Genomic DNA, 54,705 nt, shown 5'->3' on the forward strand with positions numbered 1-54,705 from the left:
TTCCCCGACACTGGTGCCCCCCACCGGCGCGGTCCCCCAACCCCCCGGCCCCCCGCGGCCCCCGCCCCCCCACGCTACAGCGGCCCCCCCCCCCCCCCCGCGCCGCCGCCCCCGGCACCCGGAGCCGGGGCCAGTGCCCGGCACCACCACCAGCAAGCCGAAACGATCCGTCAGATCCCCCTCCAGGGCGCGGTCAACTTCCGTGACCTGGGCGGCTACCGCACCTGGACCGGCGGTCAGGTCCGCCAGGGCCTGGTCTACCGCTCCGACGCGCTGGGCAAACTGACCGCCGCGGACGTCACCACCGTCTCCGGTCTCGGCCTCACGAAGGTCGTCGATTTCCGCATCCCCATGGAGCTCCAGTACGACGGCGCCGACAAGCTGCCCGCCGGGCTCTCCCCCACCTCGCGCCCGGTCAGCGACCTGGGCCTCTACGGCACCCTGATGGGTGCGATCGCCAGCGGGGACCCCGTCAAGCAGGAGCAGATCCTCGGCGGCGGCCGCGCCGAGGCCTACATGCGCGACATCTACCGCAGCTTCGTGACGAACCCCGAGAACCGGGCGCAGTTCGCGCAGACCGTGCGGGAGATCGCGGACGGCAAGCAGGGACCGCTGCTCTACCACTGCACCTCCGGCAAGGACCGGACCGGCTGGACGAGCTACGTCCTGCTGCGCGCACTGGCCGTCCCCGAGGCCACCGCCGAGCGCGACTACCTGGCGTCGAACACCTTCCGCGCCGCGTACGACGCCCAGGTGCGGGCGGGCATCAAGCAGTCCGGCCGGATGCAGAACCCCGATCTGCTGATCCCGCTCCAGGAGGTCCGCCAGGACTACCTGGACGCGGCGACGGCGCAGATGGAGGCCGATTACGGCAGCTTCTACGGCTATCTGACGGACGGGCTCGGCCTGGACCTGCGGACGCTGGCGAAGCTCCAGAACAAGATGGTCCGCTGACGGAACGCGACAGCACGATGCCGGGCAGTGCTCACGCACTGCCCGGCATCGTTCGTTCGTTCATTCGTACGCGTGCGTACGGTCAGACCGCGCGGCGGCGGCCCTGCCCGCCCGTGCCGACCCGGCTGCGCGCGGACGCGGCGGCCGCGCCGCCCGAGGCGGCACCGCCGGAGCGACGGCCCCGGTCGCCGGAGCCGGTGGCCGCGCCACCGGCGCCGCCCTGTCCACGGCGGGCCTGACCCGAACCGGAGGCCGCCGGGGCCTGCCCGGAACCACCGCCGGAGGAGCGGCGGCCACGACCGCCGGCCGCCGGGGCGGAACCCGTGGCGGAGCCGGTGCGCGGCCCGCCCGAGCGGCGGCGCGAACCGGAGCCGGATCCGGAGCCCGTGCGCGCCTTGGGCGCGGCGGGCTGCTGCGGGACCTCCAGCACCACGGGGACGCCCGAGGGCTCCTTGGCGCCGGTCAGGCGGGCGAGCTCCTCGTCGGAGGACTTGATCTGCGCGGTGCGCGGGGAGATCCCGGCGTCCGACATCAGGCGGGACATGTCCCGCTTCTGGTCGGGCAGGACCAGGGTGACCACGCTGCCGGACTCGCCGGCGCGGGCGGTACGGCCGCCGCGGTGCAGGTAGTCCTTGTGGTCGGTCGGCGGGTCCACGTTCACGACGAGGTCGAGGTCGTCGATGTGGATGCCGCGGGCGGCCACGTTGGTGGCGATCAGCGCGGTGACCTCGCCCGTCTTGAACCAGTCGAGGGTGCGGTTGCGCTGCGGCTGAGAGCGGCCGCCGTGCAGGCCGGAGGCGCGTACGCCCTCCGCGAGGAGCTTCTTGACCATGCGGTCGACACCGCGCTTGGTGTCCACGAACATGATCACCCGGCCGTCGCGGGCGGCTATGCGCGTCGCCACGGCCTTCTTGTCGGTCTCGTCCATCACGTAGAGGACGTGGTGCTCCATCGTCGTGACCGCACCGGCCGACGGGTCGACGGAGTGTCCGACGGGGTCGGTCAGGAACATCTTGACGAGCTTGTCGATGTTCTTGTCGAGGGTCGCCGAGAACAGCATGGTCTGGCCCCCCTCCTCGACCTGCTTGAGCAGCGCGGTGACCTGCGGCATGAAGCCCATGTCGGTCATCTGGTCGGCCTCGTCGAGGACGGTGATCGAAACCTGCGAGAGGTCGGCGTCACCGCGGTCGATGAGGTCCTTGAGGCGGCCGGGGGTGGCGACGAGCACCTCGGCGCCGCGGCGCAGCGCGCCCGACTGCCGGTTGATCGACATGCCGCCGACGACGGTCGCGATGCGCAGGTTGACGGCCGTGGCGTAGGGGGCCAGGGAGTCGGTCACCTGCTGCGCGAGCTCGCGGGTGGGTACGAGGACCATCGCGAGCGGCGCCTTGGGCTGCGCGCGGCGGCCCGCGGTCCGGGCCAGCAGCGCCAGGCCGAAGGCCAGGGTCTTGCCGGAGCCGGTGCGGCCGCGGCCGAGCAGGTCACGGCCGGCGAGCGAGTTCGGCAGCGTCGCGGCCTGGATCGGGAACGGCTCGGTGACGCCCTGGGCGGCGAGGGTCTTCAGCAGCGCCTCGGGCATGTCCATGTCCTCGAACGCGGCGACCGGCGGCAGCGCCGGGGCGATCGGCTCGGGCATGGTGAATTCCTGGGGCCGGGGAGCGGGGGCGGACTTCTGACGGCCCGCACCAGCCTTCGGACGTCCCTGGGCCGCACCTCGACCCCGGGTGGGGCGGCGGCTGGGTCGTGCGGAGCTGGAGCTGGTCATGCGAGAAAGCCCTCCTGAAACCGGCAGGTAAAACAAAGGTCGAGACAGCAGACAAGCCGGGGCCCGCACCTCGCGGTGCGGACCCCGGCATGCTGAAGAAATTAGGCGGGGATGATGTTCTCCGCCTGGGGGCCCTTCTGGCCCTGGGTGACGTCGAAGGACACGCGCTGGCCCTCGGTGAGCTCACGGAAGCCCTGGGTGGCGATGTTCGAGTAGTGGGCGAACACGTCCGGACCGCCACCGTCCTGCTCGATGAAGCCGAAGCCCTTTTCCGAGTTGAACCACTTCACGGTGCCAAGTGCCATTTGAATCTCCTGAGTAGGCGGCAAGGGCCCCATCCGGGAGAATCCGGCAAAAACAATAAAAGCGCCTGAGGAACATTCCCGTCAGGCGCACATAAAGTTCATGGGTACCACAACTGCAACGCCTCTAAGCTAGCACACCCCGGTCGGGGGACGTTCCTCGCCCACGAGGCGGGCCTGGTCCACGCGGTCCGATCTTGGTTCAATGCGCGGATGGCATCGATCAAGGAGCCCTGGGGGCTCAGTGTGCTCGGAGCGGGCAGCACGTCCGCCGAACCCCGACTCGCGCAGGTGGACTTGGCGGTCGATCTCGTCGCCCCGTCCCCCAAGGAGGCCTTCGCAGAGGCGGGCGCGGCGGTGGCCCGCCTGCGTGCGGTCCTGCGGGAGCACGGCATACCGGACTCCGACGTGTCCGGCTCCCGCCTCCAGTTGACCTCGCAGTACAAGGGCTACGGCTCGGACCGCACCTTCCTCGGCTACGGCTGCGAGGCCACGTACACCGTGCAGACGTCGGCGCTCGACCGGCTGGAACTGCTCATCGAGGACGCGGTGACGGCCGGCGCGAACCGCGTCGACACCGTCCGCTTCGAGGTGGAGGACAAGCCCGCGATGCGTGACGAGGCGCGACGCCGGGCGGTGGCGGCGGCTCGGCGCAAGGCCGAGGTCTACGCGGAGGCGTGCGGGGTACGGTTGGGGGCGGTGATCCACATCGAGGACGTCGACCCCGAGTCGATGGACGTCCGCAGCCATGGGCGCCGCATGGGCGGGGACCCCGAGCCGGATGGCTCCCTGTCCCCGGGCTCGGTCCGCGTGGAGGCCGCCGTCCTCCTGGGCTTCGCCCTCCTCCCGGCCTGACGCCTCTGCCGCCGTGCCGGGGCGCTGCCGCTGGGCTCCGCGGTTGCCGGGCGCGGGTCCGCTGCCGGGTGCGGCGCCGTTTCGGGGGCGCTGCCCCCGCGCCCCCGCGCCTCAAACGCCGGCGGGGCTGGGTGGTGTCCCCTGCGCGGGGTCCGGGGCAGCGCCCCGGCAACGGACCCGCACCCGGTGCGGCTACAGCCGTTCGATGATGGTGACGTTCGCCTGGCCGCCACCCTCGCACATCGTCTGGAGGCCGAACCGGCCCCCCGTGCGCTCCAGTTCGTGCAGGAGGGTGGTCATCAGCTTGACGCCCGTCGCCCCCAGCGGGTGGCCGAGTGCGATGGCTCCGCCGTTGACGTTCACCTTCTCCGGGTCCGCGCCGGTTTCCTTCAGCCACGCCAGGACCACCGGCGCGAACGCCTCGTTGATCTCGACGAGGTCGATGTCGGCCAGGGACATGCCGGTCTTCTTCAGCGCGTACGCCGTCGCCGGGATCGGCGCCGACAGCATGCGGATCGGGTCCTCGCCCCGTACCGAGAGGTGGTGGATCCGGGCGCGCGGCCGCAGGCCGTGTTCGCGGACCGCCCGCTCGGAGGCGATCAGCATCGCCGCCGCGCCGTCGGATACCTGGGAGGAGACGGCCGCGGTGATGGTGCCGCCCTCGACGACCGGCTTCAGCGTCGCCATCTTCTCCAGCGTGGTGTCCCGCCGCGGACCCTCGTCCACCGTCACGTCCCCGTACGCCACGGTCTCGCGCGAGAACCGCCCCTCGTCGATGGCCCGCAGCGCCCGCTGGTGGGAGCGGAGCGCGAACTCCTCCATGTCGCGGCGGGTGATGCCCCACTTCTCCGCGATCAGCTGCGCGCCGTGGAACTGGTTGACCGGTGCGTCGCCGTAGCGGGCCCGCCAGCCCTCCGAGCCCAGGTACGGGCCTTCCGTGAAGCCCAGCGGTTCCGCCGCCTGCCGCGAGGCGAAGGCGATCGGGATCATCGACATGTTCTGGGTGCCGCCCGCGACCACCAGGTCCTGGGTGCCGGACAGGACGCCCTGCGCCGCGAAGTGCACGGCCTGCTGGGAGGAGCCGCACTGGCGGTCCACCGTCACGCCCGGCACCTCCTCGGGCAGGCCGGCCGCCAGCCACGCCGTCCGGGCGATGTCGCCCGCCTGCGGCCCGACGGTGTCCAGGCAGCCGAACACCACGTCCTCCACGGCGGCCGGGTCCACCCCGGACCGTTCGACCAGCGCCTTCAGGACGTGCGCGCCCAGATCGGCGGGGTGGACGGCGGACAGGCCGCCCTTGCGCCGCCCCACGGGGGTGCGTACCGCTTCGACTATGTAGGCCTCGGGCATCGGGACTCCTCTGCTGATGGGTCAGGTGCGTAGGGCGATCCCGTCCAGCACCATCGACAGGTACTGGCGGGCGATCTCCTCGGGGCTGTGCTGTCCGCCCGGCCGGTACCAGGACGCCGCCACCCACACCGTGTCGCGCACGAAGCGGTAGGTGAGGCGGATGTCGAGGTCGGCGCGGAAGACCTTGGCCGCGACCCCGCGCTCCAGCGTCCCCAGCCATGCCTTCTCGAACTTCACTTGCGAGTCGGACAGGTAGTGGAAGCGGGGCTGCGCGGAGAGGGTGCGGGATTCCTTCTGGTAGATGGCGACGGCGGCACGGTGCCGGTCGATCTCCCGGAAGGACTCGGTGACGAGGGCCTCGATGGTCTCCCTGGGGCCGAGACCGGCCGCGAGGACGGTGTCGTACCCCTCCCACAGCTCGTTCAGGAAGGCCGAGAGGATCTCGTCGAGCATCGATTCCTTGGAATCGAAGTGGTAGTAGAGGCTGCCGGCGAGCATGCCGGCGGCGTCGGCGATCTTGCGGACGGTGGTGGCGTTGTAGCCCTGCGCGGCGAAGACCTCGGCGGCGGTGTCGAGGAGTTCCCGGCGCCGCTCGGGTGAGGCAGTCACCTGCGGCTTCTTCTTGTTCGTTGGCACGGGCCCATTCTGCGGCTACGCGCGCTGGCTGCTGACCGAGACGGTCTCGCCCGTCATGTACGACGAGTAGCCGCTGGCCAGGAAGACGATGACGTTGGCGACCTCCCAGGGCTCGGCGTAACGGCCGAAGGCCTCGCGGGAGGTGAGTTCGGCGAGGAGTTCCTCGCTGGTGACCTTCACCAGGTGCGGGTGCATGGCCAGGCTCGGGGCGACCGCGTTGATCCGTACGCCGAACTCGGCGGCCTCCAGGGCGGCGCAGCGGGTCAGGGCCATCACGCCGGCCTTGGCGGCGGCGTAGTGGGCCTGGCCGGTCTGGGCGCGCCAGCCGATGACGGAGGCGTTGTTGACGATGACGCCGCCTCCGGCGCCGGCGGCCTTGAAGGAGCGCAGGGCGGCGCGGGTGCAGCGGAAGGTGCCGTTGAGGGTGACGTCGAGGACGCGGCCCCACTGTTCGTCGGTCATGTCGACGAGGTTCGCGGTGCCGCCGAGTCCGGCGTTGTTGACGACGATGTCGAGGCCGCCGTGGGTCTGTTCGGCGAGCGTGAAGAGGGCCTGGACCTGCTCCTCGTCGGTGACGTCGCACGGGAGGGAGGTGATGCGGTCGGCGCCGAACTCGGCGGCGAGGGCGTCCTCGGTCTCCTTGAGGCGGCGGGCGTGGGCGTCGCTGATGACGATGCGGGCGCCTTCCTCCAGGAAGCGGCGGGCGGTGGCGCCGCCGATGCCGGCTCCGGCGGCCGCGGTGATGACGGCGGTGCGGCCGCCCAGCAGGTCGTGCCCGGGGACGTAGGTGGGGGTGTTCAAGCCCGTACCTCCTTGGGAAGGCCGAGGATCCGCTCGGCGATGAGGTTGCGCTGGATCTCGTCCGAGCCCGCGTAGATGGTGTCGGCGCGGGAGAAGAGGAAGAGCCGCTGCCGGTCGTCGAGGTCGTACGGGTCCCCGTGCGCGCCGGTCGCGAGCAGCGAGGGGGCTCCGCAGATGTCCATGGCGAGTTCGCCGAGGTCGCGGTGCCAGCGGGCCCAGTACAGCTTGGCCACGGAGGGCGCCGCGGGGCGCAGGGCGGTGGCGCGCATGGTTTCCAGGCCGATCCAGGCCTGGACGAGGCGGTCGCGGATCAGCGGGTCGGCGATGGCGCCGTTGGTGCGGGCGAGGTCGGCGAGGGTTTCGAGTTCGCGGCGGAAGCCGACCTGCTGGCCGAGGGTGGAGACGCCGCGTTCGTAGCCGAGGGTGGCCATGGCGATGTTCCAGCCGTCGCCGGGGGCGCCGACGACGTGGGCGGCGTCGGTGCGGGCGCCGTCGAAGAAGACCTCGTTGAACTCGGAGGTGCCGGTGAGCTGGACGATGGGGCGGACGTCGACGCCGGGCTGGTCCATGGGGACCAGGAGGTAGGACAGGCCCGTGTGGCGGCGCGTGCCCGGTTCGGTGCGGGCGAGGACGAAGCACCACTGGGCCTCGTGGGCGAGGGAGGTCCAGGTCTTCTGGCCGTCCACCACCCACTGCCCGTCCTGGAGGGCGGCGCGGGTGCGGACGCCGGCGAGGTCGGAGCCGGCGTCGGGTTCGCTGTAGCCCTGGCACCACAGCTCCTCGACGGCGCGGATGGGCGGCAGGAACCGGCGCTTCTGCTCCTCGGTGCCGTGGTCGATGAGGGTGGGGCCGAGGAGCTGTTCGCCGATGTGGTTGACGCGGGCGGGGGCGTCCGCGAGGGCGTACTCCTCGTGGAAGGCGATCTGTTCCTCGGTGCTCGCGCCGCGGCCGCCGTGTTCGACGGGCCAGCCGAGGCAGGTCCAGCCGTGGGCGGCCATGTGCCGTTCCCAGGCGAGGCGTTCGGTGAAGGCCTCGTGCTCCCGGCCCGGTCCGCCGCGGCCCTTGAGGGCGGCGAACTCGCCGGTGAGGTGGGCCCGTAGCCAACTCCGAACCTCGGTGCGGAACTCCTCGACGCTGCTCATGGCCGTACGTTAACCTACCAAACACTTGTTAGGGAAGGATCCAGGTTGATGCCCGACGACACCCTCGACACCCACGACTCCCCCGTGCTCTACGAGCGCCGCGGCCCGGTCGCGCACGTGACCATGAACCGCCCCCGTTACCGCAACGCGCAGAACAGCGCGATGACGTACGCCCTCGACGACGCCTTCTACCGCGCGGCCGACGACCCCGAGGTGAAGGTGGTCGTCCTGGGCGGGGCCGGTGAGCACTTCTCCGCGGGCCACGACATCGGCACCCCGGAGCGTGACGCCCACCTGCCCTTCGAGCGGCGCGCCGGGCTGTGGTGGGACCACTCGGAGCGCCGGGGCGCCGAGTCCCGCTTCGCCCGCGAGTCGGAGGTGTACCTGGGGATGTGCCGGCGCTGGCGGGAGCTGCCGAAGCCGGTGATCGCCTCGGTGCAGGGGGCCTGTGTGGCGGGCGGGCTGATGCTGGCCTGGGTCTGCGACCTGATCGTGGCGAGCGAGGACGCCTTCTTCGCGGACCCGGTCGTACGGATGGGCATCCCCGGCGTCGAGTACTTCGCGCACCCGTGGGCGATGCCCCCGCGGATCGCGAAGGAGTTCCTGTACACGGGCGACCGGATGCCGGCCCGCCGGGCGTACGAGATCGGCATGGTCAACCGGGTCGTGGAGCGCGCCGAGCTGGCGGACGAGACCGCCCGCCTCGCCCTGCGCGTCGCCGAGATGCCCGGCTTCGGCCTGGCCCTGACCAAGCGGGCCGTCAACCAGGCCGAGGACCTCCAGGGCCTGCACACCGGCATGGACTCGGTCTTCGGCCTGCACCACCTCGCGCACGCCCACAACGCGGAGACAGCGGCGGACTCGCTCGGCGGCATGAACATAGCCGCCATGAAGGAGGCGAACACCTGATGGACCTCGACCACGCACCCGATGCGGAGGCCTTCCGGGCCGAGGCCCGGGCCTGGCTCACCGCCCACGTGCCCGCCACCCCCCTGCCCTCCCTGGAGACGGAGGAGGGCTTCGCCGCGCACCGGTCGTGGGAGGCGCGGCTGCACGCCGACCGCTGGTCGGTGGTGTCCTGGCCCGAGGAGTACGGGGGCCGGGGCGTCGACATCGTGAAGTGGCTGGTGTTCGAGGAGGAGTACTGGGCGGCGGGCGCGCCCGGCCGGGTCTCCCAGAACGGCATCAACCTCCTCGCCCCGACCCTCTTCGACCACGCCACGGACGAGCAGCGGGCGCGGGTGCTGCCCTCCATGGCGAGCGGCGAGGTGATCTGGGCGCAGGCCTGGTCCGAGCCGGAGTCGGGCTCGGACCTGGCCTCGTTGAAGTCGCGGGCGGTGCGCACGGAGGGCGGCTGGCTGCTGTCCGGGCAGAAGACCTGGTCCTCGCGGGCCGCCTTCGCCGACCGGGCCTTCGGCATCTTCCGCACCGACCCGGACGCCCCGAAGCCGCACCAGGGCCTGACGTACCTGATGTTCGACCTGCGCGCGCCGGGGGTGACGGTGCGGCCCATCGGCCGCCTCGACGGAAAGCCGGCCTTCGCGGAGCTCTTCCTGGACGGGGTCTTCGTACCGGACGAGGACGTGATCGGCGAGCCGGGGCAGGGCTGGCGGATCGCGATGTCGACCACGGGCAACGAGCGGGGCCTCACCCTGCGCTCCCCCGGCCGGTTCCTGGCGGCCGCCGGCCGGCTGCGGGAGCTGTGGGAGACGGCCGGGGACCCCTCCGACACGGCCCTGCGGGACCGGGTCGCGGACGCGGTGGTCGGGGCCCGCGCCTACGAGCTGTTCACCTGGGCCAACGCCTCCCGCTTCGCGGCGGGCGAGACCATCGGCGCCGAGTCCAGCCTGAACAAGGTGTTCTGGTCGCAGTACGACATCGCCCTGCACGAGACCGCCCTGGACCTGCTCGGCGCGGACGCGGAGCTGGCGGAGGGCGAGTGGGCCGAGCCGTGGGTCTTCTCCCTGGCCGGGCCGATCTACGCGGGCACGAACGAGATCCAGCGCGACATCATCGCCGAGCGGCTGCTCGGCCTCCCGAAGGGCCGCCGCTGATGCGTTTCCTGCCGACCGACGAGCAGTCGGACTTCGCCCGTACGCTGCGCTCCCTGCTGGGGGCGGCCGAGGTGCCGGCGGCGGTGCGGGCCTGGGCGGACGGCGAGCACGGCCCGGGGCGGGCGGTGTGGTTCCGGCTCGCGGAGACGGGCCTGTTCGCGCTGGCCGCGGCCGAGGAGTACGACGGCGCGGGCCTGCTGGCGCCGGAACTGGCACTTGGCTTCGTGGAGTTGGGCCGGGCGGGCGTGCCGGGGCCGGTGGTGGAGAGCGCGGCGGTGTCCGTACTGCTCTCCGAGCTGGGGGACGAGGCGCTCGCGAAGCGGTTCCTGCCCGGGCTGGCGGGGGGCGAGACCTCGGCGACGCTGACCCTGCCGGGCGGCAGCCCGTACGCCCTGGACGCGGACGCGGCGACGTACTGCTTCACCGTGTCGGAGACGGGCGAACTGCGCCTGGCGCGGGGCGGGGGGCCGATGGCCTCCCTGGACCCGGCCCGCCGGCTCTCGGTGCCCGCGCCCGGCGGCGAGCTGCTCGCCGCGGGCCCGGCCGTGAGGGCGGCCGCGGAGACGGCCGGCCGGTGGGCGCGGCTGCTGACGGCGGCCCAGTGCCTGGGCGTCGGCGAGGCACTGCTGGCGCGGACGGTGGAGTACGCGAAGCAGCGCACCCAGTTCGGGACCCCGATCGGCTCCTTCCAGGCGGTCAAGCACCGCCTGGCGGACACCCTGCTGGGCCTGGAGTTCGCCCGGCCGCTGCTGTGGGCGGCGGCCCTGTCGCTGTCCCCGGCGGACGTGGCGGCGGCCAAGCTGACGGCGGGCGAGGCGGGGTACGCGGCCGCCATGACCGCGCTCCAGCTCCACGGCGCCGTCGGCTACACGGAGGAGCTGGACCTCTCCCTGTGGCTGCGCAAGGCCCGCCCGCTGCGGGACGCGTGGGGCACGCCGTCGGCCTGCCGGGCGGAGGTCGTTCAGCCGCGGCTGCGGTAGTAGACCGCCAGGGCGTTGTTCAGCAGGACGATCCCGCCGAACCACAGGGCCCCGGTCCGCCACCCGACCGCGTACAGCGCGAGGGTGGCGGACCCGAACACCAGGACCTTGACGGCGATCTGGACGGCGAGCGGGGCGTCGAAGGTGGCCTTGGGCGCGGCGAACATGCCCCAGAGCACGGCGGCGGCGAGCGGGGCGGCCACCGCGAGGCCTATGGACCAGCCCCGGCCGATGTCCCGGGTCCAGCCCCACCGGGCCAGGGCGGCGAGGGCCGCGAGTTCCAGGAAGAAGGCGAGGCCCTCGTTGGCGAGGAAGAAGAGCCGCAGGATGGGATTCATGCGGCACAACCTGGCGGACCCGCGCCCGGGCCGTCCATCGATTAACGGGGGCCGTCTCACATGACGGCGACGTTCAGCGTGACCACGTAGTGCTCCTCGACGGTGCCGTCCGGGAACAGGGGCGCCAGCCGGGCGTGTTCGGCGTCGATGAAGGCGCGCGTGCCGTCCTCGCCGAGCAGCAGGAACGCGGAGTGGCTGGCGGTGTTGGCGAGGTGCATGGCGAGGGGGATCCGCCGGGACCACCGCACCTCGCGGGTGGTGACGTCGAGCCCGCCCAGGGACTCCCGGGTGGGCAGCCCGCTCACCCCGAAGAAGGCGCGGAGCCGTTCGTCCTGCTCGGCGATCCAGGGGACGGTGGTGTCCAGGTCGTTCCACCAGAGCGCGAGCGCGCCGCCGGGGCGCAGCACGCGGCGGGCCTCGGGGACCGAGCGGGCGGCGTCGGTCCAGTGCCAGGCCTGCGCGTACGTGAGGAGGTCGAACGCGGCGCTCGCCAGCGGCAGCCGGTCCCCGTCCCCGCGCACGACCGGGATCCCCGGGTTCGCCCGCCGGAACTCGGCGGCCATCCCGTCCCCGGGCTCCACGGCGAGCACCTCGGCCCCGCGCTCGCGCAGCAGCGCCGTGGCGATCCCGGTCCCGGCGCCCACGTCCGCCACGCGCGCCCCGGCGAGCTCGCGCCCGGCGAGTTCCTCGACGGCGTCGAAGAGGGCGGGCGGGTAGCCGGGCCGGTTCGCACCGTAGAGCGCGGCGGCGGCGTCGAAGGAGCGGGCTCGTTTCGTCATGGGGCCAACGTACGGAACCGGCAGGGGATGTGAGGGCGTCCCTGATGAACAGACGTACGACGAACGACGCAGAACGAGGTACAGGGAACATGCGAAGCACGACGACCGGGATGATGGCGCTGTGCGCGGCGGCGGCTGCGGTGATGCTCACCGGCTGCGGAAGCGACGCCCCGAAGCCGGCGGCCGACAACGCGAAGCCCGCCGCCGCCTCCACGAGTGCCGCCCCCGCGTCCTCCGCACCGGCGGCGAAGGGCGGCGGCGGGACGCACGAGGTGACCCTGGAGGTCGGCGGCACGGGCAAGGCGCCGATCATGTACAGCGGCATCGACAGCGGCTTCGAAATGCAGACCCTGCCGTGGACGAAGTCGGGCACCGCCGAACTCACCGCCGCGGAGCAGAAGGTGGGCCGCCTGGTGAACGCCGTCCCGGGCACGATCACGGGCCCCGACGGCATGCTGACGTGGCCGCCGTGCTCCATCAAGGTGGACGGCAAGGTGGTCGCGGAGAACGACGGCAAGACCTCGAAGGGCTGCTCGTACATCATCAAGAACTAGGGCCGTCCGGTTCGCAACCCGAACCGACGCCGGACGTGAATCGAGCGACGAGGGGGATTACATGGGACGCATGGGCGACCAACAGGCCGCGGAGTACTACGACGTGGCGATGCGGCACCGCAAGAGCGCCGACGAGGCCTTCCAGGCGTGGACGCTCCGCAAGGAGCAGGAGTACCACGCGGCGGCGGTGCTCCACGCCCAGATGGCCACCATGTACGCGGGCATGGCCGCCGCGGCGAAGGCCGTACTGGACTTCTAGCGCCCGGAGACCGGCTCAGGGACGGAACTCGTGCACGACCTCGATGCGGCCGACGATGTGCCGGTTGAACTCGTCGAGTTCCTCCGCCGGGACCCACAGCTCCAGGATGGTCCGGCCGCCGGCCTGCTGGACCGGGTAGCGGGTGAGGAACTCCGAGTCGACCTCGAAGCGGGTCACGAAGCCGGCGCCGTCGTGCTTGACGTTCCAGTCGCGGGCGATGCGGATCGCGTAGTCCTCGTTCATGACCGGGTAGAAGATCGGCTGCTCGGGCAGGCGCGGCGGCCAGGCGCGCCAGTCGAGGGCGCGGACGAGGTCGAGTTCGACGGGGCCGGTGGGGCGCCAGAGGGTGGTCGTGGGTCGGGCCGTGGTGGACATGCGGCGACCCTAAACGCCGGGCAGCCGCGCTGACCAGCGGGTTTCAGTCGCGGCGGCGGCGCAGGGAGAGTCCGCCCACCAGCGCGGTCTGGAACAGGAGGAGGGCGGCGGTGGCCGCTGCCTGCCAGAGCGGTGCGGACGGGCGGGAGCCGGGCGCCCAGGCCGGCCCGTCGGGGTCCGCCGTCACCGTGAGGCGGGCTCCGACCGCGAGGTCCATCGACAGCGGGCCGGGCAGGTCCCGGCCCGCCTGCGTGCGCAGGCGCAGGGACGGCGAGAGGCCGGAGCCGTCCTCCACCATGGTCCGCGAGACCACCACCGCCACTTCCTCCCGACCCCGGTCGTGGAGGGTGTGCCGGTCCCAGGTGACCCCGCCCATCACCGCGATGCCCACCGCGGTGAGCGCGACGGCGGTGCGCCCCACGAACTCCGCGCCGGTGCCGTGCGGTACGGCCGCGCCGATGACGAAGACGGCGAGCAGGACCGGCACCCACAGGCCCTCGGGGCCCCGCAGCAGCCAGATCGCCGCGAACTCCGTTGCCAGGAGCAGGCAGTTGCGCAGCAGCGCCCCCGGCAGTCTCCGTATCGCTTCAGCCATGGACACATCATGCCCGGGATAATCCCGCGCGGACCCACCGAGCCCGGGCCTAAGATCGGCCCCAAGGGCGGGGTCGTAGCACAGAGGTAGTGCGCCTACACAGCATGGAGGAGGACGCCGGTTCGAATCCGGCCGCCCCGCCCCCCTCAGCCCACTGCCGCCACCCACGCCGCCGCCGCCCTCAACGCCGCGACCCCGGCCGGGAGCGGCAGTCCCAGGAAACCGTGGAAGACGCCCGGGTGGAGCTGGACCGTGCAGTCCACGCCCGCCTCCGCCAGCCGGCGCCCGTACGCGAGGCCCTCGTCGCGCAGCACGTCGCAGTCCGCGAGAACGATCAGGGCGGGCGGCAGGCCCGACAGGTCGGGTGCGTGGAGCGGCGAGACGTGCGGGTGCGCCGGGTCGCCGCCGTACTGGTCCCAGTACCAGGCCATGTGCGCGGCGGTGTGGAAGTAGCCCTCCGCGTACGTCTCCACCGAGGCCGAAGCCATCGACGCGTCCAGCGGCGGATAGAACAGCAGCTGGCCCGCCGCGAGTCCGGGCGCGCGCAGGGCGGTCACGGCGGCCAGGTTGCCCCCGCTGGAGTCCCCCGCCAGCACCACCCGGTCCGCGTCGCAGCCCAGCGCCGTGGTCTCGGTCCGGGCCCACAGGAGTACGGTCAGCGCGTCGTCCGGCGCCGCCGGCCAGGGGTGTTCCGGGGCGAGCCGGTAGTCCGCGGAGACGACCACCGCGCCCGAGGCCGCCGCCAGGGTGCGGCACAGCGCGTCGTGGGTGTCGAGCCCGCACATCACCCAGCCCCCGCCGTGGAAGTACACGACCAGGGGGCGGCCGGCCGCGCCCGGCTCGGTGTCGTAGACCCGGACCGGGACCCCGCCCGCCACCGTGTCGCGCACCGAGGCGACGGCCGGGCCCGGCGGCCCGGGGACGGCGGCCGCCCGCAGGGCCGCCGTGTCGCCCGGCCCCGGGAAGCCGGCCGCCATCGCGTCGCAGAACCGCCGCGCCGCCTCTGACAGGAGGCCGCTCATGCGGTCGTCATCCCGCCGTCGACGGTGAACTCCGTGCCCGTCACGTACGAGGAGGCGTCCGAGCAGAGGAAGAGCACCAGCTCCCCGACCTCCTCCGGCCGCCCCATCCGCCCGAGCGGCACGTGCGACCAGTCGCGGCCCGCGACGGCCTGCGCCACCATCGGGGTGTCGATGGCGCCCGGGTGCACCGAGTTGACCCGGATCCGGTCCCCGGCCAGGTCCAGCGCCGCCGACCTGGTCAGTCCGCGCAGCCCGAACTTGGTGGAGCCGTAGGCGGCGTGGCCCGGGATCCCGACCAGTCCGGCCGTGGAGGAGATGTTGACGATCGAGCCGCCCCCGCCCGCCCGCAGCACGGGCGCCACGGCCTGGATGCCGAGGAACGGCCCGAGCAGGTTGACCCGCAGGAGGGTCTCGAAGTCCTCCAGGGACTGCTTCTCGACGTGGGCCGTGCGCCACAGGGCCGCGTTGTTGACCAGCGCGGAGACCGTGCCGAAGGCCGCCACCGCGGCCTCGACGACACCGGCCCAGCTCTCGGCGTCGGTCACGTCGTGCCGTACGTACAGGCCCTGGTCGCCGAGCGAGGCGGCGACCTCCCGGCCCTCCTCCTCCCGTACGTCCGTGACGACGACCCGGGCGCCGGCCTCGGCGAACAGGCGCGCCTCGGCGGCGCCCTGGCCGCGTCCGGCTCCGGTGACGAGGACGACCTTGCCGTCCAGGGAGATGCCCATGCTCAGCGCTCCGATTCCATCGCGCGGAAGTGCGGGATGACCTTCTCGCCCCACTGCCGGATGGTCTCCAGGCAGGCCTCCTGCGGGACCGTACCCATCTGGATCAGGCACATCACCTCGTCGACGCCGATCTCGCGCAGCTGCTCGACGTAGGCGATGGCGGTCTCGGCGCTGCCGTAGGCGTGCTCGGCGTTGTAGGTGCCGGTGTCGACGGGCCGGGCCGGGATGCTGGCCTCGTGGAGCTTGGCGACGAGTTCCTCGCGGCCCTGCGCGAGGGCCGCGACGTGGTCCTCGTCCTCCGCGTAGCCGGTCGGGGCGGGGGCGTTGCCGTACCAGTGGGCGATGGATTCGGCGAAGAAGCGCTGGCCGCGCGTGCCGAGCCGCAGGGCGCGCTCGGCGTCGTCGAGGACGATGGTCGGGCAGAGGGCGGACAGGTGGTCGTTGACCTCGGTCGAGACGAGGCGTTCGCCGGTGCGGGTCGCGATGGCCTCGTCGTAGACCTTGCGCATGGCGCGGACGTCGTCGGCGCCCGCGAAGCCCATCACCAGGGCGCCGATGCCGAGTTCGGCGGCGAGCTTGAGGGTGTCGTGCTTGGAGCAGGCCATGAAGAGCGGCGGGTGCGGGTCCTGGACGGGGCGGGGCAGGATCGCGCCGGGGCCGATGTCGATGGAGCCGTGCCATTCGAACTCCGGCTCCCGCCAGGCGGCGGCGAAGATCCGCAGCGCCTCCTCCATCTGCGGGTAGGTGTCCTCGGGCTTCACCCCGTACATGGACATCTCCTGGCGGGTGGCGCCGCGCCCGGCGCCGATGTCGACGCGGCCTCCGGAGAGGACGTCGAGCATGGCGGCGCGTTCGGCGACGCGGACGGGGTGCTGGTAGCCGAAGGGCATGGTGACGACGCCGTGGCCGATGCGGATCTTCCGCGTCCGGGCGGCGACCCAGGTGAGGAAGATCTCGGAGGCGCTCATGTGGGCGTACTGGGTCAGGGAGTGGTGCTCGACGGCCCAGATCCGGTCGAAGCCCATCTCCTCGGCGAGGACGGCCTGTTCGACGCAGTCGTGGATGACCTGGCGCTCGCGCTCCGGGGTCGGGTCGACGAGCTGGGCCTCGAAGATCATCGAGAACTTCACGGGGAGGTCCCTCCATCCGGGGGATTCGGCGGATTCGGTATTTCGAATAGGAATACTTCTAGCAGTCATACCCCTCGGGGGGAAGGCCGGCACGGGGACCGGTCGTAGACTGCGCTGCGTGGCAGAAGAGAAGGCAGACGAGACGACCGACGCGTCGAAGGCGCGCACGCTCCCGGCGACCAGCTGGGCGGTGCTCGGGCTGCTCTCCTTCGGGGAGGAGCTCTCCGGCTACGACCTGAAGAAGTGGTCGGACTGGTCGCTGCGCTTCTTCTACTGGAGCCCGTCCTTCAGCCAGATCTACAGCGAGCTCAAGCGCCTGGAGAAGGCCGGTTACGCCTCCTCGCGCATGGTCAGCCAGGACACCGGCACCCGCGACAAGCGGGTGTACCGGATCACCGACGAAGGCATGACGGCCGTACGGGAATGGGCCCGCGAGGCCCCGGTCGACCCGCCGGTCCTCAAGCACGGGCCGATGCTGCGGCTGTGGCTGGGCCACCTGCTGGAGCCGGAGCAGATGCGGGAAGTCCTCGTGCGGCACCAGGAGTTCGCGGAGAAGATGCGCCGCCGGGCGGTGGCCGACGTCGAGGGCGCGCAGGACGAGTCGGCCTGGGCGTACCCGACGCTCACGCTCAAGTGGGCCGAGCGGTACTACGCCTCCGAGCGCGACCTCGCGGCCGCCATGCTGGAGGACATCGAGGCGCTGGCCGCCGGGCGGGGCGAGCGCGGCAAGCGCCCGTAGGCGCGCCGGAAGTAGAGCAGCGGCGGCTCGCCCACCCGGTGCGCGGTCAGGGCGGTGACCCTGCCGAGCACGATCTCGTGGTCGCCGCCGTCCAGTACGTCCTCCAGGTCGCACTCGATGCTCGCGAGCACGCCGTCGAGGAGGGGCGCGCCGTTGCCGCCGGCTCGCCAGGGGACCCCGGCGAACTTGTCGCCGCCCGTGACCGCGAAGCCGCGGCACAGCTCCTGCTGGTCGGCGGCGAGGATGTTGACGGCGAAGGCGCCGGCGGCCCGGATCCTCGGCCAGGTGGTCGAGGTGCGGGCGGGGCAGAAGCAGACCAGCGGCGGGTCCAGCGAAACCGACGAGAAGGACTGCACGGCCATTCCGACGGGGCGGCCGTCGCCCTCGCGCGCCGTGATGACGGCGACGCCGGTGCAGAAGCTGGCCAGGACCGACTTGAGTGTCTCCGGGGTCCCCATGGGAGCCTCCAAATATTTCTACTAGGTATATGCCTAACCGAAACACCTGTGATTGGATACCGCCCACGCTCGCTCGTCAAGTAGGGAGGGTCCGTCCGATGCCACCGCCACCCGCCGCGCCGCCAACGCCCGTTGAGCCGCCCACACCCGGTGGGCCGCCCCCGCCCACCACGCTGGCCCGGCTCCCGGAGTACGCGGCCGCCGCCCACGGGGACCGGGAGGCGCTCGCCGACGGAGAGGTCCGCTGGACCTTCACCCGGCTCGCCGCCGAGATCGCCGCCGCCGCCCGCGCGGCCATCGCGCACGGCATCCGGCACGGCGACCGGGTGGCGATCTGGGCGCCCAACAGCCGCCAGTGGATCGCCGCCGCCCTCGGCGCGGTCGGCGCGGGAGCGGTCCTCGTACCGGTCAACACCCGCTACAAGCCCGCCGAGGCAGCCGACGTCATCCGGCGCAGCGGCGCCCGCGTGCTCTTCACCGAACGCGGATTCCTCGGCACGGACTACGTCCACGACCTGCACGCCTCCGGCGAGGACCTCGGGGCGCTCGGCTCCACCGTCGTCCTGCGCGGCGGAAGCGGCCCCGATTCCTGGGAGGCGTACCTGGCGGGCGGGGAGTCCGTCACCGAGGCGGAGCGACTCGCCCGCGCCGACCGCGTCCGCCCCGGGGACCTCAGCGACATCCTCTACACCTCCGGCACCACCGGCCGCTCCAAGGGCGTCATGACCACCCACGGCCAGACCCTGCGGCTCTACGCCTCCTGGTCCGAGCTGGTCACCCTGCGCCCCGGGGACCGCTACCTGCTGGTCAACCCCTTCTTCCACACCTTCGGCTACAAGGCCGGGATCCTCGCCTGCCTGCTGCGCGGCGTGACGATGCTCCCGGAGGCGGTCTACGACACCGACCGCATCCTGACCCGGATGGCCGACGAACGCGTGACCTGCCTGATGGGCCCACCGACCGTCTTCCACGGCCTGATCCGGCACCCCGAGCTCGCCGCGCACGACCTGTCGGCGCTGCGCCTGGCCGGCACAGGGGCGGCCTCCGTGCCGACCGCCCTGGTCGAGGAGATCCGCACCGTCCTGGGCGCCCCCGACGTGTTCACGGCGTACGGGCTGACGGAGTCCGGCGGGGTCGTCTCCGTCTGCCCCACCGACGCCGACGCCCGTACGGTCGCCCACACCGTCGGCCTGCCGCTGCCCGACACCGAGGTGCGGATCGCCTCCCCACTGGGCGACGTGCTGCCGACCGGGCAACCCGGCGAGGTGCAGGTGCGCGGCTACCACGTCACCCCGGGCTACCTGGACGACCCGGCGTCCACGGCGGAGGCGGTGCTGCCGGGCGGCTGGCTGCGCACCGGGGACATCGGCGTCCTGGACGACCGCGGCTACCTCTCGATCACCGACCGGCTGAAGGACATGTACGTGGTCGGCGGCTTCAACGCCTATCCGGCGGAGGTGGAGAACGTGCTGCTGACCCATCCGGCCGTCATCGACGCGGCCGTGGTCGGGGCCCCGGACGAGCGGCTCGGCGAGGTGGGGGTGGCGTACGTGGTCACCGCCGGCCCGCCCGTCACCGCCGCCGAACTCACCGCGTGGAGCCGGGAACGGCTGGCCAACTTCAAGGTCCCGAGGCGCTTCCACCTCGTACCGGAGCTCCCGCGCAACGCTGGCGGCAAACTGCTGAAGGCGCAGCTGCGGCGCGCGGCACGGGGGGAGGGCGCATGAGCGGCCTGGCATGGACGCCCGAGCAGGAGGAACTCCGGGACGCGGTGCGCGCGGTCCTCGCCCGCCACCCCGGGCACGAGGCCTGGGCCCCGCTGACGACCCAGGTGGGCGCGGCCGCGCTGGCGGTTCCGGAGGAGTACGGCGGTCTGGGCTGCGGACCGGCCGAAGTCGGCGTGGTCATGTCGGAACTGGGCCGCGCCCTGAGCCCGGTCCCGTACCTGGGCTCGGCGGTTCTGACGGTGCAGGCCCTGCTGGCCTCGGGCGACAGCGAGGCGTGCGCCCGCCATCTCCCGGGCCTGGCGGAGGGCTCCCTGATCGGCGCCCTGGCCTGGGCCGAGTCCCCTCGCGGGGGGCGGGCCGGGACCCCGGGCGCGGGCCCGACCCCGGTTGCCGGCCTGGCCCCGAGCACGGGCCCGACCCCGGTTGCCGGCCTGGCCCCGAGCGCGGGCCCGGGCGCAGGCACAGATGCAGGCGCGGGCGCGGGCGCGGGCCGCAAGGCGGGGCCGTTCGCGGACCCCGGCGTGCTCCCCGGCCCCCGGCCCGAGGGGTGGGAGGCGACCGACCTGGCCACCCGGGCGGAGCCCGACGGCGACGGGGGCTGGCTGCTCACGGGGACCAAGCAGTACGTACTGGCGGGCCCTGCCGAACCGTCCCTGATCCTGGCCTTCGCCACCCCGACCGACGGCCCCGCTCCCCTGGGGCTGTTCGAGCTGACGGCGCGGCCCGCCGCGTACACCCCCCGGGCCACCATGGACCGCACCCGTCCCCTCGCCGAGCTCACCCTCGCCCGGACCCCGGCCCGGCTGCTCTCGCCCGACGGCGCCGGAGTCCTGGCCCGGGTCCGGGACCTGGCCTGCACGGCGCTGGCCGCCGAACAGGCCGGGGCCGCCGCGCGGGCGCTGGAGTCCACGGTCCGGTACGCGAAGGACCGGCACCAGTTCGGCCGGCCCATCGGCTCCTTCCAGGCCGTGAAGCACCGGCTCGCCGACATGTACGCGGCCGTGGAGTCCGCCAGGTCGATGGCCCTCGCCGCGGCCGCGGCCGACGCCCCGCCCCCACTGGCGGCCGCCGCCAAGTCGGCCTGCTCGCAGGCGTACTCGTACGTCGCCGGGGAGATGATCCAGCTGCACGGCGGCATCGGCATCACCTGGGAGCACGAGGCCCACGAGTTCTTCAAACGCGCCCACGGCTCGGCCCACCTCTTCGGCTCCCCCGCCGCCCACCGCGCCCGCCTCGCGGCCGAACTCGGTTACGCGGAAGCGAGCTGACGTACTCTCGGGCGCATGACGCGCAGTGCGATAAACCTCCGCAAGGTCGAAGAAACGGCTCCGGCGCTCGTGAGCCTCTACAAGAGCGCCGGGGTCTCGCTGCGCAAACACGGCATGGAGGACGGCCGCGCCGCCGTCTACCTGGTCCTGGACTACTCCGGGTCGATGAAGCCGTACTACGCGGACGGCAGCGTCCAGGCCCTCGCCGACCGGGTGCTCGGCCTGTCCGCGCACCTGGACGACGACGCCCGCGTGCCCGTGGTCTTCTTCTCCACCGACGTCGACGCGGTGGAGGAGATCTCCCTCGCGAACCACGAGAACCAGGTCACCGAGATCGCCTCCCGCCTCGGCCACATGGGCAAGACGGCCTACCACGCGGCGATGGACGCGGTGATCGACCACTACCAGGACTCCGGCTCCACGGCACCCGCCCTCGTCGTCTTCCAGACCGACGGTGGCCCGATCAACAAGCTCGCCGCCGAGAAGTACCTGTGCAAGGCGGCCCGACTCCCCCTCTTCTGGCAGTTCGTCGGCTTCGGCAACACCCGCAGTTCGCAGTTCGACTTCCTGCGCCGCCTCGACGAACTGCCGGTACCCGAGCGCCGCGACGTGGACAACGCGGGCTATTTCCACGCGGGCGAGGACCCGCGCAAGGTCCCGGACGCGGAGCTGTACGACCGCCTCGTCGGCGAGTTCCCGGCCTGGCTGGCGGCGGCCCGCGCCCGGGGCATCGTGCGCGCCTGACCTGCGCCGGACGGCGCCCGCGCTTTGATGGACGCATGACGCACACCAGCTGGGCAGTCTTCGAGAAGGCGGAACCGGAGTTCGCGGCGGCCGTCCGGGCCCGTTTCGCCAAGTACCCGCACCACGTCCTGGCCACCCTGCGCAAGGACGGCTCGCCCCGGGTGGCCGGACTCAACGTCGACATCCGGGGCGGGGAGCTGTGGCTCGGCATGATGCCGGGGTCGATGAAGGCCAGGGACCTCCAGCACGACCCGCGCTTCGCCCTCCACACGAACCCGGGCGCGGGCGACCGGATGCCCGACGGGGACGTACGGATCTCCGGCCGCGCGCTGGAACAGCTGGACCCGCCCGAGCTTCACCGGTACGCGGAGGAGACGGACACCCCGCACCCCTTCCACCTCTTCCATGCCGACCTGACCGAGGTCGTGCACATCACCGTGCAGGGCGACGAACTGGTCATCCGCTCGTGGACCCCGACCCACGGCCTGCGCACCCTGCGCCGGGGCAACGACGACGAACCGCCGCGCGAGGACCCGGCGCCCGCGTCGGCTAGCTGAGCGGAAGCGGCACCGGAAGGGGCAGGATCCCGCCCCCACCACCGCCGAGCACCGACGGGTCGACATCCACCCGATTGCGGTCGATGTTCAGCGTGACCCCACCGTACGAGGCATCGTGGTCCCCGCGGAACTGGTGGGCCCGGCGCCGGCCGGACCACTGCTTCGTGCCCTCGGGCAGCCCCAGGTCCGCGTCCGTCACGGAGGCCGCGCCGTTCCACCGGGCCACCCACAGCACGTCCGGCATGGCTTCGGGGGCCTGGTGGTGGTGCGCGCTCAGCGCCTTGGCGCCGGAGCTCGCCGAGACGTAGGCGCCGGAGCGGTAGCCCAGCTCGTGCAGCCGTACCGTCCAGGAGGTCAGGTAGGCGACGACCGGGGCGTCCCAGGTGGCGCGGTCCGAGTAGTTCTCCAGGTCGTTGTAGAGCACCGTGCCCGCGCCGAGCCCCAGCGAGCGGGCGGCGTCCACCGCGCCCTCGGCGGCGGCGCGACCCTGCTCGTCGGCCTCGGAGGGGTCGGTGGACAGGCCCGTGCTCGAACTGTGCCAGGGCTGCGGGCCGACCCAGATGGGCATCAGGTGCCAGCCGGCCCCGGCCTGCCGCGTGACCCAGTCGGCGGTGAGCTGTGGCTGGGCGCAGGCCCGGGCGCGGCCGCCGATGTAGATGCCGACGGCGCCGAAGGGGGATTCGGCCTTCCAGGTGTCCATGGTCCGCTGGGTCGGGGCGGTGCAGGCGTCGAACCCCTCGCCGGTGAAGGGCGCCTGGGCCTTCGCCGCCCCGCCGGCGATCACGGCCGGCACGACGACGGCCGGCGGACGCCCCTCGGCGATGGCGGTACGGGCCCGATCGAGGATCCCCCGTACGGTGTCGGGCGCGTCCCCGTAGGACACGGTGGCCACGACCCCGGCCCGGCGCAGCACGTACCGCAGCTCGTTGCTGTCCGTACGCGGCAGGGCAGAGGCCAGGTCGGCGACGGTCGGGATGTCGGCGCGCTGCGGGGCCCCTTCGAGGGGTTCCAGGTGGAGCGTGTCGGCGCGGCGGACGGCGGCGCGGCCGGTGCAGTCCGCCTGGGTGCCGGCGTGGCCGAGGTACAGGGCGGGAACGTCGAGGCGCAGGCAGGCGTCTGGCTCCCGGTCGAGGTCGACGACCCTCCAGTCGGCGGGGACGGCGATCCGCAGACCGCGGTATTCGACGACGCGGGTGTCGGCGGCGGTGGCGCCGGCGGTCGGCACGGGGATCAGCAGCGCGGCGCCGAGCAGGCCGCTCAGCAGCGTTCGGGTGGGCATGTGACCCACTGTTACCAGACGCAACCCTCCGCTCCTGCCGCGCACGTCCCACCGGGCGCTCCGCCCGCCGCACGCGTCACCTGCACGAGTGAGTCAGGGGCGGGTGGTGAGGGCGATGAGGGTGCGCCGGCGCGGGTCGCCCACCTCGAAGTGCAGGCTCTCGGTGATGCCGACGAAGAGGACGCCGTCGACGACGACCGGATCGGAGAGGGAGCGGGCCGTGTCGACGGAGTAGGCCCATTTCTTGGCTCCGTTCCTCGCGTCGAGGGCACGGACACGCCTCGCGTCACCATCGGCGACGTACACCACGCCGTCGACGACCTGCGGAGCCCGGCCACCGGTTCCGTACTCCGGCGCTTCCTTGCGCCACACTTCGCCGTGCGTACCGGCGTCCAGCGCCGTCACCGTTCCGTACTGGGTCACGACATAGACGACGCCGTCGGCCACGGCGGGTGTGGATCCGATCGGCTCACCCACCTCGGCGTCCCATTTCGACGCACCGGTGGCCGTGTCCAAGGCATGGAGCCGGTTGTCCCAGGAGCCGATGTAGACGGTGTCCCCGTACACGGCGGGAGCGCCGCGCATGGGCTTGGCGTTGCGGTATGACCATGCGATCTCACCCGTACCGGCTGACAGGGCGTACAGGTCGGAGTCCTGCTCGTCGTACTCCACACCGGCTTGGTCGGCCACCCTGCCGACATAGACGGCGTCCGAGGTGGCCGTGAGATGGACGCCACCTCTCACGATCTGCACCCAGCGGCGCTTTCCGCTCGCGGCGTCGAAGGCGCGGACCACTCCGTCCGAGAGGGCGTAGAGGGAGGAGCCGGCGACGGCCAAGGCGCGGTACCCGCTCGTCTCCTTGTCGGCCGGTTCGGTCCAGCGCCGCTCGCCCGTGGCGGCGGCCACGGCGTGGATGACGCCCTCGCCGGTCACGACGTACACCGAGCCCCCCGCGACCGCCTCGACCTTCACCGGGCCCGTCGTGTCGCCGCTCCGGTAGCTCCACTTGAGTTCGCCGCTCGCGGTGTCGCGCGCCTCGACCGTGCCGTTCGCGGGCCCGGCCAGGAAGGCGGTGCCCTCGGAGACGACGAAGTACCCCTGCGCTCCGATGGGCGTGAACCACAGCTTGCGCGGGTCCTGGAAGTGCCCGATGAAGGCCGTCACGGCGACCGCGACCGCGCACACGAGGATGCCGACGACCAGCGACAGCACCCTGCGACGACGGGCTCGCGGGGGCGTCGGCGGGTCCATGACGGGCGGGGTCGGGGGCGGGGTGGTCCCGGGGGGCACGGCGGGCGGGAGCGGAGCACCGGGCACGGGCAGGGTGGGGCTCGGGGGGACGTGGGGGTGGCGCTGACTGTGCGTCTCGTCGTCCTCCGGCCGCCGCGGGGCAGGCTCCTCCTGCTCCTCCTCCTGCTCCTGCTCCTGCTCCTGCGGGGGCGGGACCGGGACCGGTGCTGGCGGCTCGGCCACCAGCTCGCGCAGGCGATCGCGTACGTGTGCGGCCGTCGGCGGGCGGTGATCCGGGTCCTTGGCCAGGAGCGCGGCCACCAACTCGTCAATACCCGGGTGCAGTCCGGGGATCGCCTTCCCTAGGCGGGCGGGCATCGTGTCCTTGTGCGCGGTGAGCAGGGCGAAGCCGTTCAGGTCGCCGAAGGGCGGCCGTCCGGTCAGGAGCTCGTGGATCACGCACCCCAGGGAGTACAGATCGGTGCGCGCGTCCCCGCGCGAGCCGCCGATCCGCTCGGGCGCCATGTAGGGCCATGAGCCGATCGGTTCGCTGTCCGCGGAGGCGTTGTCGAGGAACCCGGCGATGCCGAAGTCCAGGATCTTGATCCTTCCGGACTCGGTGAGCATCAGGTTCGAGGGCTTGAGGTCGCGGTGGACGACCCCCTCGACGTGGGCCGCCTGCAAGGCGTCGGCCACCTGTGAGGCCCAGTCCAGCGCGGTGGCCACCGCGGGCACCTCTCCGGAGGCGAGAACACGCGCCAAGTCCCGCCCGGTGATCAGCTCCATGACCAGGAACCAGTCACCGGTTTCACGGGCGGTGTCCTGCTCGACGTCATGGACGGTCACGATCCCGGGGTGATTGGCACGCCCTGCGGTCCTCGCCTCCTGGAACACGGCTCTCGCGTCCGGCTGCCGGCCCGGGAGGGGGAGTATCACCTTCACCACGACGCGCCGCTGTAGCTTCAGGTCCCAAGCGGCCCAGGCCTGGCCCATCGCACCGGACCCCAGCGGCCTGTCGTCCAGGTCGTAGCGTTTCGCCAGCAGCTTTCCCACCCTGCCCGCCCCCAACCGGCTTAGGAATCACCACTGTTCAGGATGGTGACACAGGCGTGGGCGTCCGCGCGCCACAGTGAACACCTTCGCCGTAGAGTCGAGGGAGCGGCCGAAGCCAGTTGCGTTGGCTTCGGCCGCCCCTCACCCGGCCGCGGTCAGGCCACCCGGCGCCGCAGCCACCACCCACAGAAGCCGCCAAGCGCCAGGGAGACCGCGAGGAAGATCCCCGTCTCGATCCACTGGAAGGTCCAGTAGCGGTCGGCGGGCTGGTAGTCCACCTCGATGTGCAGGTCGGACTTGGCGAAGCACTCGAAGGGGTCCCCCTGCCGCTCCGCGCAGCCCCGCGCCCCGTGGACCTCACGCCCGGCGGGGTCGAGCACAGGACCGGGGTCGGACACGACCCACACCCCGGGCCTCAGCACCCCCACCCGCAGCCGGGCGTCCTCGCCGGAGCCCAGCAGCTGGATGTGGTTCCCGTCCCAGCCGCCCTTCGACGCACCGGCCGCCGGCGCCACGACGAGCGAGCTGAGCGCGACCTCCGTGTGCTCCGCCGCCACGAAGTACGGCCGGACGGCGAACGGTACGAGGATCTGGACCGCGACGAAGGCGACGAGCGTCGCGGCCATCGCCGGCACGGTGCGCCGGATCAGCAGCCCCGCGCAGGCCCCGAGGGTGAAGGCGAAGGCCGCGTAGCCGAGCGGAACGATCCCCCGACCGCTGAACATGAGGGCCGTGAACCGGTCCAGGGTCACGCTGTCGACGGGACTCGCCCACCAGGTCACCAGCAGGCTGAGCACCCCGGTGACGACGACGGCGACCAGGCCGACGGCCCCGATCTTGACCGCGAGCCAGCGGCCGCGGGTGATGGTCTGGTTCCAGACGAGCCGGTGGGTGCCGGTCTCCAGTTCGCGGGCGATGAGCGGGGCGCCCCAGAAGACGCCGATGATGCCGGGTACGACGAGCAGCAGGCTCGTGACGTAGTAGACGAGGGTCTGGTAGTCGGCGGCGAGCGCGGTCTTGGCCCGTTCGCAGTCGGCGCCCTGGCAGCCGGCGACGGTGCTGTCGTAGAGGTCGCGCATCTGGAGGCCGGTGACCACCAGGAACGCCGTCACCGCGGCGAGGGCGGCGAGGGCCACGAGTGTCTGGACGCGGTATTGGCGCCAGGTCAGCCAGATCATCGCTGGTTCTCCAGGGTCATGTAGATGAGGACCAGGTCTTCCAGACCGAGCGGCTCCAGGACCCAGGACGGATCCTGGACCGCCCGCTCGGACCGCACGATGAAGGTGCTCTGCCGCTCGGTGTGCGTCTCCTGGATGACCCGCATGCCCTCGGGCAGGCCGGCGGCGTCCCTTCGGGCCGTGGTGAGCCGGAAGTGCGTGGCGAGCAGGTCGTCGACGTCCCCCGCCACCTGGACGCGGGAGGCGACGAGCGAGACCAGGTGGTCGCAGACCCGTTCCAGGTCGGAGACCAGGTGTGACGAGAGCACGACGGTGGTGCCGTGTTCGGCGACGTACTCCATCAGGCTCTGCAGGAACTCCCGCCGGGCCAGCGGGTCAAGCGCGGCGACGGGCTCGTCGAGCATGAGCAGCTCGGGCCGCTTGGCCACGGCGAGCGTGAGTGCGACCTGGGCGCGCTGCCCACCCGACAGCTTGCCGGTCTTCTGCGCGGGGTCGAGCCCGAGCTGCCGGATCCGCCCCTCCGCCAGAGCGGCGTCCCATCCCGGGTTCAGCCGGGCCCCCAGCTTCAGGTGGTCGGCGATGGACAGCCCCGCGTACGTGGGCGTGTCCTGGGCGACGAACCCGACCTTGGCCAGCTGCTCGGGCCCGGACGCGGGCCGCCCGCCGAGCACTTCGATGGTGCCGGAGGTCGGCCCGATCAGCCCGCAGGCCAGCTGCAACAGGGTCGACTTCCCGGCCCCGTTGGGGCCGACCAGGCCGATGATCCGCCCGGCCGGCAGGCTCAGGGTGCACTCGCTCAACGCCTGTTTGCGGCCGTACCGCTTGCCCAGCGCGTGGGCTTCCAATATCGCCGTCATTTCCCCTCTTCGGTCTTCGCGTGCGTATGCGTGTGCGTGCTGCGATTACGGAAGGTGCTCTGGAACAGCGCCTCGATGCTCTCCTCGTCCAGCCCGGCGCTCCGCGCCTTCTCCAGCCACCGCTGCAACTCCTGCCGCAGCGGCTCGTGTTCGGACAGCGAGGCGTCGTCGCCGAGCGTCCCGGAGATGAAGGTGCCGACTCCGGGCTTCTTGGCGACCAGGCCCTCGTACTCGAGTTCCCGGTACGCCTTGAGCACGGTGTTCGGGTTGATCGCCACGGAGACGGCGACGTCCTTGACCGTGGGAAGCCGGTCCCCCTCCGCGAGCAGTCCCAGCCGCAGGGCCTGGCGGACCTGGTGGACGAGCTGCATGTACGGGGCGACACCGGACCGGGCATCGAGGTGAAACTCGATCACTGCCCACCTCTATTCATATAGCTTCCTAGCACTATAGGACTATGCGTGTGTGACTGCCGTCAAGGGGCCACGCGGATGCCCTCCCGGGCGGGGTGCGGTTCATCGAGCACGGCCCGGCCGCGCGGCCGGCCTCCCGGCGGGGCAGGGTCTTCCCGGTGCGGGGCCGACTGGTCGGGGCCGCACCACTGCCGGGGCTCCGCCCCGGACACCGCGCCTCAATCGCCGGCGGGGCTGGGATTCCCCTCGGCGGGACCGGCCTGCGGCCGCAGCACGATGGGGAGGATGGTTGCGCGCTCAGCGGTCTCGCGGTGCCCGCAGGCGCGACGACGAGGAGACGCCCCGGAGGGACAGCGCGGACCGAGCCGCAAGGCCAAAGCATCGGCCCGGGGAGACCCGGCCTCTCCGGCGATTGAGGAGCGGGGTCCGGGGCAGAGCCCCGGCAACGGCGCCGCGGTTGCCGTACTGGATCAGGCTCGGGCCTTCACGGCCTGGATGAACGGAGCCCATGCGGCCGCCGGGAAGACCAGGACCGGACCGTCGCCCGCCTGCTTGCTGTCGCGGACGGGGACCAGGCCGGGGAGATCGTCGGACACTTCCACGCAGTTGCCGCCTTCGGCATTGGTGTACGAAGACGTCCGCCAGGACAGGCCTCTCACGTCTGCGCGCATTTCGCGTGCTCCTCCGCAACCGACTCGATCAAGGTCAGGGACACCTCCGGTGACAGCGCGGCAGCCCTCGCAAGATCGTATGACCTCCAGTGACGCCGAACCAGTGCCGGGCAATCGAGCAACTGCCCCGCGTGAGGGCCTTCGGTGTACACCACATCGGGCGCGTCGGCGAACTCCATGATCCTCACGGACGCGTCCAAGACGCCGTGGGCTCCGGCCGAGAACGGCACCACCTGAACCGTGATCCGATGGGCTCGGACGCTCAACGAGATGTGCCTCAGCTGCGCGGCCATCACAGCGGGACCCCCGACCGCTGTCCGCAATACCGCCTCGTGCAGAACGACCCACATCTCGGGGGTTTCCGGATCCCCGAGGAGCCGCGTGCGCTCAACGCGCGCCGCGACCAGGTTGTCGACATGCTCCGCGCGCGCTGTGGGACTGCCGCCCCGAATCACCGCCCGAGCGTAGTCCGCTGTCTGAAGCAGCCCCGGAATCAGCGTGGAGCCGTAGTCGAAGACGGCCGTCGCCAAACGTTCCAGCTCAGCCGCCTCCGCGAAGTACTCGACGTGCTTGGACTTGAACGCCTTGGCGAGGCGGGTGAAGTAGTCCCCCGTGCCGAGAGCCCGGTCGATCAACTCCGCGATCTCCGGCCGGAGCCTCCGCGTCCCGCACTCCATCTGGCCGACGTACGCCCCGCTCGTGAAGATCCGCTCGCCCAGGCCCTCCTGGGTCAGCCCCGCCGCTTCGCGGTGACGCCGCAACTCCTCGCGGGCGAACTCCTCCGGCGTCTGCGCCCCGGTCCGGTCCTTCGGCTTGGCCATGTGCCGAGCCTAGCCATCGCCGCCCGACCCGGACGACGAACCGCATTCATATGACCGGGAAACGCCACAGCGCCCGCCATCCCTGGTCGGGGACTATGGCGGGCGCCGTGTCGGGTGTTCCGTACGCCGTTGTACGGACCGTATGAGGGGTCCCGCCCTTCCCCGGGCGGGGGGTACTGCAGGTACTACGGGTACTGCTGTCCGCGTCAGACGGTCAGCGAGCGGTCCGTCGGCTTGACCGGGTACGGGAGGGTACTGGAGCCGGTCAGGAAGCGGTCCACGCCGCGGGCGGCCGAGCGGCCCTCCGCGATGGCCCAGACGATCAGCGACTGGCCGCGGCCGGCGTCACCGGCGACGAAGACGCCGTCGACGTTGGTCGCGTAGGACGCGTCGCGGGAGACGTTGCCGCGGCCGTCCAGCTCCAGGCCGAACTGGTCCACCAGGCCGTTGGCCTGGTCGGTGCCGGTGAAGCCCATCGCCAGGGTGACCAGCTGCGCGGGGAGGACGCGCTCGGTGCCGGGCTTCTGGGTCAGCTTGCCGTCGATGAACTCGACCTCGACGAGGTGCAGCGCCTTGACGTTGCCGTCCTCGTCGCCCTCGAAGTGGGTGGTGGAGACGGAGTAGACCCGCTCGCCGCCCTCCTCGTGCGCCGAGGTGACCTTGTACAGCATCGGGAAGGTCGGCCACGGCTGGTTGGCGTTCCGGTCCTCGCCCGGCTTCGGCATGATCTCCAGCTGCGTGACCGAGGCCGCGCCCTGGCGGTGGGCGGTGCCCACGCAGTCCGCGCCGGTGTCGCCGCCGCCGATGACGACCACGTGCTTGCCCTCGGCCGTGATGGGGGGCGCCATGAAGTCGCCCTCCTGCACCTTGTTCGCGAGGGGGAGGTACTCCATCGCGAAGTGGATGCCGCCGAGCTCGCGGCCCGGGACCGGGAGGTCGCGGGAGACGGTGGCGCCCGCCGCGATGACGACCGCGTCGAACCGCTTGCGCAGGTCGGTGGCGGTGATGTCGCGGCCGACCTCGATGCCGGTGCGGAACTTGGTGCCCTCCGCGCGCATCTGCTCGATGCGGCGGTTGATGTGCACCTTCTCCATCTTGAACTCGGGGATGCCGTAGCGCAGCAGGCCGCCGATGCGGTCGGCGCGCTCGTACACGACCACGGTGTGGCCGGCCCGGGTCAGCTGCTGGGCGGCGGCCAGACCGGCCGGGCCCGAGCCGATGACGGCGGCGGTCTTCCCGGACAGGCGCTCGGGCGCCTGCGGGGTGACGTCGCCGTTGTCCCAGGCCTTGTCGATGATCGAGACTTCGACGTTCTTGATGGTGACGGCCGGCTGGTTGATGCCGAGCACGCACGCCGACTCGCACGGGGCCGGGCACAGGCGGCCCGTGAACTCCGGGAAGTTGTTCGTGGCGTGCAGGCGCTCCGAGGCGGCGGTCCAGTCCTCGCGGTACGCGAAGTCGTTCCACTCGGGGATCAGGTTCCCGAGGGGGCAGCCGTTGTGGCAGAACGGGATGCCGCAGTCCATGCAGCGCCCGGCCTGCTTGCTGATGATCGGGAGCAGCGAGCCCGGGACGTAGACCTCGTTCCAGTCCTGAAGCCGATCGGCGACGGGACGGGAGCAGGCGGTCTCGCGCGGGGTGGTGAGGAAGCCCTTCGGGTCAGCCATTGGTCGCCGCCTCCATCATCTTCTCCGTGGTCTCGGTTTCCGAGAGTCCGGCGAGCTCAGCGGCTTCCTTGGCGGCGAGCACTGCCTTGTACGTGGTCGGGATGATCTTGCTGAAGCGGTCCGCCGCGGCGGTCCAGTCAGCCAGGAGCTTCGCGGCCACGGTCGAGCCGGTCTCCTCCTCGTGGCGGCGCACCACATCGTGCAGCCACTGCTTGTCGGTGTCGGACAGGGACTCGACCGCGCCCGCGTTGCCGACGTTGACGTTGTTCGGGTCGAGGTCGATGACGTACGCGACGCCACCCGACATGCCGGCCGCGAAGTTGCGACCCGTCTCGCCCAGGACGACCGCCGTGCCGCCGGTCATGTACTCGCAGCCGTGGTCGCCCACGCCTTCCGAGACGACCAGGGCGCCGGAGTTGCGGACGCAGAAGCGCTCGCCGGTGCGGCCGCGCAGGAACATCTCGCCGCCGGTGGCTCCGTAGCCGATGGTGTTGCCGGCGATGGTGGAGTACTCGGCGAGGTGCTCGGCGCCGCGGTCCGGGCGGACCACGATCCGGCCGCCGGAGAGGCCCTTGCCGACGTAGTCGTTGGCGTCGCCCTCCAGGCGGAGGGTGACGCCCTTCGGCACGAAGGCGCCGAAGGACTGGCCGGCCGAACCGGTGAAGGTCAGGTCGATGGTGTTGTCGGCCAGGCCCGCACCGCCGAACTTCTTCGTGACGTGGTGGCCGAGCATGGTGCCGACGGTCCGGTTGATGTTGCGGATCGCGACCTGGGCGCGGACCGGCCGGGCCGCCTCCGCGGTCTCGGCGTTCAGCGCGTCGGCGGCGAGCTCGATGAGCTCGTTGTCGAGCGCCTTCTCCAGACCGTGGTCCTGCTCGATCAGGGCGTGGCGGACCGCGCCCTCGGGCAGCTCGGGCACGTAGAAGAGCGGCTCCAGGTCGAGACCCTGCGCCTTCCAGTGCGTGACGGCCTTCGTCGTGTCGAGCAGCTCGGCGTGGCCGACGGCCTCCTCGATGGAGCGGAAGCCCAGCTCGGCGAGGAGCTCGCGCACCTCCTCCGCGATGAACTCGAAGAAGTTGACGACGAACTCGGGCTTGCCGGAGAAGCGGTCGCGCAGGACCGGGTTCTGCGTGGCGATGCCGACCGGGCAGGTGTCCAGGTGGCAGACGCGCATCATGACGCAGCCGGAGACGACGAGCGGCGCGGTCGCGAAACCGAACTCCTCGGCGCCGAGCAGCGCGGCGATGACCACGTCGCGGCCGGTCTTGAGCTGGCCGTCGGTCTGGACGACGATCCGGTCGCGCAGCCCGTTGAGCAGCAGGGTCTGCTGGGTCTCGGCGAGGCCGAGCTCCCAGGGACCGCCCGCGTGCTTCAGCGAGGTGAGCGGGGAGGCGCCCGTTCCGCCGTCGTGGCCGGAGATCAGGACGACGTCCGCGTGGGCCTTGGAGACACCCGCGGCGACCGTACCCACGCCGACCTCGGAGACGAGCTTCACGTGGATGCGCGCGACCGGGTTGGCGTTCTTGAGGTCGTGGATCAGCTGAGCCAGGTCCTCGATGGAGTAGATGTCGTGGTGCGGCGGCGGGGAGATCAGGCCGACGCCCGGGGTGGAGTGACGCGTCTTGGCGACCCACGGGTAGACCTTGTGGCCGGGCAGCTGGCCGCCCTCGCCGGGCTTGGCGCCCTGCGCCATCTTGATCTGGATGTCGTCCGCGTTGACCAGGTACTCGGAAGTGACGCCGAAGCGGCCGGAGGCGACCTGCTTGATCGACGAACGCCGCGCCGGGTCGTACAGACGGTCCGGGTCCTCGCCGCCCTCACCGGTGTTGGACTTGGCGCCCAGCTGGTTCATGGCGATGGCGAGGGTCTCGTGCGCCTCCTTGGAGATGGAGCCGTACGACATGGCGCCGGTGGAGAAGCGCTTGACGATGTCGGCGACCGACTCGACCTCGTCGATGGAGATCGACGGGCGGTCCTCCGTCTTGAAGCCGAAAAGGCCGCGGAGCGTCATGAGGCGCTCGGACTGCTCGTTCACCCGGTCCGTGTACTGCTTGAAGATGTCGTACCGGCGGTTGCGGGTGGCGTGCTGGAGGCGGAAGACCGTCTCCGGGTCGAACAGGTGCGGCTCGCCCTCGCGGCGCCACTGGTACTCGCCGCCGATCTCCAGCGCGCGGTGCGAGGCGGAGATGCCGGAGGCCGGGTACGCCTTGGCGTGGCGCGCGGCCACCTCCTTGGCGATGACGTCGAGGCCCGCGCCGCCGATCTTGGTGGCGGTGCCCGCGAAGTAGGCGGCGACGAACTCGTCGTTCAGGCCGACGGCCTCGAAGACCTGGGCGCCGCGGTAGGAGGCGACGGTGGAGATGCCCATCTTGGACATGACCTTCAGGACGCCCTTGCCGAGGGCGTAGATCAGGTTCTTGATGGCCTGCTCGGGCTCGATGCCCTCGATGAACGTACCGGCGCGCAGCAGGTCCTCGACGGACTCCATGGCGAGGTACGGGTTGACCGCGGCGGCGCCGTAGCCGATGAGCAGCGCGACGTGGTGGACCTCGCGGACGTCACCGGCCTCGACGAGCAGGCCCACCTGGGTGCGCTGCTTCGTCGCGATGAGGTGGTGGTGCACGGCGGAGGTGAGCAGCAGCGACGGGATCGGCGCGTGCTCGGCGTCCGAGTGGCGGTCCGACAGGACGATCAGGCGGGCGCCGGCGGCGATGGCCGCGTCGGCCTCGGTGCGGATCTCCGCGATCCGCGCGGCGAGCGCGTCGGCGCCGCCCGAGACCCGGTAGAGGCCCGAGAGGGTGGCCGCCTTCATGCCCGGCATGTCGCCGTCGGCGTTGATGTGGATGAGCTTGGCCAGCTCGTCGTTGTCGATCACCGGGAAGGGCAGCGTGACGCTGCGGCACGACGCGGAGGTCGGGTCCAGCAGGTTGGACTCGGGGCCGATCGAGGACAGCAGCGAGGTGACGAGCTCCTCGCGGATGGCGTCCAGCGGCGGGTTGGTGACCTGCGCGAAGAGCTGGGTGAAGTAGTCGAAGAGCAGCCGGGGGCGCTCGGACAGGGCCGCGATCGGGGAGTCCGTGCCCATGGAGCCGAGCGGCTCGCCGCCGGTGCGGGCCATCGGCGCGAGGATGACGCGGAGCTCTTCCTCGGTGTAGCCGAAGGTCTGCTGGCGGCGGGTGACCGAGGCGTGGGTGTGCACGATGTGCTCGCGCTCGGGCAGGTCCGACAGCTCGATCTCGCCGGTCTCCAGCCAGTCCGCGTACGGGGCGGCGGCGGCCAGCTCGTCCTTGATCTCGTCGTCCTCGATGATCCGCTTCTGGGCGGTGTCGACGAGGAACATCTTGCCGGGCTGCAGGCGGCCCTTGCGGACGACCTTGGCCGGGTCGATGTCGAGCACGCCGACCTCGGAGCCGAGGACGACGAGGCCGTCGTCGGTGACCCAGTAGCGGCCGGGGCGCAGACCGTTGCGGTCGAGGACCGCGCCGACCTGGGTGCCGTCGGTGAAGGTGACGCAGGCCGGGCCGTCCCAGGGCTCCATCATCGTGGAGTGGTACTGGTAGAACGCGCGGCGGGCCGGGTCCATGGAGGTGTGGTTCTCCCACGCCTCCGGGATCATCATCAGGACGCTGTGCGGGAGCGAGCGGCCACCGAGGTGGAGCAGCTCCAGGACCTCGTCGAAGGAGGCCGAGTCGGAGGCGTCCGGGGTGCAGATCGGGAAGATCCGGTCCAGCGTGCCCGCGCCGAAGACGTCGGTCGCCAGCTGGGACTCGCGGGCCGTCATCCAGTTGCGGTTGCCCTTGACCGTGTTGATCTCGCCGTTGTGCGCGACGAAGCGGAACGGGTGGGCGAGCGGCCACGACGGGAAGGTGTTGGTGGAGAACCGCGAGTGGACCAGGGCGATCGCCGAGGCGAAACGGCGGTCGGAGAGGTCCGGGAAGAAGGGCTCCAGCTGGCCGGTGGTCAGCATGCCCTTGTAGACGATGGTGCGGGCGGAGAGCGACGGGAAGTAGGTGCCCGCCTCGCGCTCGGCGCGCTTGCGCAGGACGAAGGCCTTGCGGTCCAGCTCGATGCCCGTGCTGCCGTTGCTCACGAAGAGCTGGCGGAAGGCCGGCATGGTGGCGCGGGCGCCGTTGCCGAGCAGGTCCGGGGTGACCGGGACCTCGCGCCAGCCGAGGACCGTGAGGTTCTCCTCGGCGGCGATGGCCTCGATCTGCTCCACGGCGACGGCCTGTGCGGTGCCGTCGGCGGGGAGGAAGGCGATGCCGACGGCGTACGCGCCGGCCTCGGGGAGCTCGAATCCGGCCACCTCGCGCAGGAACGCGTCGGGGACCTGGGACAGGATGCCCGCGCCGTCGCCGGAGTCCGGCTCGGAGCCGGTGGCGCCGCGGTGCTCGAGGTTCCGCAGGACGGTCAGGGCCTGCTCAACGAGGGTGTGGGTGGCCTCGCCGGTGAGGTTCGCCACGAATCCGACGCCACAGGCGTCCTTCTCGTTGCGCGGGTCGTACATGCCCTGCTGGGCGGGGCGACCGTCCATGGGCGACCAGGCGGTGTTGCTGAGGCCGGTCGCGGAGTGCGTGGATGCGGAACGCATCGGCTCTCCCGTCGTCGTCGTGGCATATGTGCATAGCCGAGGGACGACGTTGGCCCTCTGCGAAATTTCGTGCAGATTACATGATGACGACAATCCCGCGAAGCGGATATGCCATTCCAGCATGCGGACATCGCACGAGGCAGAAAGAAGGGGACCTTCGAGTGTGGGACACGCTGCACGGGGAGAAGGTCCCGACGCGTAGTGGGCATCATTGCCCGGGCGCCCTGGTCTGATGCCCGGCGGACACGGGATCGAAACCGCCGAGTAACGAACTACTTATGCTGCGTTCCGCATAGTGTCTCACTCCCTGCCTGATCAGCCTATGGCTCCGCCGATCCAGGTTCCCAGGATGTACGTCACACCGGCGGCGGCGCCACCCAGGACGAGCTGGCGCAGACCGCTGTACCACCAGGACCGGGCGGTGACCCGCGCGACGACCGCGCCGCAGGCGAAGAGACCGACCAGTGCCAGCAGCACCGCGGGCCACAGGGCCGTGGCTCCGAGCAGGTACGGCAGTACGGGGAGCAGCGCGCCCAGCGCGAAGGAGCCGAAGGAGGAGACCGCGGCGACGATCGGCGAGGGCAGGTCGTCGGGGTCGATGCCGAGCTCCTCGCGGGCGTGGATCTCCAGCGCCTGCTCGGGGTCGCGGGACAGCTGCATGGCCACCTCGCGGGCGAGGGCCGGTTCGACGCCCCGGGAGACGTAGAGCTCGGCGAGCTCCTCCATCTCGTCGATCGGATGCCCCAGCAACTGCTGACGTTCCACGTCCAGTTCGGCAAGTACGAGCTCACGCTGCGAGGCCACGGAGGTGTATTCGCCGGCCGCCATCGAGAACGCGCCGGCCGCGAGGCCCGCCAGGCCGGTGATCACGACGGTGTGCGGGGCGACGGCGCCGCCCGCCACGCCGGTCATCAGCGCGAGGTTGGAGACGAGCCCGTCCATGGCACCGAAGACGGCCGGCCGCAGCCATCCGCCGTTGACGTCGCGGTGCGTGTGGTTGTCCCGGTGGGCGGTGTGCAGCGGTGCTTCGATGTCGATGATGGACATACGGATATCTCCCCATTTGTGCCAACGGGCTCCGCGAGACGTCCCGCTCCCCCTGAACACCTCGAAACTACGCACGATTTCTGCTGCCCGCCAGCAAGGAAGGCCGTACTTACCTGGGGTTTTGGGGGTCGGCGACCGGGTGACGGCATCGTTCGCGGGGTGTTTCGCGACGAGCGACAAACCACATGCCGTGGCACAAATCCCCCAAGGGCTCATCATGAGTCCCATCAAGTGGAGAGGCGCGCCATGGAGCTGATTGCATGCAATCCGCAGGTCCTCCTCGAACGGGCCAGGGGCGCTCTTCTGGGACTGGCGGTGGGTGACGCGCTGGGCGCCCCCGCGGAGAACATGAAGCCGTCGGAGATCCGGGCCAAGTGGGGCCGGATCGAGGGCTTCGTGTCCGACGACCCGGCGGGCACGGACGACACCGAGTACGCGATCTTCTCCGGGCTGCTGCTGGCCCGGCACGGATCGGCGCTGACCGTCTCCCACGTGGAACGGGCCTGGCACCACTGGATCGCGGACCTCGACGAAGGCCCGTTCCGCGGCGCCGGGTTCTCTGAGCGCGGCACCCTGGAGAACCTCCGCCGCGGACTGGCGGCGCCCATCTCGGCGCAGCACCGCCACGCGTGGAGCGACGGTCTGGCGATGCGTGCCGCCCCGTTCGGGGTCTTCGCGGCCGGCCGGCCCGCGGAGGCGGCCCGGCTCGTGTCCATCGACGGCTCGGTGAGCCACGACGGGGAGGGCATCTACGGCGGCCAGGCGGTCGCCGCAGGGGTCGCCGCGGCCATGGCGGGCGGCTCCCCCGCCTCCGTGATCTCCGCGGCCCTGTCGGTGATCCCCTCCGACTCCTGGACGGCCCGCTCGCTGCGCCGCGCCGTGACGGCCGCCCCGCGCGGGGAGCGGGCGGTCCGCTCGGCGGTGGTCATCGGCGGCTACCCGTGGACGGACCTGGCCCCCGAGGCGGTGGGCCTGGCCTTCGGGGCCTTCGCCGCCTGCCACGGCGACTTCCCCTCCTCCGTCCTGACGGCCGTCAACATGGGCCGCGACGCCGACACCACGGCGGCGGTGGCGGGCGCGCTGGCCGGAGCCCTCTCGGGCGCCGCCTCGATCCCCACGGCCTGGTCCTCGGCGATCGGCCCGGTCCGCGGCAGCTGCCTCCCCTCGATGCGGGGCTACCACGTCCTGGACATCGCGGACCTCCTCACCCCGGAATACGAGGCCCCCAGATGACCCCACCCCCTTTCACCCCGGACACCCCCACCTCCGGCCCGGACGGCAGCAGCCGAAATCCAGCCCCTCCGGCGTTTGAGGAGCGGGGTCCGGGGCCGAGCCCTGGTTCGACCCCGGCCGAGCTGCCCGCGGGGCAACCGGCAGGGCAGCCGGCCGGGCCCCGCCGGATCGAGGGACTCCTCCTCGGGCTGGCCGCGGGCGACGCCGCCGGGTGGCCCGCGGCCCGCCACCGCGCGAGCCGGATGCCCGAGTGGACCCGCCGCCTCACCCGCGAGCTCGACACCTTCGCCGAGCAGAACGCCACCACCACCCTCCCCGTCCCGATCGCCCTGAACCAGCCCCCCGAACCGCTGCGCCTCGGCCCGTCCGACGACGCCGAGTGGGCCGCCTTCGTCGCCGAGTCCGTGCTCACCGCCGCCGGCGTGCTCCTCTCCGACCTCAGCCGGTCGAGGAGGATGCGCGCGGCCATCGACCTCGCCTGGAACGCCCTCGCCAGCGAGGTCGCGGCCGCCGCGGACCGCGCGCCCGAGGTCGAGTCCGCCGTGCTCCCCCTCCGCGCCCGCATCTCCGTCCGCGCCGGCCTCGGCAACCTCGCCACCGGGCTGCGCCCGCCCGCCACCGGCCACGACAATCCGCACTACTTCGACGACGCCGCCTGCGTACGCGCCTGCGTCCTCGCCGTCGTCCACCCCGGCGACCCCCGCGCGGCCGCGGACCTCGCCGAGTTCGACGCCCGCTACACCCAGGACGGCGACGGCGTCCACGGTGCCCGCGCCATGGCCGCCGCCCTCGCGACCGCGTTGGCCACCGCCGACGTGGACGCCGCCGTCGAGGCCGCGCTGGGCCAGCTCCCCGGGGATACCGAGATCGGCCGCAACGCCCGCCACGCGGTCAAGCTGGCCCGCGCCCACAGCGACGGCGGCGCCTTCGCCATCGTCCCCACCCTCGAACACGAGATCGTCGACCACGTCTACAGCTACGGGATCGCCGCCGCCGAGACCGTCCCCGTGGCCCTCGCCCTCGCGACCGCCGCCCGCGGCAAGGTCACCGAGGCCGTCCCGGCCGCGGCCTGCCTGTCCCGCGTCGCGGACTCCGCCCCCGCCCTCGCCGGGGCGCTCACCGGCGCGCTCGGCGGCGGCGACTCGATCCCCGCCGCCTGGCGCGAGGCCTGCCGCACCCTGTCCGGCTGCGCCCTCCCCCGCCTGGCCGGCACCGACCTCGTCGAACTCGCGGCCCTCCTCGCCCGTACGGAACTCACCTCACCCAACCCCGACAGCCAAGGAATGATCAGGACATGACGCTGACGACCCCCACGTTGGAGGACCGGGCCACCGGCGCCCTCGTCGGAGCCGCCGTGGGCGACGCGCTCGGCGGCCCGGTGGAAGGCTGGACCCCGGACCGGATCGTGGAACGGCACGGCGGCCGCATCCACGGGATCGTCGGACCGTGGCACGAGGACTGGCGCACCGCCCGCCCCATCGCCCCGTACCACAAGGGCGACGGCCACGTCACCGACGACACCCTGATGACCCACGCGCTGGTACGGGTCTACGAGGCCGTGCGGGACCACCTCGACGCCTACGCCGTCGCCGAACACCTCGTCCCGGACCTGATGACCAACCCCCGCTGGATCCCGGAACTGGAGGCGGAGGCCCTGCCCCTCCAGCGGATCTTCCTGGCCGAGAAGTGGATCGTCACCCGCCTCCACTACGCGCACGTCGACCCCCGCGAGGCCGGCTCCGGCAACATCGTCAACTGCGGTGCGGCGATGTACATGGCGCCGGTCGGCATCGCCAACGCGGGCAATCCGGCCGGGGCGTACGCGGAGGCGCTGGACATCGCCGGAGCGCACCAGTCCTCGTACGGACGGGAGGCCGCGGGCGTGTTCGCGGCGGCGGTGGCGGCCGCGTGTCTGCCGGGCGCGACGGCCTCCTCGGTGGTGGACACCGCCCTCGCGCTGGCGAAGGACGGCACCCGCGCCGCGATCGCCGCGGTCGCGGAAACCGCCTCCCGCCACCGTGACTTCGAGTCGGCCCTGGCCCCGCTGCGGGCGGCGGTCGCCCCGTACGACTCGGTGGGCCCCGACTACCGCGCCCCCTCCCTCGGCGCGCGGCGCCCCTCCCGCCTCCACTCCATCGAGGAGCTCCCGATCGCGCTCGGCATGCTGCTGATCGCGGACGGGGCGTACGAGACCTCCGTGCTCGGGGCGGTGAACTACGGCCGGGACTGCGACTCCATCGCCACCATGGCGGGCGCGATCGCCGGGGCCCTGGGCGGGGAGGCGGTGGTCCCGCCGGCCTGGGCGAAGCAGGTGGCGGAGGCCAGCCGCCTCGACCTGCACGCCCCGGCCGCCTCACTGGCCGCCGTCGCCCGGGAGATCTACGCCCTCGACCACTCCCGCCGCGACGCCCACGCCGCAGCCTTCGCAACCCTCACGGCCCCCCGGTGACGGCTGCCGCGCCCTGTGGCGACACCGACCGCAGGGACCCCGTACGGCTCACCTGGGCGCAGCCCGAGGACCTGATCGGGCACGAGCTGCGGCAGGCCGCGGAGGACGGCCGGGAGGCGGACGCGGAGCCCGCCCGCCGGGCCTGGCTGGCGGCGGGCGGCCGCCCGGCCCCCGACCGGGCCGGCGCCTCCCCCACCCCGGCCCCGCCACGGCTCCGCGCCCTGGCCGCCCGCCTCCTGGACGACCTGGCGGCCCTCCCCTCCCCCCTCGCCCCCGACGAGCCGCAGTCCTGGGAATCCGTCAGCGCCACCTGGCCGAGGCGCCTCCCCCCGGGACCCGCCGAACCCCCCGCCGAGCCGCCCGCGGGGTACGCGGCCCGGCTGGAGGCCGCCTGGACCGGGCGGGCCGTCGGCTGTCTGCTCGGGAAGCCCGTCGAGAAGCTGCCGCTGCACGGCATCCGCGCCCTGGCCCGCGCCGCCGGCAACTGGCCGCTCGACGACTGGTTCACCGCCCGCCGCGTCCCGCCGGAGGTACTCGCCGCGTACCCCTGGAACCGCCGTTCCGCGCCCACCTCCCTCGCCGAGAACATCGACGGCATGCCCGAGGACGACGACCTCAACTACCCCCTCCTCGGCCTGCTCCTGCTCCAGAGGCACGGCAAGGGCTTCACCACCGCCGACGTCGCCCGGCTCTGGCTCGACGAGCTGCCCGCCGGCCGCACGTTCACCGCCGAGCGCGTCGCCTACCGCAACCTCCTCCACGGCCTGGAACCCCCGCTCACCGCCACCCACCACAACCCGTTCCGCGAATGGATCGGCGCCCTCATCCGCGCCGATGTCCACGGCTGGACCAACCCCGGCGACCCGGCCGCCGCCGCGGCCCGGGCGTACCGGGACGCCGCCCTCACGCACACCGCGAACGGGCTCTACGCCGCCCTCTTCGTCGCCGCGGCCACCGCCACCGCCGCCACCGGCCGCGGCGACGTGCACACCGCGCTGCGGAGCGGCCTGGAGTTCGTACCGCCCCGCTCCCGCCTCGCCGCAGCCGTCCGGTTCGGCATCCGGGCGGCCGGGGAGGACGCCGACTTCGACCTCGTCGTGGACCGGCTGCACGCCCGCTACGGGCACTACCACTGGGTCCACGCCGTGCCCAACACCGCGCTGATCGCCGCCGCCCTGACCCACGCCGACGGGGACTTCACCCGCTCCGTCTGCCGGGCCGTCTCCGGCGGCTGGGACACCGATTCCAACGGGGCCACCGCCGGCGCCCTCGCCGCCCTCGTCGCCGGCGAGGTCCCGCACCGCTGGTCTGCCCCGCTGAAGAACCGCCTCGCCACCACCGTCCCCGGCTTCGACGGCATCGGCTTCGACACCCTCGCCCACCTCACCGCACAGGAGGCAGCACGCTCATGACGGCCATCGCCGTGCTCGGCAGTACCAACATGGACCTCGTCGCCTACGTCCCCAAGGCCCCCCGCCTCGGCGAGACCGTCACGGGCAGGGCCTTCCGCACCGTGCCCGGCGGCAAGGGCGCCAACCAGGCCGTCGCCGCCGCCCGCTCCGGCGGGGAGGTGGTGATGATCGGCGCGGTCGGGGCCGACGAGTTCGGCGTACGGCTGCGCTCCGCGCTCGCCTCGGCCGGGGTGGAGACGGCCGGCCTGCGCACCGTCGAGGGCGCCAGCGGCACCGCCCACATCACCGTGGACGACGAGGGCGGCAACAGCATCATCGTCATTCCGGGCGCGAACGCCCTGGTCACGGGCCTGGAGGCGGGCGACGAGGCCCGGATCGCCGGCGCGGGCTCGCTCCTCCTCCAGCTGGAGCTGCCGCTGTCCGCCGCCCTCGCCGGCGCCCTGTGCGCCCGCGCCCACGGCGTCCGTACGGTCCTCACCCCGGCCCCCGCCCAGCCGCTGCCCGCCGAACTGCTCGGCGCGGTCGACCTGCTGGTGCCCAACGAGCACGAGGCCGCCGCCCTCACCGGCCTCACCGACCCCGTGCAGGCGGCCGGGGCCCTGCTGGACGACGTGCCCGAGGTGGTGATCACCCTCGGCGCGGCCGGGGCCCTGTACGCCGCCCGCGACCGGGAGCCGCTGACCGTGCCCGCGCCCCGGGTCCGGGCCGTGGACACCACCGCCGCCGGGGACACCTTCGTCGGCGCCCTCGCGGTGGCGCTGGGCGAGGGCAGGCCCGTACCGGAGGCACTCCGCTGGGCCTCGTACGCCGCCGCCCTCTCCGTCCAGCGCCCCGGCGCGCAGGACTCGATGCCGACCCGCGCGGAGACGGACACCGCCGCCCTGGCCGGGGGCGCCTCATGACCGCCGCGGCCACCGGGGGCCCCGGCCCGCTGGAAGGGCTGCGTGTCCTGGACCTCGCCACCCTCTTCGCCGGGCCGCTGGCCGCCACCCTCCTCGGGGACTTCGGTGCCGAGGTCGTGAAGGTCGAGCACCCCGGCCGCCCGGACCCCTCCCGCGGGCACGGCCCCGCGAAGGACGGCGTCGGCCTGTGGTGGAAGCTGCTCGGCCGGAACAAGCGGACCATCACCCTCGACCTGTCCACCCCCGGCGGCCGCGACACCCTGCTGCGCTTGGCCGCCACCGCCGACGTCGTCGTCGAGAACTTCCGCCCCGGCACCCTGGAACGGTGGGGGCTGGGCTGGACCGAGCTGTCGGCGGCCAACCCGCGCCTCGTCCTGGCCCGCGTGACGGCCTTCGGCCAGCAGGGCCCGTACGCCCGTCGCCCCGGCTTCGGCACGCTCGCCGAGGCGATGAGCGGCTTCGCCGCCATCACCGGCGAACCGGAGGGGCCGCCGACCCTGCCGCCCTTCGGGCTCGCCGACTCGATCGCCGCGCTGACCACCGCGTACGCCGTGATGACCGCCCTCGCGGGCCGCGACCGCACCGGGCACGGGCAGGTCGTGGACCTGGCCATCATCGAGCCGATCCTGACCGTGCTCGGCCCGCAGCCGATCTGGTACGACCAGCTCGGCTACGTGCAGCCGCGCACCGGCAACCGCTCCACGAACAACGCCCCCCGCAACACCTACCGCAGCGCGGACGACCGCTGGCTGGCGGTGTCCACCTCGGCGCAGTCCATCGCCGAGCGGGTCATGCGGCTGGTGGGCCGGCCGGAGCTGATCGCCGAGCCCTGGTTCGCGACCGGCACCGGGCGGGCCGCCCACGCGCAGGTCCTGGACGAGGCCGTCGGCGGCTGGATCGCCCGCCACAAGGCGGAGGAGGTCGTCGCCGCCTTCGAGGACGCGGAGGCGGCCGTCGCCCAGGTCTACGACGTCAGGGACGTGATGACCGACCCCCAGTTCGCCGCCCTGGACACGCTCACCGAGATCGAGGACCCGGAGCTGGGCCCGATGCGGATGCAGAACGTCCTCTTCCGACTGTCCGAGACCCCCGGCGGGATCCGCTGGGCCGGCCGCCCGCACGGCGCGGACACCGAGGCCGTCCTGACCGAGCTCGGCCTGTCGGCCACCGAGATCAAGGCTCTGCGCGAGGAGGGAGCATTGTGATCCTGACCTGGTTGTACGCACCCGGCGACCGCCCCGAGGTGGTCGCCAAGGCCCTGAGCCGCGGGGCGGACGCCGTGATCGTGGACCTGGAGGACGCGGTGGCGGTCTCCCGCAAGGAGTACGCCCGCGCCGCCACCGCCGAACTGCTCACCGAGCGGCCCCCGGTCCCCGTCCACGTCCGCGTGAACGCCCTCGACTCCCCGTGGGGCGGCGCCGACCTCACGGCCCTCGCCGGCCTGCGGGGCCTCGCGGGGCTCCGGCTGCCGAAGATCAGCGCCCCGGAACAGATCACCGCGGTCGCCGACCGCACCGGCGGGGTCGGCCTGCACGCACTGCTCGAATCGGCGCTGGGCGTGGAGCGGGCGTACGAGATCGCCCGCGCGCACCCGGCCCTGCACGGCCTGTCCCTCGGCGAGGCGGACCTGCGGGCCGACCTGGGCGTGAGCGCCGAGGCGGGACTGGACTGGCCGCGCTCCCGGGTGGTGGTCGCGGCCCGCGCGGCGGGGCTGGCGCCCCCTGCCCAGTCGGTGTTCCCGGACATCCGGGACCTGGAGGCGCTGGCCGCCTCGTGCGCACGGGGCCGGGCCCTCGGCTTCCTGGGCCGGGCGGCGATCCATCCGCGGCAGCTGCCGGTGATCGAGCAGGCGTATCTCCCGGGCCCGGAGGAGGTCACGGCCGCGGAGGAGATCGTGACGGCGGCCCGTGCCACTCCCGGCGCCCAGGCCCTCCCGGACGGCCGCTTCATCGACCCCGCGGTCGTCGCCGCCGCCCACCGAACCCTTGCCCTCGCCGGGCGCCCCCGCTAGCCGCCGTACCGCCATGAGCACCGCTGCCCTGCGGGGCTGAGTCCCCTACCCGCCCTTCCACCGTTCCCTGGGGCTCCGCCCCAGACCCCGCGCCTCAAACGCCGGCGGGGCTGGATTTTTCAGCCCGTCCGGCGTTTGAGGACCGGGTCCGGGCAGAGCCCGGGGAACGGTGGAAGGGCGTGTAGGGGACACGCACCGCGCAGCGGCAGACACCCGGCCCGGGTACGCGGAAGGGGCGCCGCACGTTGTGCGACGCCCCTTCCGGACCGTACGGGTCAGCTCTTCCCGGCCTCCGGGGCCGGCGCCGCCTCGACCGCGGGCGGCGCTTCCTTCGTCAGCAGGGCCGCCTTCGGCTTGGCCTCGCCGACGGCGGCAGCGGTGCCCGAGGCCTTGCCCTCGGACTCGTCGCCGCTCTCCCCGTCGGCATCCGCACCGGAGGTGTCCGGTTCGACGATCTCCTCCCGCCCCGGCCGCAGCTTCGCCGACAGCACCAGGTACACCACCGCCGCCGCGAAGACCACGATCGAGGTCCACACGTTCAACCGCAGGCCCAGCACGTGGTGCGCCTCGTCGACGCGCATGTACTCGATCCACACCCGCCCCGAGCAGTACGCGGCGACGTACAGCGCGAACGCCCGCCCGTGTCCGAGCGTGAACCGCCGGTCGGCCCAGATGACCAGCAGCGCGACGCCGACGCACCACAGCGACTCGTACAGGAAGGTCGGGTGGTAGGTGCCGGCGACCCGGTTCGGGCCCTCGCTGATCTCCAGCGCCCACGGCACGTCGGTGGCGCGGCCGTACAGCTCCTGGTTGAACCAGTTGCCCCAGCGTCCGCAGGCCTGGGCCAGTGCGATGCCGGGGGCAAGGGCGTCGGCCCAGGCCGGCAGCGGGATGCCGCGCAGCCGGCAGCCGATCCAGGCCCCGACCGCGCCGAGCGCGATCGCACCCCAGATGCCGAGGCCGCCTTCCCAGATCTTGAAGGCGTCGACCCAGTTGCGGCCCTCGCCGAAGTAGAGCTGGTAGTCGGTGACCACGTGGTAGAGGCGACCGCCGACAAGGCCGAACGGCACCGCCCACACGGCGATGTCCGCGACCGTGCCCGGCTTGCCGCCGCGCGCGACCCACCGCTTGTTGCCGAGCCAGACGGCGACGAAGACGCCGATGATGATGCAGAACGCGTAGCCGCGCAGCGGGATCGGTCCGAGATGGATCACGCCGGTCGACGGGCTGGGGATGTAAGCAATGTCCATGGCAGTCATGACGCTACCCTGCCGGGCGGTACGGACCGCAACCCGCCCGGCAAGCCGAAACCAAATCCTCACATGGCCCGGTGGGTGACTCAGTCCTCTTCTGCCCCGGTTCCGGTGCCCGTGCCCGTGCCCGTGCCGGACCCCTTGGCCGTCGCTCCGGCCGTCGGCGACCCCGTCTTCGAGGGGCTCTTCGCCTTGGCCCCGGCGGACGGGGAGGGCGAGGAGGAGCCGGAGGCCGAGGCCGAGGCCGACGGGGAGGCCTTGGCCGCGCCGCTGCCGGAGCCCGCGGCCGTGCCCTCCACCTGCTCCTTCAGCTTCTGCGGGGTGATCGGGTTGGCCTGGTCGGAGAAGATGTCCTTGCCGTCGAGCAGCACGGTCGGGGTGCCCCGGAACTTTCCGGCGCGGAAGGCCTCGTGCGATTTGGCCACCCAGCTGTTGTGGGTGCCGTTCTCGACGCACGCGCGGAACTCGGGCGTGTCCAGCCCGTCGACCTTGCCCGCCAGTTCCAGCAGCTTGGCGTTCTTGGCGTAGGCGTCGTCGACCTCCTGCGGCTGGTTCTGGAAGAGGACGTCGTGGTATTCCGCGAACTTCCCGGCGTCCTGCGCGCAGGCCGCCGCGTTCGCGGCGTGCAACGAGCCGGTGCCGCGCATGTTCCCGTCGATGAGGGTGACCAGGTGGTACTCGACGTTCAGCAGGCCCTTGGCCTCCAGTTCGTGGATGGTGGCGCGGTAGTTGTCCTCGAAGGCCTTGCAGGCGGGGCAGCGGAAGTCCTCCCACACGGTCAACGTGTGCTTGGCCCCGTCCTTGCCCGTCCGGATCGCGAGCGCGTCCTTGCCCGTGGCCCCGGAGGGGCCGACCACCGGGCCCGCCTTGGAGGCCTTGTCGCCCTTGCCGCTGTTGGCCGCGATCACGCCGACGACGGTCGCCAGGCCGAGCACGCCGACCACCGCCGCCGCCACGACGAGGGTCCGCCGGCGCTTGTCCCGGGTCTTCTGCCGCTCGCGCTCCATCTGGAGTCGCTCCCGGGCCGATCGTTTCGTCGCATCGCGGTTCGCACCGTCGTTCTTCTCGCTCACGTTCGGCCAAACGAAGCGGGGAGGCACTCGCGTGCCTCCCCGCCCTCACTTCCACCCGATCGGACTACAGAACCCGATCGGGCGTGCCCTTTCGCCGATCGAACCCGCGCGTCAGTTCCTGCGTACGCCCGCCGCGAGTTCGCCCGCCAGCGCCCGTACGGCGGCCAGCCCCGCCGCCTCGTCCGGTGCGTCCAGCAGCAGCTTCACGAAGGCCGAGCCGACGATCACGCCGTCGGCGAAGCCGGCGACCTCCTTGGCCTGGACGGCGTTGGAGACGCCGAGGCCCACGCAGACAGGGAGCTCGGTCGTGGCTCGGGTGCGCCGGACGAGGTCCTGGGCCTGGTTGCCGACGGACTCGCGGGTGCCGGTGACTCCCATGAGGGAGGCGGCGTAGACGAAGCCGGAGCCGGCCGCCGTGATGGTGGCGAGGCGCGCGTCCTTGCTGCTGGGGGCCACGACGAAGACGGTCGCCAGACCGTGCTTCTCCGCGTGCTCGCGCCACAGCGCGGACTCCTGGACCGGCAGGTCGGGCAGGATGCAGCCGGCGCCGCCCGCCTCGGCGAGCTCCGCGGTGAACCGCTCGACGCCGTAGCGGTCGATGGGGTTCCAGTACGTCATCACGAGGATCGGGGCCCCGGTCGCCTCGTGGGCCTCGCGCACGGTGCGCAGCACGTCGGCGATCTTGACTCCGCCGCGCAGGGCGATGTCGTCGGCGGTCTGGATGATCGCGCCGTCCAGGACCGGGTCGCTGTGCGGGAGGCCGATCTCGACGACGTCGGCGCCGCCCGCGATGACGGCCTTGACCGCTTCGATGGCGCCGTCGACGGTCGGGAAGCCGGCCGGGAGGTAGGCGACGAGCGCGGCGCGGTCCTCGGACTTGGCCTTGGCGAGCGTGTCGCTCAGCAGCTGGATCTTGCCGTTGCTCACTTCGACTCCCCCTCGGCGTTGTCGCCGTCGTACAGCCCGAAGTAGCGGGCTGCCGTGTCCATGTCCTTGTCACCGCGGCCGGACAGGTTGACGACCAGCAGGCCGTCCTTGCCCAGTTCCTTGCCGAGGTCCAGCGCACCGGCGAGGGCGTGGGCCGACTCGATGGCCGGGATGATGCCCTCGGTGCGGGAGAGCAGGCGCAGGGCCTGCATGGCCGCGTCGTCGGTGACGGCGCGGTACTCGCCGCGGCCGGAGTCCTTGAGGTAGGAGTGCTCCGGGCCGATGCCGGGGTAGTCCAGGCCGGCCGAGATGGAGTACGGCTCGGTGATCTGGCCCTCCTCGTCCTGGAGGACGTAGGAGCGGGAGCCGTGCAGGATGCCGGGCTCGCCCGCGGTCAGCGTGGCCGCGTGCTCGCCGGTCTCGACGCCGTGTCCGGCGGGCTCGAAGCCGACCAGGCGGACGTCGGCGTCCGGGATGAAGGCGTGGAACAGGCCGATGGCGTTGGATCCGCCGCCGACGCAGGCCGCGACGGCGTCGGGCAGCCGACCGGCGCGCTCCAGGATCTGGCGGCGGGCCTCGACGCCGATGACGCGGTGGAAGTCGCGGACCATGGCCGGGAAGGGGTGCGGGCCGGCGACCGTGCCGAAGAGGTAGTGGGTCTGGTCCACGTTGGCGACCCAGTCGCGGAACGCCTCGTTGATGGCGTCCTTGAGGGTGCGGGAGCCGGACTTCACCGCGATGACCTCGGCGCCCAGCATGCGCATGCGGGCCACGTTGAGGGCCTGGCGCTGGGTGTCGATCTCGCCCATGTAGATGGTGCAGTCGAGGCCGAAGAGGGCGCAGGCGGTGGCGGTGGCCACGCCGTGCTGGCCGGCTCCGGTCTCGGCGATGACGCGGGTCTTGCCCATGCGCTTGGTGAGCAGCGCCTGGCCCAGCACGTTGTTGATCTTGTGCGAGCCGGTGTGGTTGAGGTCCTCGCGCTTGAGGAAGATCCGTGCGCCGCCCGCGTGCTCGGCGAACCGGGGCACCTCGGTGAGGGCGCTGGGCCGGCCGGTGTAGTTGACCATCAGGTCGTTCAACTCGGCGGCGAAGGCGGGGTCGCCCTTGGCCTTGTCGTACTCGACTGCGACCTCGTCCACGGCGGCGACGAGCGCCTCCGGGATGAACTTGCCTCCGAAGTCACCGAAGTAGCCTTCGGCGTTCGGAACGTGACCCTCCGGGTCCGGAATGAAGTATTGGCTGGACATGCCGGTGCTCCTACGGAATGCGACGAGTGGGTTCACCGTATTGCGCCGCCCGCCCACGACACTGGTGCCCTACTGAAGGGGCGCTGGTGTGTCGGGACGAGGAGACCGCGCGCGGGGCCGGTCGGCCCGGGGCGCAGGCCGCACGAGGGTGTGGCGCGGCGCGGTACGTCTGGCGTACCGGGCCGCTGCGGCCCTCGTTACGGCGCGTCTCCGGGACGCCATCGCATGCCGTTGACCTGACCGGGCTCGGAGCCGATCACGTACCGGACCCGCCGCCCGTGCACCCGCCGGGCCGGGGCGCGGCAGCCGCGGGGGCGGCAGCCGCGCGCCAGGGGCGCGTGCGTCGTCGGCACGCCGACCGGGCCGCGGCGGGATGCCTGCGGCGCGGTCTGCGTGGTGACGACGGGCGGGTTGTGGGTCATGGGGACGGGTCAGCTCCGCCCGTGGCGCAGGGCGGGGTGGGCGCCGGCGGCGACGAGGTCGGCCACGGCCGCCTTCGGGTCGCGGCCGGTGACCAGGGACTCCCCGACGAGGACGGCGTCGGCGCCCTCGTTCGCGTAGGCGATGAGGTCGTGCGGACCGCGGATGCCGGATTCGGCGATCTTGACGATGTGGTCCGGGATCTCGGGGGCGACGCGCTCGAAGGTGGAGCGGTCGACCTTGAGGTCCTTGAGGTTGCGGGCGTTGACGCCGATGATCTTGGCGCCCGCGGCGACCGCGCGCTCGACCTCCTCCTCGTCGTGGACCTCGACGAGCGGGGTGAGGCCGATGGACTCGGCCCGCTCGATGAGGGAGACGAGCGCCTCCTGCTCCAGGGCCGCGACGATCAGCAGCGCGAGGTCGGCGCCGTAGGCGCGGGCCTCCCAGAGCTGGTACGCCGTGACGATGAAGTCCTTGCGCAGGATCGGGATGTCCACGCGGGCGCGGACGGCCTCCAGGTCGGCCAGCGAGCCGCCGAACCGGCGCTGCTCGGTGAGGACGGAGATGACCGCCGCACCGCCCGCCTCGTAGTCGGCGGCGAGCCCGGCCGGATCGGCGATCGCGGCCAGCGCGCCCTTGGACGGGCTGGAACGCTTGACCTCGCAGATCACCTTGACGCTGTCGCCGCGGAGGGCGGCGACGCCGTCCTTGGCCTGGGGCGCCTTGGCGGCACGCTCCTTGAGCTCGTCGAGGCTCACGCGGGCCTGCCGTTCGGCAAGGTCTTCGCGGACCCCTTCGATGATCTCGTCGAGCACACTCACGCGAGCGGCCCCCTTCCGGGTCGATGACGGTCGGCCGCCTTGCAGACACGTACCACTGCGAGGTCGGCAATCAAATGGTATCCGCAGGTGGCGTCGCACTCCGCACGCGGTTGACGCCGTCCCAGTAACTGGACATTCGGAACGGGGGCTTCATCCCGGCTCCGTACGGGCCTCAGGGGGCCAGCGCGGAGCCGAAGGAAAGATTTCGGACGACGGCGAAGACCAGGGCCACCAGCCCCACCCCCCACCAGTGCAGCGGCTTCAGGACGATCCGCGGGACGGGTCCGCCGCGGTAGGCGCGAACCAGCCACACGGCCGTGAATCCCGCGAAGACGAAGTAGCCGATGACGGCCAGGGCATTTGCCCCGAATGCTGTCATCAGATCGCCGTGGGCGAACGCGTGTGCACTCCGCAGACCGCCACAACCGGGGCACAGGATTCCGGTCAGCCGGAACAGCGGACAGACCGGGTAGTGTCCGGGCTCGTTGGGGTCCACGGCGCCCACGTACGCGAAAGCCGCGACGGCCCCGGCCAGGGTGACCGCCGGAACGGCGAGCCGCCGGGCCCTGGAGACCTCGGGGGTCCGAGGGGCCGGCGGGACGGGTGGGAACGGCGGCGGTACGGCTTCGGGAGTGCGGGAGACGTCCACCCGCCGATTCTCTCCGATCTTCGCGCGAGCCGCAGCACGGCAAAGGCGCGGCACGCAAGGCACGGCAAGACGCGGCAGGGCGAAGGCGCGGCAGGGCGAAGGCGCGGCAGGGCGAAGGCGCGGCAACGCAAAAGGCGCAGCCCGACGGGCCGCGCCTTTCGGTCACCCGGTACCGGTCAGACCTTGGCGGGGACCTTGGCGGCGGCGATCACATCGGCGAGGTCCTTGTGGGCGGCCTTCGGCGCACCCATGCCCGCGGCCTTCATCGCCATGCCGACGACACCACCGATCGCGACGACGACGATGCCGGCCCAGAAGCCCAGCGGGTTCGCGAGCACCATGAAGGCACCGGAGATGCAGAAACCGATGAAGGCGATGATGACACCGGTCCAGGCGGCCGGGGTGTGTCCGTGGCTAGTGCCCGCCATGAGTTGCTCCTCGTTGCTCTGACGCGATGCTGTGTCGGTGGAAAGCGCGTCCGTGTAGAACGCTGCGTGACCATTGTCCCGCACCCGGCCGGGGCCGCGCTCACGGGGGTGGGGTCGAAGGACCGGTCAGCGCCCCTGGTCGGAGGTCGGATCCTCGCCCCGGTCCAGAGCCTTCCACAGATCCTCGGGCCGGTCCGGATCCACCACGGCGGCCTTGCGGGCACGCGGACTGCCGTCACGCTCGTAGCGGCCGCCCATCGCGGGCCAGTTCCGCCCGAAGCGCAGGGCCAGCAGGCCCGCGATCAGGATCAGGGCCGCCCCGGCGGCCGTGACGTACGGCCAGGCCGTATGGGTCAGTCCCGCCGCCTTCGCCGCGGTGTCCGCGGTGGTCTTGGCGGCCGCCGCGTCGAGGGCGCTGCGGCCGTCGGCGGCGAGGACGGCCGACAGTGCCGCGCCGAGGCCGCTGAGCGCCAGCAGCGCCGAGACGAGCAGCCGGCTCCTGCCGCGCACCGCGAAGACGGCGACGAGGGCGGCGAGCCCGACGATGGCCAGGGCCGCGGGCAGCCCGGTGACGGTCTGCCCGTCGGCGGTCAGCCGGAGCGAGTCACCGGCGAAGGCGGTGGTGCCCCGGGCCCAGACCCGGCCGGAGGCGAGCAGGACGACGGTGGCGCCGAGCGTGCCGAGCAGCAGCGCGACGGCCACGCTGCGGCGGCTGCGGCGGCTGTCGGGAGCCTCGGACCGGGGCTCGTGCGCCTGGTCGTGGCTGGGGCCGGCGCCCGGGTCGTGCTCCGGGTCGGGGGCGGCGTCGGTTCGGGGCGGGGGTACGGCACTCACGTACCCCACTATCCCCTACGGCCTCAGGCCCCGTGGAGGCGGTTCGCCGCTCCGACCGCGCGCAGCACCGCGGCCGCCTTGTTGCGGCACTCGTTGTCCTCCAGCTCGGGCACCGAGTCGGCGACGACCCCGGCGCCGGCCTGGACGTACGCCGTGCCGTCGCGCAGCAGCGCGGTGCGGATCGCGATGGCCGTGTCGGAGTCCCCGGCGAAGTCCAGGTAGCCCACGCAGCCGCCGTACAGACCGCGCCGGGAGGGCTCCAGCTCCTCGATGATCTGCATGGCGCGCGGCTTGGGCGCACCGGAGAGGGTGCCGGCCGGGAAGCAGGCGGTGAGCACGTCGAAGGCGGTCTTGCCCTCGGCGACCCGACCGGTGACGGTGGACACGATGTGCATGACGTGCGAGTACCGCTCGATCGACATGAAGTCGACGACCTCCACCGAGCCCGGCTCGCAGACCCGGCCCAGGTCGTTGCGGCCCAGGTCGACGAGCATCAGGTGCTCGGCGCGCTCCTTGGGGTCGGCGAGCAGCTCCTCCGCGAGGTCGTTGTCCTCCTGCGGGGTTGCGCCGCGGTGCCGGGTGCCGGCGATGGGGTGGACCATGGCCCGCCCGTCCTCGACCTTGACCAGCGCCTCGGGGCTGGAGCCGACCACGTCGAAGCCGTTCTCGAAGCGGAAGAGGTACATGTACGGGGACGGGTTGGTGGCCCGCAGCACCCGGTACACGTCCAGCGCGGAGGCCTCGCAAGGGGTCTCGAACCGCTGGGAGGGCACCACCTGGAAGGCCTCGCCGGCCCGGATCCGCTCCTTGATGTCCTCGACCGCGACCTGGTACTTCTCGCCGCCCCACAGCGCGGAGAACTCCGGCAGCTCGGAGGCGGGCAGCGGGGACGGGGTGTAGGGCGCGGGCCGCGCGAGGTCGGCCTCCATGGCGTCGAGGCGGGCGACGGCGTCCGCGTAGGCCTCGTCCACGCCGGTGTCGAGGTCGTTGTGGTTGATGGCGTTGGCGATGAGCAGGACGGTGCCGTCCCAGTGGTCGAGCACCGCCAGGTCCGAGGTGAGCAGCATCGTCAGCTCGGGCAACCGGAGGTCGTCGGCGGTGTGGTCGCCGATGCGTTCCAGGCGGCGCACGATGTCGTAACCGAGGTAGCCGACCATCCCGCCGGTGAAGGGCGGCATTCCGCCCGCGAGGTCGCGGGGGGTGTGCAGGGCCTCGACGGTGGCGCGCAGGGCGTCGAGCGGGTCGCCGGAGGTCGGCACGCCGACGGGCGGGGTGCCGATCCAGTGCGCCTGGCCGTCCCGGACGGTCAGTGTGGCGTCGCTGCGCACGCCGACGAAGGAGTACCGCGACCAGGAGCGGCCGTTCTCGGCGGACTCCAGGAGGAAGGTGCCGGGGCGTTCCGCGGCCAGCTTCCGGTACAGCCCGACCGGGGTGTCCCCGTCGGCCAGCAGCCTGCGGCTCACGGGAATGACGCGGCGGTCGGCCGCGAGCTTGCGGAAGGTGTCGAGATCCATGGCGTGGGACCCTATCCGGCTATTCGGCCAGCGGAAGGACATCGGCGTCGAAGCAGGTGCGGGCCCCGGTGTGACAGGCGGCTCCGACCTGGTCGACCTTGACGAGCACGGTGTCCGCGTCGCAGTCGAGGGCGACCGACTTCACGTGCTGGAAGTGGCCGGAAGTATCCCCCTTCACCCAGTACTCCTGCCGGCTGCGGGACCAGTACGTGCAGCGCCCGGTGGTCAGGGTGCGGTGCAGCGCCTCGTCGTCCATCCAGCCGAGCATGAGCACCTCTCCGGTGTCGTACTGCTGGGCGATGGCCGGAACCAGGCCGTCGGCGGAGCGCTTGAGGCGCGCGGCGATGGCGGGATCGAGGGAGGACGTACTCATGCGTGCCATTGTGCCGCGAGATGGGACGGGAAATGGATCTCTGTCCGACTGATGGGCAGGCATGGGGCGAGTTCCGGCCGTAGGCTGGCCCGCATGTCTACCCATGCGAAGCGCGAACGTCTGCTGCTGGCCGACCTGTTGGAAGCCGCCGGGCCGGAGGCGCCGACGCTGTGCGACGGCTGGACCTGCCGGGAGCTGGCGGCGCACGTGGTGGTCCGCGAGCGGCGTCCGGACGCGGCG

General features: G+C 72.6%; 55 protein-coding genes and 1 tRNA gene (1 of these 56 cut by a window edge). 21 read left to right on the top strand and 35 right to left on the bottom strand.

Annotation, left to right across the window (positions count from 1 at the left end; translation table 11 throughout):
- On the top strand, window positions 1-954 hold a 954-nt coding region (locus ACFYYJ_RS21580), incomplete at its 5' end, for a tyrosine-protein phosphatase (protein WP_389134556.1).
- Window positions 955-1,036: 82 nt separating this feature from the next.
- Here ACFYYJ_RS21580 and ACFYYJ_RS21585 read toward each other — a convergent pair.
- The gene (locus ACFYYJ_RS21585; RefSeq protein WP_389134558.1) at window positions 1,037-2,719 is read right to left on the bottom strand and encodes a DEAD/DEAH box helicase; all 1,683 of its coding nucleotides are present in this window, start codon (window positions 2,717-2,719) and stop codon (window positions 1,037-1,039) included.
- 101 nt (window positions 2,720-2,820) lie between these two features.
- A complete protein-coding gene (locus ACFYYJ_RS21590) occupies window positions 2,821-3,024 on the bottom strand; it encodes a cold-shock protein (protein ID WP_030028954.1) in 204 nt (67 codons plus the stop codon).
- A 210-nt stretch (window positions 3,025-3,234) separates the two neighbouring features.
- Here ACFYYJ_RS21590 and ACFYYJ_RS21595 point away from each other — a divergent pair, with 210 nt between their 5' ends.
- Window positions 3,235-3,876, top strand: coding sequence for an SIMPL domain-containing protein (locus ACFYYJ_RS21595; RefSeq protein WP_385129273.1), 642 nt, complete (start codon window positions 3,235-3,237; stop codon window positions 3,874-3,876).
- A gap of 192 nt (window positions 3,877-4,068) precedes the next feature.
- Here the strand turns inward: ACFYYJ_RS21595 and ACFYYJ_RS21600 are convergent, their stop codons facing one another.
- From ACFYYJ_RS21600 to ACFYYJ_RS21615, 4 genes are read right to left on the bottom strand one after another with little or no spacing between them, the layout of a single operon-like run.
- Window positions 4,069-5,226 (bottom strand): acetyl-CoA C-acetyltransferase, encoded by a 1,158-nt coding sequence (locus ACFYYJ_RS21600; RefSeq protein ID WP_385129271.1) that lies wholly within the window; start codon window positions 5,224-5,226, stop codon window positions 4,069-4,071.
- Between the two features lie 21 nt (window positions 5,227-5,247).
- Window positions 5,248-5,862 carry a TetR/AcrR family transcriptional regulator gene (locus ACFYYJ_RS21605; protein ID WP_376660222.1) on the bottom strand — a complete coding sequence of 205 codons (615 nt, stop codon included), beginning with the start codon at window positions 5,860-5,862 and terminating at the stop codon, window positions 5,248-5,250.
- A gap of 15 nt (window positions 5,863-5,877) precedes the next feature.
- On the bottom strand, window positions 5,878-6,663 hold the full coding sequence (locus ACFYYJ_RS21610) for an SDR family oxidoreductase (RefSeq protein WP_389134563.1): 786 nt from the start codon (window positions 6,661-6,663) through the stop codon (window positions 5,878-5,880).
- On the bottom strand, window positions 6,660-7,805 hold the full coding sequence (locus tag ACFYYJ_RS21615; protein WP_389134565.1) for an acyl-CoA dehydrogenase family protein: 1,146 nt from the start codon (window positions 7,803-7,805) through the stop codon (window positions 6,660-6,662). Before ACFYYJ_RS21615 ends, ACFYYJ_RS21610 begins: the two co-directional genes overlap by 4 nt.
- A 48-nt stretch (window positions 7,806-7,853) precedes the next feature.
- Between ACFYYJ_RS21615 and ACFYYJ_RS21620 the strand changes: the two genes are divergently transcribed.
- The 3 genes from ACFYYJ_RS21620 to ACFYYJ_RS21630 are packed head-to-tail and all read left to right on the top strand — an operon-like array spanning window position 7,854 to window position 10,839.
- Window positions 7,854-8,714 carry an enoyl-CoA hydratase gene (locus ACFYYJ_RS21620; RefSeq protein WP_385361453.1) on the top strand — a complete coding sequence of 287 codons (861 nt, stop codon included), beginning with the start codon at window positions 7,854-7,856 and terminating at the stop codon, window positions 8,712-8,714.
- Complete coding sequence (locus tag ACFYYJ_RS21625) at window positions 8,714-9,859, top strand: acyl-CoA dehydrogenase family protein (RefSeq protein WP_389134569.1); 1,146 nt, start codon at window positions 8,714-8,716, stop codon at window positions 9,857-9,859. The genes ACFYYJ_RS21620 and ACFYYJ_RS21625 overlap by 1 nt, the downstream gene beginning before the upstream one ends.
- On the top strand, window positions 9,859-10,839 hold the full coding sequence (locus ACFYYJ_RS21630; protein ID WP_389134572.1) for an acyl-CoA dehydrogenase family protein: 981 nt from the start codon (window positions 9,859-9,861) through the stop codon (window positions 10,837-10,839). The genes ACFYYJ_RS21625 and ACFYYJ_RS21630 overlap by 1 nt, the downstream gene beginning before the upstream one ends.
- Here ACFYYJ_RS21630 and ACFYYJ_RS21635 read toward each other — a convergent pair.
- The gene (locus ACFYYJ_RS21635) at window positions 10,821-11,177 is read right to left on the bottom strand and encodes a YrdB family protein (protein ID WP_389134575.1); all 357 of its coding nucleotides are present in this window, start codon (window positions 11,175-11,177) and stop codon (window positions 10,821-10,823) included. The two genes, ACFYYJ_RS21630 and ACFYYJ_RS21635, sit on opposite strands and share 19 nt — an antisense overlap.
- A gap of 56 nt (window positions 11,178-11,233) precedes the next feature.
- Window positions 11,234-11,956, bottom strand: coding sequence for a class I SAM-dependent methyltransferase (locus ACFYYJ_RS21640; protein ID WP_389134577.1), 723 nt, complete (start codon window positions 11,954-11,956; stop codon window positions 11,234-11,236).
- A gap of 89 nt (window positions 11,957-12,045) precedes the next feature.
- Between ACFYYJ_RS21640 and ACFYYJ_RS21645 the strand changes: the two genes are divergently transcribed.
- Window positions 12,046-12,510, top strand: a complete 465-nt coding sequence (locus ACFYYJ_RS21645) for a hypothetical protein (RefSeq protein ID WP_385129257.1) — start codon at window positions 12,046-12,048, stop codon at window positions 12,508-12,510.
- A 61-nt stretch (window positions 12,511-12,571) separates the two neighbouring features.
- Window positions 12,572-12,769, top strand: a complete 198-nt coding sequence (locus ACFYYJ_RS21650) for a hypothetical protein (protein WP_389134580.1) — start codon at window positions 12,572-12,574, stop codon at window positions 12,767-12,769.
- 15 nt (window positions 12,770-12,784) lie between these two features.
- On the opposite strand, the gene ACFYYJ_RS21655 is transcribed toward ACFYYJ_RS21650, so the two are convergent.
- On the bottom strand, window positions 12,785-13,144 hold the full coding sequence (locus tag ACFYYJ_RS21655) for a hypothetical protein (protein ID WP_389134582.1): 360 nt from the start codon (window positions 13,142-13,144) through the stop codon (window positions 12,785-12,787).
- A 43-nt stretch (window positions 13,145-13,187) separates the two neighbouring features.
- Complete coding sequence (locus ACFYYJ_RS21660; protein WP_385129253.1) at window positions 13,188-13,739, bottom strand: hypothetical protein; 552 nt, start codon at window positions 13,737-13,739, stop codon at window positions 13,188-13,190.
- Window positions 13,740-13,806: 67 nt separating this feature from the next.
- Here ACFYYJ_RS21660 and ACFYYJ_RS21665 point away from each other — a divergent pair.
- Window positions 13,807-13,881: transfer RNA gene (locus ACFYYJ_RS21665), tRNA-Ala, on the top strand.
- Between the two features lie 4 nt (window positions 13,882-13,885).
- Here the strand turns inward: ACFYYJ_RS21665 and ACFYYJ_RS21670 are convergent.
- From ACFYYJ_RS21670 to ACFYYJ_RS21680, 3 genes are read right to left on the bottom strand one after another with little or no spacing between them, the layout of a single operon-like run.
- On the bottom strand, window positions 13,886-14,761 hold the full coding sequence (locus tag ACFYYJ_RS21670) for an alpha/beta hydrolase (protein WP_389134585.1): 876 nt from the start codon (window positions 14,759-14,761) through the stop codon (window positions 13,886-13,888).
- Entirely contained in the window at window positions 14,758-15,489 is a 732-nt protein-coding gene (locus ACFYYJ_RS21675; protein WP_385129251.1) for an SDR family NAD(P)-dependent oxidoreductase, read from the bottom strand. Before ACFYYJ_RS21675 ends, ACFYYJ_RS21670 begins: the two co-directional genes overlap by 4 nt.
- A 2-nt stretch (window positions 15,490-15,491) precedes the next feature.
- On the bottom strand, window positions 15,492-16,619 hold the full coding sequence (locus tag ACFYYJ_RS21680; RefSeq protein ID WP_385129249.1) for an LLM class flavin-dependent oxidoreductase: 1,128 nt from the start codon (window positions 16,617-16,619) through the stop codon (window positions 15,492-15,494).
- 118 nt (window positions 16,620-16,737) lie between these two features.
- Here ACFYYJ_RS21680 and ACFYYJ_RS21685 point away from each other — a divergent pair, with 118 nt between their 5' ends.
- Window positions 16,738-17,358 carry a helix-turn-helix transcriptional regulator gene (locus ACFYYJ_RS21685; protein ID WP_385129247.1) on the top strand — a complete coding sequence of 207 codons (621 nt, stop codon included), beginning with the start codon at window positions 16,738-16,740 and terminating at the stop codon, window positions 17,356-17,358.
- On the opposite strand, the gene ACFYYJ_RS21690 is transcribed toward ACFYYJ_RS21685, so the two are convergent.
- Window positions 17,268-17,816: a flavin reductase family protein gene (locus tag ACFYYJ_RS21690; protein ID WP_385361479.1), complete on the bottom strand. Its 549-nt coding sequence runs from the start codon at window positions 17,814-17,816 to the stop codon at window positions 17,268-17,270. The genes ACFYYJ_RS21685 and ACFYYJ_RS21690 overlap by 91 nt on opposite strands.
- A 98-nt stretch (window positions 17,817-17,914) precedes the next feature.
- Here ACFYYJ_RS21690 and ACFYYJ_RS21695 point away from each other — a divergent pair, with 98 nt between their 5' ends.
- The 4 genes from ACFYYJ_RS21695 to ACFYYJ_RS21710 are packed head-to-tail and all read left to right on the top strand — an operon-like array spanning window position 17,915 to window position 22,112.
- Window positions 17,915-19,543: a FadD3 family acyl-CoA ligase gene (locus tag ACFYYJ_RS21695; RefSeq protein ID WP_389134589.1), complete on the top strand. Its 1,629-nt coding sequence runs from the start codon at window positions 17,915-17,917 to the stop codon at window positions 19,541-19,543.
- Complete coding sequence (locus ACFYYJ_RS21700; RefSeq protein ID WP_389134591.1) at window positions 19,540-20,811, top strand: acyl-CoA dehydrogenase family protein; 1,272 nt, start codon at window positions 19,540-19,542, stop codon at window positions 20,809-20,811. The genes ACFYYJ_RS21695 and ACFYYJ_RS21700 overlap by 4 nt, the downstream gene beginning before the upstream one ends.
- Before the next feature lie 15 nt (window positions 20,812-20,826).
- Window positions 20,827-21,555 carry a VWA domain-containing protein gene (locus ACFYYJ_RS21705; protein WP_385361486.1) on the top strand — a complete coding sequence of 243 codons (729 nt, stop codon included), beginning with the start codon at window positions 20,827-20,829 and terminating at the stop codon, window positions 21,553-21,555.
- Between the two features lie 35 nt (window positions 21,556-21,590).
- Entirely contained in the window at window positions 21,591-22,112 is a 522-nt protein-coding gene (locus tag ACFYYJ_RS21710) for a pyridoxamine 5'-phosphate oxidase family protein (RefSeq protein WP_389134594.1), read from the top strand.
- Here the strand turns inward: ACFYYJ_RS21710 and ACFYYJ_RS21715 are convergent.
- The 10 genes from ACFYYJ_RS21715 to ACFYYJ_RS21760 all read right to left on the bottom strand — a co-directional run bounded on the left by ACFYYJ_RS21715 (window position 22,105) and on the right by ACFYYJ_RS21760 (window position 36,919).
- Window positions 22,105-23,391: a DUF1906 domain-containing protein gene (locus tag ACFYYJ_RS21715; protein ID WP_389134596.1), complete on the bottom strand. Its 1,287-nt coding sequence runs from the start codon at window positions 23,389-23,391 to the stop codon at window positions 22,105-22,107. The genes ACFYYJ_RS21710 and ACFYYJ_RS21715 overlap by 8 nt on opposite strands.
- 93 nt (window positions 23,392-23,484) lie before the next feature.
- Window positions 23,485-25,674 (bottom strand): PQQ-binding-like beta-propeller repeat protein, encoded by a 2,190-nt coding sequence (locus ACFYYJ_RS21720; protein WP_389134599.1) that lies wholly within the window; start codon window positions 25,672-25,674, stop codon window positions 23,485-23,487.
- A 155-nt stretch (window positions 25,675-25,829) separates the two neighbouring features.
- Window positions 25,830-26,852, bottom strand: coding sequence for an ABC transporter permease subunit (locus ACFYYJ_RS21725; protein ID WP_389134601.1), 1,023 nt, complete (start codon window positions 26,850-26,852; stop codon window positions 25,830-25,832).
- Entirely contained in the window at window positions 26,849-27,709 is an 861-nt protein-coding gene (locus ACFYYJ_RS21730; RefSeq protein ID WP_389134604.1) for an ABC transporter ATP-binding protein, read from the bottom strand. Before ACFYYJ_RS21730 ends, ACFYYJ_RS21725 begins: the two co-directional genes overlap by 4 nt.
- A complete protein-coding gene (locus ACFYYJ_RS21735) occupies window positions 27,706-28,125 on the bottom strand; it encodes a GntR family transcriptional regulator (RefSeq protein WP_389134606.1) in 420 nt (139 codons plus the stop codon). Before ACFYYJ_RS21735 ends, ACFYYJ_RS21730 begins: the two co-directional genes overlap by 4 nt.
- A 467-nt stretch (window positions 28,126-28,592) precedes the next feature.
- Window positions 28,593-28,793, bottom strand: a complete 201-nt coding sequence (locus tag ACFYYJ_RS21740) for a DUF397 domain-containing protein (protein WP_385361502.1) — start codon at window positions 28,791-28,793, stop codon at window positions 28,593-28,595.
- Window positions 28,778-29,614 carry a helix-turn-helix domain-containing protein gene (locus ACFYYJ_RS21745; protein WP_389134609.1) on the bottom strand — a complete coding sequence of 279 codons (837 nt, stop codon included), beginning with the start codon at window positions 29,612-29,614 and terminating at the stop codon, window positions 28,778-28,780. Before ACFYYJ_RS21745 ends, ACFYYJ_RS21740 begins: the two co-directional genes overlap by 16 nt.
- Before the next feature lie 206 nt (window positions 29,615-29,820).
- Window positions 29,821-31,281 carry a glutamate synthase subunit beta gene (locus ACFYYJ_RS21750; RefSeq protein ID WP_385129225.1) on the bottom strand — a complete coding sequence of 487 codons (1,461 nt, stop codon included), beginning with the start codon at window positions 31,279-31,281 and terminating at the stop codon, window positions 29,821-29,823.
- Window positions 31,274-35,872: a glutamate synthase large subunit gene (gene gltB, locus ACFYYJ_RS21755; RefSeq protein WP_389134613.1), complete on the bottom strand. Its 4,599-nt coding sequence runs from the start codon at window positions 35,870-35,872 to the stop codon at window positions 31,274-31,276. Before gltB ends, ACFYYJ_RS21750 begins: the two co-directional genes overlap by 8 nt.
- Window positions 35,873-36,187: 315 nt before the next feature.
- Entirely contained in the window at window positions 36,188-36,919 is a 732-nt protein-coding gene (locus ACFYYJ_RS21760) for a VIT1/CCC1 transporter family protein (protein WP_385129221.1), read from the bottom strand.
- 246 nt (window positions 36,920-37,165) lie between these two features.
- Between ACFYYJ_RS21760 and ACFYYJ_RS21765 the strand changes: the two genes are divergently transcribed.
- From ACFYYJ_RS21765 to ACFYYJ_RS21795, 7 genes are read left to right on the top strand one after another with little or no spacing between them, the layout of a single operon-like run.
- Entirely contained in the window at window positions 37,166-38,152 is a 987-nt protein-coding gene (locus ACFYYJ_RS21765) for an ADP-ribosylglycohydrolase family protein (RefSeq protein ID WP_385129219.1), read from the top strand.
- Window positions 38,149-39,450, top strand: a complete 1,302-nt coding sequence (locus ACFYYJ_RS21770; RefSeq protein ID WP_389134618.1) for an ADP-ribosylglycohydrolase family protein — start codon at window positions 38,149-38,151, stop codon at window positions 39,448-39,450. The genes ACFYYJ_RS21765 and ACFYYJ_RS21770 overlap by 4 nt, the downstream gene beginning before the upstream one ends.
- Complete coding sequence (locus ACFYYJ_RS21775) at window positions 39,447-40,601, top strand: ADP-ribosylglycohydrolase family protein (protein ID WP_385134141.1); 1,155 nt, start codon at window positions 39,447-39,449, stop codon at window positions 40,599-40,601. Before ACFYYJ_RS21770 ends, ACFYYJ_RS21775 begins: the two co-directional genes overlap by 4 nt.
- Window positions 40,598-42,013, top strand: coding sequence for an ADP-ribosylglycohydrolase family protein (locus ACFYYJ_RS21780; RefSeq protein WP_389134622.1), 1,416 nt, complete (start codon window positions 40,598-40,600; stop codon window positions 42,011-42,013). The genes ACFYYJ_RS21775 and ACFYYJ_RS21780 overlap by 4 nt, the downstream gene beginning before the upstream one ends.
- Window positions 42,010-42,915: a ribokinase gene (rbsK, locus tag ACFYYJ_RS21785; protein ID WP_389134624.1), complete on the top strand. Its 906-nt coding sequence runs from the start codon at window positions 42,010-42,012 to the stop codon at window positions 42,913-42,915. The genes ACFYYJ_RS21780 and rbsK overlap by 4 nt, the downstream gene beginning before the upstream one ends.
- On the top strand, window positions 42,912-44,120 hold the full coding sequence (locus ACFYYJ_RS21790) for a CaiB/BaiF CoA transferase family protein (RefSeq protein ID WP_389134626.1): 1,209 nt from the start codon (window positions 42,912-42,914) through the stop codon (window positions 44,118-44,120). The genes rbsK and ACFYYJ_RS21790 overlap by 4 nt, the downstream gene beginning before the upstream one ends.
- Window positions 44,117-44,926, top strand: coding sequence for an HpcH/HpaI aldolase/citrate lyase family protein (locus tag ACFYYJ_RS21795; protein WP_389134629.1), 810 nt, complete (start codon window positions 44,117-44,119; stop codon window positions 44,924-44,926). Before ACFYYJ_RS21790 ends, ACFYYJ_RS21795 begins: the two co-directional genes overlap by 4 nt.
- A gap of 275 nt (window positions 44,927-45,201) precedes the next feature.
- On the opposite strand, the gene lgt is transcribed toward ACFYYJ_RS21795, so the two are convergent.
- The 11 genes from lgt to hisI form a co-directional block, all read right to left on the bottom strand.
- A complete protein-coding gene (gene lgt, locus ACFYYJ_RS21800; protein WP_385130550.1) occupies window positions 45,202-46,176 on the bottom strand; it encodes a prolipoprotein diacylglyceryl transferase in 975 nt (324 codons plus the stop codon).
- Window positions 46,177-46,265: 89 nt separating this feature from the next.
- Complete coding sequence (locus ACFYYJ_RS21805; protein WP_385362894.1) at window positions 46,266-47,252, bottom strand: DsbA family protein; 987 nt, start codon at window positions 47,250-47,252, stop codon at window positions 46,266-46,268.
- Window positions 47,253-47,363: 111 nt separating this feature from the next.
- Complete coding sequence (trpA, locus tag ACFYYJ_RS21810; protein ID WP_385130536.1) at window positions 47,364-48,179, bottom strand: tryptophan synthase subunit alpha; 816 nt, start codon at window positions 48,177-48,179, stop codon at window positions 47,364-47,366.
- Window positions 48,176-49,426 carry a tryptophan synthase subunit beta gene (trpB, locus tag ACFYYJ_RS21815; protein ID WP_385130533.1) on the bottom strand — a complete coding sequence of 417 codons (1,251 nt, stop codon included), beginning with the start codon at window positions 49,424-49,426 and terminating at the stop codon, window positions 48,176-48,178. The genes trpA and trpB overlap by 4 nt, the downstream gene beginning before the upstream one ends.
- 197 nt (window positions 49,427-49,623) lie before the next feature.
- A complete protein-coding gene (gene trpM, locus ACFYYJ_RS21820; protein WP_389134634.1) occupies window positions 49,624-49,848 on the bottom strand; it encodes a tryptophan biosynthesis modulator TrpM in 225 nt (74 codons plus the stop codon).
- Window positions 49,849-49,857: 9 nt separating this feature from the next.
- Window positions 49,858-50,667, bottom strand: a complete 810-nt coding sequence (trpC, locus tag ACFYYJ_RS21825; protein ID WP_384595552.1) for an indole-3-glycerol phosphate synthase TrpC — start codon at window positions 50,665-50,667, stop codon at window positions 49,858-49,860.
- Between the two features lie 172 nt (window positions 50,668-50,839).
- Window positions 50,840-51,316: a DUF2752 domain-containing protein gene (locus ACFYYJ_RS21830; protein WP_389134638.1), complete on the bottom strand. Its 477-nt coding sequence runs from the start codon at window positions 51,314-51,316 to the stop codon at window positions 50,840-50,842.
- A gap of 176 nt (window positions 51,317-51,492) precedes the next feature.
- Window positions 51,493-51,744 (bottom strand): HGxxPAAW family protein, encoded by a 252-nt coding sequence (locus tag ACFYYJ_RS21835; protein WP_384595546.1) that lies wholly within the window; start codon window positions 51,742-51,744, stop codon window positions 51,493-51,495.
- A 126-nt stretch (window positions 51,745-51,870) separates the two neighbouring features.
- Complete coding sequence (locus ACFYYJ_RS21840) at window positions 51,871-52,587, bottom strand: TIGR02234 family membrane protein (protein WP_389134641.1); 717 nt, start codon at window positions 52,585-52,587, stop codon at window positions 51,871-51,873.
- A 14-nt stretch (window positions 52,588-52,601) separates the two neighbouring features.
- Complete coding sequence (locus ACFYYJ_RS21845) at window positions 52,602-54,092, bottom strand: anthranilate synthase component I (protein WP_385130524.1); 1,491 nt, start codon at window positions 54,090-54,092, stop codon at window positions 52,602-52,604.
- Window positions 54,093-54,111: 19 nt separating this feature from the next.
- Window positions 54,112-54,474, bottom strand: a complete 363-nt coding sequence (gene hisI, locus ACFYYJ_RS21850) for a phosphoribosyl-AMP cyclohydrolase (protein ID WP_384595537.1) — start codon at window positions 54,472-54,474, stop codon at window positions 54,112-54,114.
- An 84-nt stretch (window positions 54,475-54,558) separates the two neighbouring features.
- On the opposite strand from hisI, the gene ACFYYJ_RS21855 reads away from it, so the two are divergent.
- A protein-coding gene (locus ACFYYJ_RS21855) for a TIGR03085 family metal-binding protein (protein ID WP_385362902.1) crosses the window boundary here: on the top strand, window positions 54,559-54,705 show its start. It continues 486 nt past the right edge of the window; only the first 147 of its 633 coding nucleotides appear in the window; it begins with the start codon at window positions 54,559-54,561; its stop codon lies beyond the right edge, outside the window.

The organism is Streptomyces sp. NPDC002467 (genome assembly GCF_042889825.1).
Lineage (GTDB): Bacteria > Actinomycetota > Actinomycetes > Streptomycetales > Streptomycetaceae > Streptomyces.

Bases quoted from the DNA above. Each gene is read 5' to 3' on its own strand.
- ACFYYJ_RS21620 (WP_385361453.1), top strand. From the start codon at position 7,854: ATGCCCGACGACACCCTCGACACCCACGACTCCCCCGTGCTCTACGAG.
- gltB (WP_389134613.1), bottom strand. From the start codon at position 35,872: ATGCGTTCCGCATCCACGCACTCCGCGACCGGCCTCAGCAACACCGCC.
- ACFYYJ_RS21760 (WP_385129221.1), bottom strand. From the start codon at position 36,919: ATGTCCATCATCGACATCGAAGCACCGCTGCACACCGCCCACCGGGAC.
- ACFYYJ_RS21690 (WP_385361479.1), bottom strand. From the start codon at position 17,816: ATGGGGACCCCGGAGACACTCAAGTCGGTCCTGGCCAGCTTCTGCACC.
- ACFYYJ_RS21710 (WP_389134594.1), top strand. From the start codon at position 21,591: ATGACGCACACCAGCTGGGCAGTCTTCGAGAAGGCGGAACCGGAGTTC.
- ACFYYJ_RS21770 (WP_389134618.1), top strand. From the start codon at position 38,149: ATGACCCCACCCCCTTTCACCCCGGACACCCCCACCTCCGGCCCGGAC.
- ACFYYJ_RS21725 (WP_389134601.1), bottom strand. From the start codon at position 26,852: ATGATCTGGCTGACCTGGCGCCAATACCGCGTCCAGACACTCGTGGCC.
- ACFYYJ_RS21695 (WP_389134589.1), top strand. From the start codon at position 17,915: ATGCCACCGCCACCCGCCGCGCCGCCAACGCCCGTTGAGCCGCCCACA.
- ACFYYJ_RS21675 (WP_385129251.1), bottom strand. From the start codon at position 15,489: ATGGGCATCTCCCTGGACGGCAAGGTCGTCCTCGTCACCGGAGCCGGA.
- ACFYYJ_RS21650 (WP_389134580.1), top strand. From the start codon at position 12,572: ATGGGACGCATGGGCGACCAACAGGCCGCGGAGTACTACGACGTGGCG.
- ACFYYJ_RS21745 (WP_389134609.1), bottom strand. From the start codon at position 29,614: ATGGCCAAGCCGAAGGACCGGACCGGGGCGCAGACGCCGGAGGAGTTC.
- ACFYYJ_RS21595 (WP_385129273.1), top strand. From the start codon at position 3,235: ATGGCATCGATCAAGGAGCCCTGGGGGCTCAGTGTGCTCGGAGCGGGC.
- ACFYYJ_RS21775 (WP_385134141.1), top strand. From the start codon at position 39,447: ATGACGCTGACGACCCCCACGTTGGAGGACCGGGCCACCGGCGCCCTC.
- trpB (WP_385130533.1), bottom strand. From the start codon at position 49,426: ATGTCCAGCCAATACTTCATTCCGGACCCGGAGGGTCACGTTCCGAAC.
- ACFYYJ_RS21615 (WP_389134565.1), bottom strand. From the start codon at position 7,805: ATGAGCAGCGTCGAGGAGTTCCGCACCGAGGTTCGGAGTTGGCTACGG.
- ACFYYJ_RS21730 (WP_389134604.1), bottom strand. From the start codon at position 27,709: ATGACGGCGATATTGGAAGCCCACGCGCTGGGCAAGCGGTACGGCCGC.
- ACFYYJ_RS21645 (WP_385129257.1), top strand. From the start codon at position 12,046: ATGCGAAGCACGACGACCGGGATGATGGCGCTGTGCGCGGCGGCGGCT.
- ACFYYJ_RS21750 (WP_385129225.1), bottom strand. From the start codon at position 31,281: ATGGCTGACCCGAAGGGCTTCCTCACCACCCCGCGCGAGACCGCCTGC.
- ACFYYJ_RS21640 (WP_389134577.1), bottom strand. From the start codon at position 11,956: ATGACGAAACGAGCCCGCTCCTTCGACGCCGCCGCCGCGCTCTACGGT.
- hisI (WP_384595537.1), bottom strand. From the start codon at position 54,474: ATGGCACGCATGAGTACGTCCTCCCTCGATCCCGCCATCGCCGCGCGC.
- ACFYYJ_RS21585 (WP_389134558.1), bottom strand. From the start codon at position 2,719: ATGACCAGCTCCAGCTCCGCACGACCCAGCCGCCGCCCCACCCGGGGT.
- ACFYYJ_RS21655 (WP_389134582.1), bottom strand. From the start codon at position 13,144: ATGTCCACCACGGCCCGACCCACGACCACCCTCTGGCGCCCCACCGGC.
- ACFYYJ_RS21740 (WP_385361502.1), bottom strand. From the start codon at position 28,793: ATGCGCGCAGACGTGAGAGGCCTGTCCTGGCGGACGTCTTCGTACACC.
- ACFYYJ_RS21590 (WP_030028954.1), bottom strand. From the start codon at position 3,024: ATGGCACTTGGCACCGTGAAGTGGTTCAACTCGGAAAAGGGCTTCGGC.
- ACFYYJ_RS21660 (WP_385129253.1), bottom strand. From the start codon at position 13,739: ATGGCTGAAGCGATACGGAGACTGCCGGGGGCGCTGCTGCGCAACTGC.
- ACFYYJ_RS21790 (WP_389134626.1), top strand. From the start codon at position 42,912: ATGACCGCCGCGGCCACCGGGGGCCCCGGCCCGCTGGAAGGGCTGCGT.
- ACFYYJ_RS21845 (WP_385130524.1), bottom strand. From the start codon at position 54,092: ATGGATCTCGACACCTTCCGCAAGCTCGCGGCCGACCGCCGCGTCATT.
- ACFYYJ_RS21705 (WP_385361486.1), top strand. From the start codon at position 20,827: ATGACGCGCAGTGCGATAAACCTCCGCAAGGTCGAAGAAACGGCTCCG.
- ACFYYJ_RS21765 (WP_385129219.1), top strand. From the start codon at position 37,166: ATGGAGCTGATTGCATGCAATCCGCAGGTCCTCCTCGAACGGGCCAGG.
- ACFYYJ_RS21700 (WP_389134591.1), top strand. From the start codon at position 19,540: ATGAGCGGCCTGGCATGGACGCCCGAGCAGGAGGAACTCCGGGACGCG.
- ACFYYJ_RS21670 (WP_389134585.1), bottom strand. From the start codon at position 14,761: ATGAGCGGCCTCCTGTCAGAGGCGGCGCGGCGGTTCTGCGACGCGATG.
- ACFYYJ_RS21630 (WP_389134572.1), top strand. From the start codon at position 9,859: ATGCGTTTCCTGCCGACCGACGAGCAGTCGGACTTCGCCCGTACGCTG.
- trpM (WP_389134634.1), bottom strand. From the start codon at position 49,848: ATGACCCACAACCCGCCCGTCGTCACCACGCAGACCGCGCCGCAGGCA.
- ACFYYJ_RS21635 (WP_389134575.1), bottom strand. From the start codon at position 11,177: ATGAATCCCATCCTGCGGCTCTTCTTCCTCGCCAACGAGGGCCTCGCC.
- ACFYYJ_RS21835 (WP_384595546.1), bottom strand. From the start codon at position 51,744: ATGGCGGGCACTAGCCACGGACACACCCCGGCCGCCTGGACCGGTGTC.
- ACFYYJ_RS21625 (WP_389134569.1), top strand. From the start codon at position 8,714: ATGGACCTCGACCACGCACCCGATGCGGAGGCCTTCCGGGCCGAGGCC.
- lgt (WP_385130550.1), bottom strand. From the start codon at position 46,176: ATGGACATTGCTTACATCCCCAGCCCGTCGACCGGCGTGATCCATCTC.
- ACFYYJ_RS21600 (WP_385129271.1), bottom strand. From the start codon at position 5,226: ATGCCCGAGGCCTACATAGTCGAAGCGGTACGCACCCCCGTGGGGCGG.
- rbsK (WP_389134624.1), top strand. From the start codon at position 42,010: ATGACGGCCATCGCCGTGCTCGGCAGTACCAACATGGACCTCGTCGCC.
- ACFYYJ_RS21715 (WP_389134596.1), bottom strand. From the start codon at position 23,391: ATGCCCACCCGAACGCTGCTGAGCGGCCTGCTCGGCGCCGCGCTGCTG.